The sequence below is a fragment of the Paraburkholderia bryophila genome, from assembly GCF_013409255.1.
In the GTDB taxonomy this organism is placed as follows: domain Bacteria; phylum Pseudomonadota; class Gammaproteobacteria; order Burkholderiales; family Burkholderiaceae; genus Paraburkholderia.
In genome coordinates this window covers 2,354,222-2,411,121 of record NZ_JACCAS010000002.1, presented here as the reverse complement: position 1 = coordinate 2,411,121, position 56,900 = coordinate 2,354,222, and the positions used below count along the sequence as shown (strand labels likewise).

General features: G+C 60.6%; 54 protein-coding genes (2 of these 54 running past the window's edge). 24 read left to right on the top strand and 30 right to left on the bottom strand.

The window, feature by feature from the left end:
* Nucleotides 1-152 carry the beginning of a winged helix-turn-helix transcriptional regulator gene (locus tag GGD40_RS31750; RefSeq protein ID WP_179746297.1) on the bottom strand. Its footprint begins 271 nt before the window's first position, so 152 of the gene's 423 nt are visible here — the first part of the coding sequence; the start codon lies at nt 150-152; the stop codon falls past the left edge of the window.
* Nucleotides 153-412: 260 nt separating this feature from the next.
* On the opposite strand from GGD40_RS31750, the gene GGD40_RS31745 reads away from it, so the two are divergent.
* On the top strand, nt 413-1,036 hold the full coding sequence (locus tag GGD40_RS31745; protein WP_179746296.1) for an NAD(P)-dependent oxidoreductase: 624 nt from the start codon (nt 413-415) through the stop codon (nt 1,034-1,036).
* Nucleotides 1,037-1,194: 158 nt separating this feature from the next.
* Here GGD40_RS31745 and GGD40_RS31740 read toward each other — a convergent pair whose 3' ends face one another.
* On the bottom strand, nt 1,195-1,521 hold the full coding sequence (locus GGD40_RS31740) for a nuclear transport factor 2 family protein (protein ID WP_179710258.1): 327 nt from the start codon (nt 1,519-1,521) through the stop codon (nt 1,195-1,197).
* Nucleotides 1,522-1,759: 238 nt separating this feature from the next.
* Between GGD40_RS31740 and GGD40_RS31735 the strand changes: the two genes are divergently transcribed.
* Together GGD40_RS31735 and GGD40_RS31730 are read left to right on the top strand one after the other, a co-directional pair.
* A complete protein-coding gene (locus tag GGD40_RS31735) occupies nt 1,760-2,647 on the top strand; it encodes an AraC family transcriptional regulator (RefSeq protein ID WP_179746295.1) in 888 nt (295 codons plus the stop codon).
* Nucleotides 2,648-2,885: 238 nt separating this feature from the next.
* Complete coding sequence (locus GGD40_RS31730) at nt 2,886-3,248, top strand: hypothetical protein (protein WP_179710262.1); 363 nt, start codon at nt 2,886-2,888, stop codon at nt 3,246-3,248.
* 121 nt (nt 3,249-3,369) lie between these two features.
* Here GGD40_RS31730 and GGD40_RS31725 read toward each other — a convergent pair whose 3' ends face one another.
* The 4 genes from GGD40_RS31725 to GGD40_RS31710 all read right to left on the bottom strand — a co-directional run bounded on the left by GGD40_RS31725 (nt 3,370) and on the right by GGD40_RS31710 (nt 6,909).
* Complete coding sequence (locus GGD40_RS31725; protein WP_179746294.1) at nt 3,370-4,140, bottom strand: hypothetical protein; 771 nt, start codon at nt 4,138-4,140, stop codon at nt 3,370-3,372.
* 418 nt (nt 4,141-4,558) lie between these two features.
* A complete protein-coding gene (locus GGD40_RS31720; RefSeq protein ID WP_179710266.1) occupies nt 4,559-4,768 on the bottom strand; it encodes a DUF1059 domain-containing protein in 210 nt (69 codons plus the stop codon).
* 215 nt (nt 4,769-4,983) lie between these two features.
* Nucleotides 4,984-5,835, bottom strand: coding sequence for an aldo/keto reductase (locus tag GGD40_RS31715; RefSeq protein WP_179746293.1), 852 nt, complete (start codon nt 5,833-5,835; stop codon nt 4,984-4,986).
* Nucleotides 5,836-5,919: 84 nt separating this feature from the next.
* Nucleotides 5,920-6,909 carry an aldo/keto reductase gene (locus GGD40_RS31710; protein ID WP_179710270.1) on the bottom strand — a complete coding sequence of 330 codons (990 nt, stop codon included), beginning with the start codon at nt 6,907-6,909 and terminating at the stop codon, nt 5,920-5,922.
* A gap of 166 nt (nt 6,910-7,075) precedes the next feature.
* Between GGD40_RS31710 and GGD40_RS31705 the strand changes: the two genes are divergently transcribed.
* A complete protein-coding gene (locus GGD40_RS31705) occupies nt 7,076-8,047 on the top strand; it encodes a LysR family transcriptional regulator (protein ID WP_179746292.1) in 972 nt (323 codons plus the stop codon).
* A gap of 119 nt (nt 8,048-8,166) precedes the next feature.
* Here GGD40_RS31705 and GGD40_RS31700 read toward each other — a convergent pair whose 3' ends face one another.
* On the bottom strand, nt 8,167-8,625 hold the full coding sequence (locus GGD40_RS31700) for a MarR family winged helix-turn-helix transcriptional regulator (RefSeq protein WP_179710274.1): 459 nt from the start codon (nt 8,623-8,625) through the stop codon (nt 8,167-8,169).
* A gap of 63 nt (nt 8,626-8,688) precedes the next feature.
* Here GGD40_RS31700 and GGD40_RS31695 point away from each other — a divergent pair, with 63 nt between their 5' ends.
* Nucleotides 8,689-8,982 carry a DUF1330 domain-containing protein gene (locus tag GGD40_RS31695; RefSeq protein WP_179710276.1) on the top strand — a complete coding sequence of 98 codons (294 nt, stop codon included), beginning with the start codon at nt 8,689-8,691 and terminating at the stop codon, nt 8,980-8,982.
* An 85-nt stretch (nt 8,983-9,067) separates the two neighbouring features.
* Here the strand turns inward: GGD40_RS31695 and GGD40_RS31690 are convergent, their stop codons facing one another.
* Nucleotides 9,068-9,787: a peroxiredoxin-like family protein gene (locus GGD40_RS31690; RefSeq protein WP_257030639.1), complete on the bottom strand. Its 720-nt coding sequence runs from the start codon at nt 9,785-9,787 to the stop codon at nt 9,068-9,070.
* Between GGD40_RS31690 and GGD40_RS31685 the strand changes: the two genes are divergently transcribed.
* A complete protein-coding gene (locus GGD40_RS31685; RefSeq protein ID WP_179746291.1) occupies nt 9,756-10,655 on the top strand; it encodes a LysR family transcriptional regulator in 900 nt (299 codons plus the stop codon). The two genes, GGD40_RS31690 and GGD40_RS31685, sit on opposite strands and share 32 nt — an antisense overlap.
* A gap of 40 nt (nt 10,656-10,695) precedes the next feature.
* On the opposite strand, the gene GGD40_RS31680 is transcribed toward GGD40_RS31685, so the two are convergent.
* A complete protein-coding gene (locus GGD40_RS31680; RefSeq protein WP_179746290.1) occupies nt 10,696-11,370 on the bottom strand; it encodes a peroxiredoxin-like family protein in 675 nt (224 codons plus the stop codon).
* 270 nt (nt 11,371-11,640) lie between these two features.
* On the opposite strand from GGD40_RS31680, the gene GGD40_RS31675 reads away from it, so the two are divergent.
* On the top strand, nt 11,641-12,414 hold the full coding sequence (locus GGD40_RS31675; RefSeq protein WP_179746289.1) for a YkgJ family cysteine cluster protein: 774 nt from the start codon (nt 11,641-11,643) through the stop codon (nt 12,412-12,414).
* Between the two features lie 22 nt (nt 12,415-12,436).
* On the opposite strand, the gene GGD40_RS31670 is transcribed toward GGD40_RS31675, so the two are convergent.
* The 5 genes from GGD40_RS31670 to GGD40_RS31650 form a co-directional block, all read right to left on the bottom strand.
* The gene (locus tag GGD40_RS31670) at nt 12,437-14,005 is read right to left on the bottom strand and encodes a class I SAM-dependent methyltransferase (RefSeq protein WP_179746288.1); all 1,569 of its coding nucleotides are present in this window, start codon (nt 14,003-14,005) and stop codon (nt 12,437-12,439) included.
* A 136-nt stretch (nt 14,006-14,141) separates the two neighbouring features.
* The gene (locus GGD40_RS31665) at nt 14,142-14,858 is read right to left on the bottom strand and encodes an O-methyltransferase (RefSeq protein ID WP_179746287.1); all 717 of its coding nucleotides are present in this window, start codon (nt 14,856-14,858) and stop codon (nt 14,142-14,144) included.
* Nucleotides 14,859-14,977: 119 nt separating this feature from the next.
* Nucleotides 14,978-16,516, bottom strand: a complete 1,539-nt coding sequence (locus tag GGD40_RS31660; RefSeq protein ID WP_179746286.1) for an FAD-dependent monooxygenase — start codon at nt 16,514-16,516, stop codon at nt 14,978-14,980.
* A 101-nt stretch (nt 16,517-16,617) separates the two neighbouring features.
* Nucleotides 16,618-17,550 carry a hypothetical protein gene (locus GGD40_RS31655; RefSeq protein ID WP_179746285.1) on the bottom strand — a complete coding sequence of 311 codons (933 nt, stop codon included), beginning with the start codon at nt 17,548-17,550 and terminating at the stop codon, nt 16,618-16,620.
* Nucleotides 17,551-17,735: 185 nt separating this feature from the next.
* Nucleotides 17,736-18,653, bottom strand: coding sequence for a LysR family transcriptional regulator (locus tag GGD40_RS31650; RefSeq protein ID WP_179746284.1), 918 nt, complete (start codon nt 18,651-18,653; stop codon nt 17,736-17,738).
* Nucleotides 18,654-18,789: 136 nt separating this feature from the next.
* Here GGD40_RS31650 and GGD40_RS31645 point away from each other — a divergent pair, with 136 nt between their 5' ends.
* Together GGD40_RS31645 and GGD40_RS31640 are read left to right on the top strand one after the other, a co-directional pair.
* Nucleotides 18,790-19,554, top strand: a complete 765-nt coding sequence (locus GGD40_RS31645) for an SDR family oxidoreductase (RefSeq protein ID WP_179746283.1) — start codon at nt 18,790-18,792, stop codon at nt 19,552-19,554.
* A 176-nt stretch (nt 19,555-19,730) separates the two neighbouring features.
* Nucleotides 19,731-21,548: a DUF4153 domain-containing protein gene (locus GGD40_RS31640; RefSeq protein WP_179746282.1), complete on the top strand. Its 1,818-nt coding sequence runs from the start codon at nt 19,731-19,733 to the stop codon at nt 21,546-21,548.
* Between the two features lie 66 nt (nt 21,549-21,614).
* Here the strand turns inward: GGD40_RS31640 and GGD40_RS31635 are convergent, their stop codons facing one another.
* Nucleotides 21,615-22,853, bottom strand: coding sequence for an ammonium transporter (locus GGD40_RS31635; RefSeq protein WP_218901368.1), 1,239 nt, complete (start codon nt 22,851-22,853; stop codon nt 21,615-21,617).
* Between the two features lie 369 nt (nt 22,854-23,222).
* Between GGD40_RS31635 and GGD40_RS31630 the strand changes: the two genes are divergently transcribed.
* From GGD40_RS31630 to GGD40_RS31620, 3 genes are all read left to right on the top strand, one after another.
* Nucleotides 23,223-23,795, top strand: a complete 573-nt coding sequence (locus GGD40_RS31630) for a cupin domain-containing protein (RefSeq protein WP_179746281.1) — start codon at nt 23,223-23,225, stop codon at nt 23,793-23,795.
* A 93-nt stretch (nt 23,796-23,888) separates the two neighbouring features.
* On the top strand, nt 23,889-24,530 hold the full coding sequence (locus tag GGD40_RS31625; protein ID WP_373565383.1) for a glutathione S-transferase family protein: 642 nt from the start codon (nt 23,889-23,891) through the stop codon (nt 24,528-24,530).
* Between the two features lie 319 nt (nt 24,531-24,849).
* Nucleotides 24,850-25,203, top strand: coding sequence for a BON domain-containing protein (locus GGD40_RS31620; RefSeq protein WP_179746280.1), 354 nt, complete (start codon nt 24,850-24,852; stop codon nt 25,201-25,203).
* 116 nt (nt 25,204-25,319) lie between these two features.
* Here GGD40_RS31620 and GGD40_RS31615 read toward each other — a convergent pair whose 3' ends face one another.
* Nucleotides 25,320-25,925, bottom strand: coding sequence for a TetR/AcrR family transcriptional regulator (locus tag GGD40_RS31615; protein WP_179746279.1), 606 nt, complete (start codon nt 25,923-25,925; stop codon nt 25,320-25,322).
* 131 nt (nt 25,926-26,056) lie between these two features.
* Between GGD40_RS31615 and GGD40_RS31610 the strand changes: the two genes are divergently transcribed.
* Complete coding sequence (locus tag GGD40_RS31610; protein ID WP_179746278.1) at nt 26,057-26,980, top strand: NAD-dependent epimerase/dehydratase family protein; 924 nt, start codon at nt 26,057-26,059, stop codon at nt 26,978-26,980.
* On the top strand, nt 26,977-27,327 hold the full coding sequence (locus GGD40_RS31605) for a DoxX family protein (RefSeq protein WP_257030638.1): 351 nt from the start codon (nt 26,977-26,979) through the stop codon (nt 27,325-27,327). Before GGD40_RS31610 ends, GGD40_RS31605 begins: the two co-directional genes overlap by 4 nt.
* Nucleotides 27,328-27,464: 137 nt before the next feature.
* Here the strand turns inward: GGD40_RS31605 and hpnH are convergent, their stop codons facing one another.
* Nucleotides 27,465-29,021 (bottom strand): adenosyl-hopene transferase HpnH, encoded by a 1,557-nt coding sequence (hpnH, locus tag GGD40_RS31600; protein ID WP_218901366.1) that lies wholly within the window; start codon nt 29,019-29,021, stop codon nt 27,465-27,467.
* Nucleotides 29,022-30,033: 1,012 nt separating this feature from the next.
* Between hpnH and valS the strand changes: the two genes are divergently transcribed.
* Nucleotides 30,034-32,613, top strand: coding sequence for a valine--tRNA ligase (valS, locus tag GGD40_RS31595; protein ID WP_179746277.1), 2,580 nt, complete (start codon nt 30,034-30,036; stop codon nt 32,611-32,613).
* A 139-nt stretch (nt 32,614-32,752) separates the two neighbouring features.
* Here the strand turns inward: valS and GGD40_RS31590 are convergent, their stop codons facing one another.
* Nucleotides 32,753-33,319, bottom strand: coding sequence for a CDP-alcohol phosphatidyltransferase family protein (locus GGD40_RS31590; protein ID WP_179747114.1), 567 nt, complete (start codon nt 33,317-33,319; stop codon nt 32,753-32,755).
* 218 nt (nt 33,320-33,537) lie between these two features.
* On the opposite strand from GGD40_RS31590, the gene GGD40_RS31585 reads away from it, so the two are divergent.
* Complete coding sequence (locus tag GGD40_RS31585) at nt 33,538-34,494, top strand: phosphotransferase family protein (protein WP_179746276.1); 957 nt, start codon at nt 33,538-33,540, stop codon at nt 34,492-34,494.
* Nucleotides 34,495-34,563: 69 nt separating this feature from the next.
* Here GGD40_RS31585 and GGD40_RS31580 read toward each other — a convergent pair whose 3' ends face one another.
* Together GGD40_RS31580 and GGD40_RS31575 are read right to left on the bottom strand one after the other, a co-directional pair.
* Nucleotides 34,564-35,325 (bottom strand): SDR family oxidoreductase, encoded by a 762-nt coding sequence (locus GGD40_RS31580; RefSeq protein WP_179746275.1) that lies wholly within the window; start codon nt 35,323-35,325, stop codon nt 34,564-34,566.
* A gap of 129 nt (nt 35,326-35,454) precedes the next feature.
* Nucleotides 35,455-36,300, bottom strand: a complete 846-nt coding sequence (locus GGD40_RS31575; protein ID WP_179746274.1) for a DMT family transporter — start codon at nt 36,298-36,300, stop codon at nt 35,455-35,457.
* A gap of 116 nt (nt 36,301-36,416) precedes the next feature.
* On the opposite strand from GGD40_RS31575, the gene gcvA reads away from it, so the two are divergent.
* Nucleotides 36,417-37,319, top strand: a complete 903-nt coding sequence (gene gcvA, locus GGD40_RS31570; RefSeq protein ID WP_179710304.1) for a transcriptional regulator GcvA — start codon at nt 36,417-36,419, stop codon at nt 37,317-37,319.
* 43 nt (nt 37,320-37,362) lie between these two features.
* Here gcvA and GGD40_RS31565 read toward each other — a convergent pair whose 3' ends face one another.
* From GGD40_RS31565 to GGD40_RS31560, 3 genes are read right to left on the bottom strand one after another with little or no spacing between them, the layout of a single operon-like run.
* Nucleotides 37,363-38,691, bottom strand: a complete 1,329-nt coding sequence (locus GGD40_RS31565; RefSeq protein WP_257030637.1) for an anaerobic sulfatase maturase — start codon at nt 38,689-38,691, stop codon at nt 37,363-37,365.
* Between the two features lie 8 nt (nt 38,692-38,699).
* A complete protein-coding gene (locus tag GGD40_RS36710; RefSeq protein ID WP_218901364.1) occupies nt 38,700-39,497 on the bottom strand; it encodes a hypothetical protein in 798 nt (265 codons plus the stop codon).
* The gene (locus GGD40_RS31560) at nt 39,479-41,116 is read right to left on the bottom strand and encodes an arylsulfatase (protein ID WP_218901362.1); all 1,638 of its coding nucleotides are present in this window, start codon (nt 41,114-41,116) and stop codon (nt 39,479-39,481) included. The genes GGD40_RS36710 and GGD40_RS31560 overlap by 19 nt, the downstream gene beginning before the upstream one ends.
* Nucleotides 41,117-41,410: 294 nt before the next feature.
* On the opposite strand from GGD40_RS31560, the gene GGD40_RS31555 reads away from it, so the two are divergent.
* The 5 genes from GGD40_RS31555 to GGD40_RS31535 all read left to right on the top strand — a co-directional run bounded on the left by GGD40_RS31555 (nt 41,411) and on the right by GGD40_RS31535 (nt 44,863).
* Complete coding sequence (locus GGD40_RS31555; RefSeq protein WP_179746273.1) at nt 41,411-42,283, top strand: PhzF family phenazine biosynthesis protein; 873 nt, start codon at nt 41,411-41,413, stop codon at nt 42,281-42,283.
* Nucleotides 42,284-42,350: 67 nt separating this feature from the next.
* Nucleotides 42,351-42,863 carry a GNAT family N-acetyltransferase gene (locus GGD40_RS31550; protein ID WP_179710318.1) on the top strand — a complete coding sequence of 171 codons (513 nt, stop codon included), beginning with the start codon at nt 42,351-42,353 and terminating at the stop codon, nt 42,861-42,863.
* A 57-nt stretch (nt 42,864-42,920) separates the two neighbouring features.
* Entirely contained in the window at nt 42,921-43,337 is a 417-nt protein-coding gene (locus tag GGD40_RS31545) for a RidA family protein (protein WP_179746272.1), read from the top strand.
* A gap of 118 nt (nt 43,338-43,455) precedes the next feature.
* The gene (locus GGD40_RS31540; protein WP_179746271.1) at nt 43,456-43,932 is read left to right on the top strand and encodes a VOC family protein; all 477 of its coding nucleotides are present in this window, start codon (nt 43,456-43,458) and stop codon (nt 43,930-43,932) included.
* Between the two features lie 205 nt (nt 43,933-44,137).
* Nucleotides 44,138-44,863 (top strand): DeoR/GlpR family DNA-binding transcription regulator, encoded by a 726-nt coding sequence (locus GGD40_RS31535; protein ID WP_035555470.1) that lies wholly within the window; start codon nt 44,138-44,140, stop codon nt 44,861-44,863.
* Nucleotides 44,864-44,922: 59 nt separating this feature from the next.
* Here the strand turns inward: GGD40_RS31535 and GGD40_RS31530 are convergent, their stop codons facing one another.
* From GGD40_RS31530 to deoC, 7 genes are all read right to left on the bottom strand, one after another.
* Nucleotides 44,923-45,981 (bottom strand): ABC transporter permease, encoded by a 1,059-nt coding sequence (locus tag GGD40_RS31530; protein ID WP_179746270.1) that lies wholly within the window; start codon nt 45,979-45,981, stop codon nt 44,923-44,925.
* A 31-nt stretch (nt 45,982-46,012) separates the two neighbouring features.
* A complete protein-coding gene (locus GGD40_RS31525) occupies nt 46,013-47,563 on the bottom strand; it encodes a sugar ABC transporter ATP-binding protein (RefSeq protein WP_179746269.1) in 1,551 nt (516 codons plus the stop codon).
* Between the two features lie 93 nt (nt 47,564-47,656).
* On the bottom strand, nt 47,657-48,661 hold the full coding sequence (locus GGD40_RS31520) for an autoinducer 2 ABC transporter substrate-binding protein (protein ID WP_035555464.1): 1,005 nt from the start codon (nt 48,659-48,661) through the stop codon (nt 47,657-47,659).
* A 108-nt stretch (nt 48,662-48,769) separates the two neighbouring features.
* On the bottom strand, nt 48,770-49,837 hold the full coding sequence (locus tag GGD40_RS31515; protein WP_179746268.1) for an ABC transporter permease: 1,068 nt from the start codon (nt 49,835-49,837) through the stop codon (nt 48,770-48,772).
* A gap of 64 nt (nt 49,838-49,901) precedes the next feature.
* Nucleotides 49,902-50,870, bottom strand: a complete 969-nt coding sequence (gene rbsK, locus GGD40_RS31510; RefSeq protein ID WP_179746267.1) for a ribokinase — start codon at nt 50,868-50,870, stop codon at nt 49,902-49,904.
* Between the two features lie 176 nt (nt 50,871-51,046).
* Complete coding sequence (locus GGD40_RS31505; protein ID WP_179746266.1) at nt 51,047-53,434, bottom strand: aldehyde dehydrogenase family protein; 2,388 nt, start codon at nt 53,432-53,434, stop codon at nt 51,047-51,049.
* A 16-nt stretch (nt 53,435-53,450) separates the two neighbouring features.
* A complete protein-coding gene (gene deoC / locus GGD40_RS31500) occupies nt 53,451-54,461 on the bottom strand; it encodes a deoxyribose-phosphate aldolase (protein WP_179746265.1) in 1,011 nt (336 codons plus the stop codon).
* A gap of 252 nt (nt 54,462-54,713) precedes the next feature.
* Here deoC and GGD40_RS31495 point away from each other — a divergent pair, with 252 nt between their 5' ends.
* Both GGD40_RS31495 and GGD40_RS31490 read left to right on the top strand, forming a co-directional pair.
* Nucleotides 54,714-56,333 carry a sugar ABC transporter ATP-binding protein gene (locus GGD40_RS31495; protein ID WP_179746264.1) on the top strand — a complete coding sequence of 540 codons (1,620 nt, stop codon included), beginning with the start codon at nt 54,714-54,716 and terminating at the stop codon, nt 56,331-56,333.
* On the top strand, nt 56,330-56,900 hold the 5' portion of the coding sequence (locus GGD40_RS31490) for an ABC transporter permease (protein ID WP_179710332.1). It continues 431 nt past the right edge of the window; only the first 571 of its 1,002 coding nucleotides appear in the window; it begins with the start codon at nt 56,330-56,332; its stop codon lies beyond the right edge, outside the window. Before GGD40_RS31495 ends, GGD40_RS31490 begins: the two co-directional genes overlap by 4 nt.

Here is a 56,900-nt window from a genome sequence, read left to right as displayed (position 1 = left end):
CGCGTCGCGAGGGTCATGATCATGAGGATGCTCCACTTGTCGCCGATGCAGTCGAGCACGTCGCGCACGGGGCAATGTACGGGCTCTACCGACTGTGCGTCGTCCGACTGATATCGGCTGAATCGCTCGATCGCGCTCAATGCGGTGCTCATGCGGGTTCCCCTCGTCTCTCCAGGTAACAAAAAACTGCCTCCTTGCGGCGCAGGAACAAGGTCTCTACATTAGACCTGCCCTCAAGCATAGTCCATATAGGACCCGGAGAAAACGCGTCGCCTTCGGAATAAATGCGTCGCGCTCGGCCCTCCCGAGTGGCGCAACCGGTACCCGATGTAAATCGCACCCGGGCAGAGAGTTGAATTGGCGCGGTCGATGTGAACCGCGGCGCCAACATTAAGAAAGATCGAGGTTAAACATGAAGGTTCTTGTTTTAGGTGCAACGGGCGGAACGGGACGGCTTATCGTCAGCGACACCGTGGCGAAAGGCCATTCCGTCGTGGCGCTGGTTCGCTCGACGGCAGGCGCCAATCTGCCGGGAGCCGAATTGATTGAGGGCGATCCCCGCAACGAGATCACCCTCGAGCGCGTCCTGGACGGCTGTGATGCAGTCGTCAGCGCGTTGGGGACCGGCATGGGCCTTCGCAAGGTCAGCCTGCTGACTGAAGCGACACGCGCGCTGGTTTCGGCGATGACGCGCAGCGGCGTGCGCCGCCTGGTCTGCGTCTCCGCTCTGGGGGTCGGGGACAGCCGCGGCCACGGCGGCTTCGTGTTCGACCGGCTCTTCCAGCCCTTGCTGCTCAGCCACGCTTACAAGGACAAGCACCGTCAGGAAGCGGCGATCCGCGCCAGCTCACTCGATTGGGTCATCGTCCGGCCCGGCATGCTCACCGACGACCCAGCTCATGGCAACGTCAGGGCAGTCGTCGACCTCGCAGGCATCAATGGCGGCAAGATAGCTCGCGCCGATGTCGCCCGGTTCGTTGTCGACCAACTGACGAGCGATACCTGGTTGAGGCGAGCACCGGTCATTTTGTGGTGAAGCCCTCGCGGGCCTCTTCGCACTCACGGCTTTGTATTGCCATCCGTACACCTGAATCGATGCGAGAGCGGGTCGATTCCGTGATGGTGGCGACTCACTCATGCCACTACTCGGTCTCCTGGTAAGTTTGTCACGGAGTGCGGTTGTGTTTGTGATCGTTATTCGAGATCTGCGTCGATGCGTTCTATAAGACCATCAGAGTTAGTCCTGATCTTCAGAGTCCCGATCTCGTGACCAAAGTCGCCTGTGAAATCGAGGCGAGCAACGGCAGTGAAGTCGTCCAGTTGCTCGAGCGACAGAAGCCTGCTGGCCGTTTTATAGCCAACGAAGAACTGCTCGAAGTAACGGCGAATACCTTCGGTGCCAAGAAAGCTGTCGCCAACTGAAACGTCGTCGATAACTGCATCGGACGTGAAGAGAGCCACCGCGCCCTCAACGTCGAAGGAATTGGCGGTCTGGATGAATGTCGATACGAGCTTCTCCACGGGTTACTCCTCAGATGTCGGCCACGCCCATTCCGCGCCTGGCGCATTCGATTGCGATGCTGGCCCCAAGCCACGACTGCTTCCGGTCACGATGACAATCTTCATGCTTTTTCTCCTGTGTGTCTGGCGAGAATGAAGATACGGCTATCGACCACCGCGCACTCACCCGATCCTCCTCGAAGCTTGCCTATTTCTGCTTTTGCATTGCACGCCCGGATGGCCTCTGTTAGCGTCGGCCATGGAACAGCAACTGCAAGAACTGAGAGCACTGGCCTCCCGGGCCGAAAACCGGCGTACGGAAACCGGTATCCCGCGTGTCGCCATGGTCCAGGGTGAAATCCCGGAACACCTGCTCGCCGCCGTCTACGATCCCATGATCAACCTGATCCTGACGGGATCCAAGACGATGACGGTCGGCGACCGGATCTTTCACTATGACCCGGCGACCTACTTCGTCATGTCCGTGGATCTTCCGGCCGTCGGGTCCGTGCATCCGGCCATGACAGGCGAACCGTATCTTGCGGTCAGCCTGACTCTCGACCCCGCGATCATCGCGACGCTTATCCGCGACGTGCCGGTGGCGGTCTGTAGCACGCTGTTCGGTTCAGGATTCTCGGTTGCGCCCGTCAATGGCGAACTGCTCGACGCCTGGATTCGGATGCTCCGGCTGATCGAGCGACCGGACGAGATCGCGGTGCTCGCTCCCGCTTATGAGCGGGAGATTTTGTTCCGCGTGCTTCAGGGGCCGCTCGGCGGGATGCTATGGGACATTGCATCGCCGGACACGGCGCTTTCGCGTATTGGTGTCGCAATCGACTGGATACGTCGAAACTTTACCGAGCAGATCAGGGTGGAGGCGCTGGCCGGGATGGCGGCGCTAAGCGTTTCGGCATTCCATCGCCATTTCAAGGCGGTGACGGCATTGAGCCCGTTGCAGTATCAGAAGCGTATCCGCTTGTTGCACGCGCGCTCGCAACTGATCTCCGGTCAGGGAAGCGCGACGTCGATCGCATTCAGCGTCGGCTACGAAAGCCCGAACCAGTTCAGCCGGGAATATGCTCGGCTTTTCGGGCTACCGCCCTCCAGAGATCTTGCGAGAGCCACGCAGGAACTCCGGCGCGCATAGCAACCGCGCCAAAAATACGCCTCGCGCGGTCTTGATGGAAAGTAAGAAATGAGGAATTCTCGCTAAAAGTCCCTCACGGATCGCCTCCTGCCCGTTAGCCGGTGCCGACAGCACCCATCGAGGTGCACACGTCGACATACTGAACTAGACTTAATCACCAGCCGATGAACCCGCGCAATTCTGTAGAAGCGTTTCCCGAATCCTTACGTGCTTAAAGCGAAAGAAGTTTGGAGGGCGCATGCGATTTTTTATTGGATTGTTGACCGTTTGCCTCATTCAGGTGAGTGCGTTGGCGGATGAGGGCGAAGCGTTGACGCACGAGCAGGCACTTTCGATGGTTCCCGGCTCGACCATGAGTCGGATCGGCCAAAATGGTGGTCTTCGTGAATGGACCAACGGCGCGGATGGGACCGCGACAGTTAGCCGGCTTCCAGGTCCTGGTTCGAAACAGGGCGTGCGGAAAGCGGCGGCGCGCTGGTCGGTTTCCGATGACGGGCGATATTGTCTGGACGAAGACTGGTCTACGGGACAGGGGGGCCCGTTGCACTGGTGCTCCCGCATTACGCGCGACGCGGACGGGAAGTTGCAGCTGCTGCATTGATCGTGGTGCGGGGTAAACTCTCGCACCTGGATGGCAACATCCATCGGCCACCTACCGCAGCCCAGTCACGGCCGTTCGGGGTAGCCTCAAAGTTCGCCAGCAATCACCTGACGGAAACGGGCTAGACCGGGCATATTGTTGCCTTTTTTGGACCTTGAGCGGGGACGTCAAGGGCACTCAATACTGCAAGAAGATTACGTTGGCGGTGTGTCGGCACATTTAATCGCCAGCGCAGTGCGCCATAAGTGAGTGTCAGTAAATAGCTCGCGGATGCAACTCCGAAGATCGAATTAAACACGACGGTCGCTGACAATCCACTTTCGCTCGGCTCACCGCGTCCTAGATAGGCGAACAGAGAGAAAGCCAATGCGGCGAACGCGCCGAACACAAAGGCCTGCTTCCATCGGCTTCTTCCCCAAAAACGAGGGAGTCGCGGTAGGTAGTCAATCTGACTGTCCGGCATGGCCCCCCCGAGGGAGCCGGCCGCGAACGTTACGAAAACACGCTTGTCGGCAGGATTGCGAAGACCATAGACGAGATGTTGGCCAGACAACGCTTCTGACGCAATGGCGAGGCGTATGCTATCGCCCTCCGCAAGCGGTAACTCTACTTTACTGTAGTAGGGGATGAGATTTTCTGGCGTATATAGGACGACGGAGACTCCATTCACCTGAAATCGAAACGACCGCATTGTTCCGTGGTTAGAACTAGTTCCGTTCCAATCGGTTGTCACCGTAAAATTTGCACGCTCTAACTCGGTTACTTCCCCTTCTAGCTGGACGATCTGCGCGCGCCGCAACCGATCCTTGACGTCGTCTGAGAGCGTCTCCTCAATATCGTTTGGCGCTCCGGTTGAGGAAGAAGGATTTCGTGTTTTGCCTCGGTGTGCCATTCGCGCAGGGGAAAAGTAGAATTGACGAAGAATGCCACGGGCTCAAGCTCTGACGCAATCGCGAACATCGTGGTCGGTTTCGCCCAATACTAAGGTTTTGAGGTCGCAGTTGGTTTTCGACGTCGCTTCACATGGTCCGACCAAAATTATGAGGGCGATTGCAGACTTAATCATTTCGGTAATAGTTGTTGTCGAAAATGTCAGCTTCGCTTTGACTGCATTTCTTCGGCCAGCCGTCTTTGATGTCCGATGCGTGTGCGAGTCGCAATCCCTGGCTCACGGAGTGAGCATGAGCGCGCGCAAAGATTACAAAGATGGCCGAGTCCTTCAGTACGACGGACGGCCTAGCTACTAGGGCTCAACCCCCTGTCTCAATCGTTCGACAATTCGTAGCCTCACTACGCAAACCGGCGAACGCTCAGAGTTCAGGCGCTGCGTCCCATTTAGGTCTCGTTTCTTCGCTCCACTTGCGCGGATCTTGTTTGTGCATCTCTTCCATTTTTTGGGCGACATCCGGATGCTTATCCATGACGTGTTTCGTCATGACACTCACCATTTCGTCCCATGAATCGGCCGATAATTTTTGCTCACATTTGCCGCCGAGCTCTTTGCATGTCATGGTTTTCATTTGGACTCTCCTTCTAGATTCCAACGATCGGACGGCGGCGAGACGACCGCAGGCAGGCTGTGCCAGATGTGTTTCTGGCGCTAGCGACATCGCCGGAGGTGACATTTAATCTCGCAGCAATTACTGAACCGGCGATCGTCGGAATCTAGCGTGAGCGAACTTTCGTGGTGGCATTGAACGTGCGCATCTCATCTTTGAGCCAGGTGGACTGCGTGTCAGAGGCCAAGTTTTCGTTCGCTCATCCATTTCACGATCGCCGGATCGCGATGGGAGAAGAAGCTGCTCTTGCCCGTTTCCAATGTGGTGAGGAACTGCATGTCTTCTTCGGATAGTTCGAAGTCGAAGACGGCGAGGTTTTCCAGCATCCGTTCTTTCCGGACGGACTTCGCGAGAGCGACGATGCCGCGTTGAACCAGCCATCGCAGGACGACTTGTCCAACAGTTTTGCCATAGCGCTGAGCGATCGCTACAAGGTGCTCGTTCTGGAACAGGTTGTTCCGGCCTTCGGCGAAGGGTGCCCAAGCCTGCGGCTGCACGTCGATCTCACGCATGAAGTCGACGCTCTCAGCCTGCTGGTGGAAAGGGTTGACTTCGATCTGGTTGACGACGGGTTTCACTTCGTTAAATGCCGTGATGTCCATCAGACGATCCGGCTGAAAATTGCTCAGTCCGATCGCACGCAGCTTACCGGCGCGATGCGCCGCCTCCATCGCTCGCCACGCGCCGTGAACGTCCGAGAACGGCTGATGAATCAGAAACAGGTCGAGATAATCCGTGTCGAGCCGCTTCAATGACCTGTCAATGGCAATGCTGGCGCGCTCATAGCTTGCGTCTTCAACCCATAGCTTGCTGGTGACGAAGAGCTGGTCGCGCGATACACCGCAACGTTTGAGCCCTCGCCCCACCGCCTCCTCGTTTTTGTAGGATGCAGCCGTATCGATCAGGCGATAGCCTGCCTGCACCGCGTCCACGACGCAGCGTTCGCATTCCGCCTCATCAGCGATCTGGAAGACGCCATAACCGAGAATGGGCATCTTCATTCCGTTGTTCAGTGTCACTTCTTGCATGGTCGATTCTTTAAATTGATAGTCGATGGTGGTCAGCGCAGTGCTCAGGATGCCGGGGATACTTCGTGAGAGGACATCATCGTGTCAGCGACCGACGCGAGCCTTCAGGGCAGCCGGGTAGCGGTCGCCGTGAATTTCGACAGCACTGAGTGCTTGTGCAATAAGCTGAAGGTCAGACGCGGACAGTTCCACCGCTGCGGACCCCAAGTTCTCGTCCAGTCTGTGCAATTTGGTCGTACCGGGGATCGGGACGATCCAGGGCTTCTGGGCGAGCAACCATGCCAGTGCGATCTGAGCCGACGTGGCGCCTTTGCCCCTGGCGATCTCTCCAAGTGCGTCGACCAGCGCCTGATTAGCTTCAAGTGCCTCCGGCGTGAAACGCGGAACGATGCTGCGGAAGTCATCCTTGCCGAACGTCGCGGTCCTGTCGATCGCGCCCGTCAGGAAGCCCTTGCCCAGCGGGCTAAACGGAACGAAGCCGATGCCAAGCTCCTCCAGCGTGGGCAGGATTTTTTCTTCGGGTTCGCGCCACCACATCGAGTATTCGCTTTGGAGAGCCGTCACGGGCTGCACGGCATGCGCACGCCTGATGGTCTGCTCGCCGGCCTCCGATAGGCCGAAGTACTTCACCTTGCCCTCGGCGATGAGTGCCTTGACCGTCCCGGCCACGTCCTCGATCGGCACGTCAGGGTCGACGCGGTGCTGATACAGCAAGTCGATGACGTCGGTCTTCAGGCGCTTGAGCATGCCGTCGACTGACCACCGGATATGGTCCGGGCGGCTGTTGAGGATTTGCTGCTTTCCGTCATCGCCGAAAGTGAAGCCGAACTTCGTCGCGATTACCACTTGATCACGGACGGGCCCTAATGCTTCGCCGACCACTTCCTCATTGAGATACGGTCCGTAAACCTCGGCGGTGTCAAAGAAGGTCACACCGCGGTCGAACGCGGCGCGAATCAACTCCACGGCTTTGATTCGATCGGTGGCCGGGCCGTAGCCGTGGCTCAGCCCCATGCAACCGAGGCCAATCGCCGACACTTCCAGTCCCGATTGGCCGAGTTGTCTCTTGTTCACGATGTGCTCCTTGCAGTAGACGGCGAGCGCAATGGCCCGATGCGTATTACTTTAGGCGTCCGGGTTTCAAGCGAATAGTCGATTCCACCTTGCTCCAGTATCAAGCCAGGATTGATACTGGCACTCTGTGCGCCCGCGCTGTTTGCGCTTGGCAGGAGGATTGGACATGCCCATTAACGACTTCAAGGCCATCGCGACGTTTGCCAAAGCAGTTGAACTCGGCAGCATCCGGCAGGCGGCGCTAGCGCAAGGCGTCACGCCCCAGGCGGCCAGTCAGACCATCGCGCAGTTGGAGCAACATCTCGGCGTCCGCCTTTTGCATCGGACAACGCGCAGCCTCGCCCTGACCGAAGAAGGGCAACGTTTTCTGGAGAATACACAGCCGGCTCTGGCGGCACTCGACAGGGCTCTTGCCCAGGCGCGAGAGTCCAAGGAAGAAGTCGCTGGGCCGCTGCGCATCGTGGGCCCGAAATCATCGTTCGCCGCGATCCTCATGCCCTTGCTCGACGAGTTCTGTCGTGAGTACCCGGGAATTCAGCCGGATGTCCAACTCGATGACGGTATTGGAAATTGGGTACTAGATCGTGTCGATGTTGGCTTCAGGATAGGGGCATCGGCAAGCGAGGGCGTGATCGGTCGACAGCTATTCCCCATCCAGATGATCGTCTGCGCGGCGCCCGAATACCTTGAAACGCACGGAACGCCGTTGACGCTAGATGAACTGACGACGCACCGCTGCAGCGTGTTTCGGCATCCGGTCACCGGTAAGGTAGCCCCTTGGTACTTGACCGTTGATGGCAAACTGGAACATCGACAGATGTCTCCCGCGTTTGCCACCAACGACACCGAGCTAGAAATGCGGGCCGTGCTCGCCGGAAGGGTTATTGGTCAGCTCGCCGGTTTCTCCGCTGCATCCCATATCAGGGCGGGACGACTTGTGCCAGTCCTGTTACAGCATATGAGCACACACATCGGTTTGCATCTTTACTATGGGAACAGGACGGCTCAGCCCAAGCGAGTGCGAGCATTTCTCGATCTCGCCTTCGCTCGCTTGTATGACTGCAACGAATATGTACTCGCAGACAAAGAGCTTGTCCGGTTTGCGCAGCGACCGAAGCGGTCCAGCCGCACCGAATGACATGCAGGGTCCTTCACTTCCAGCAAGCGTGCGACCGATGAACAACGCCCAGTGCTGGATCTTGCATTCGGCTCGAAGTGACAGGCACTGACCTCGAACTTCGTCCAACCAAGGTCATGTCATGCACACGAGGATTCCGCGGCCTTGGCTAGCTCAGCCATCGCCTGCCTTGCCGAACGAAGTTTTTCGTCGCCCATGCGACTGGCGAGTTCCGCCTTGGCCAACTTCCACACCGGGAACGCATCGGCCATGAGTCGACGCCCGGATGCCGTCAGCGCTAGGCGCTTTCCGGCACGGCCACGTCCGCCTGTCGCACGGACCAGATCTCGGCTTTCCAGATTCTGAACATTTCGGCTGAGGGTCGTTGGATCGACCCCGGCTTTATCCGCAAGGTCGACGAGCGTCGTGCCCTCGGCTGCGCCGATCCCAACCAGAAGGCTGAATTGCTCGGCCGTCAGCCCGAGCGGCTTGAGGCAGGCGTTGTAGTATCGCGTGAGTGCACGCGCCGTTACACGAGCCTGGAAGCCCGGACACTCCGCTTCGACGCCCATCAAAGACTCTGGATCTAAACCGTTCATATCGACCTCGTTGACAATCTCAGTTTCCTATAATAATGTATATGCATTATTAGTGGAGGCACAATGCCAGCATACGTACACGTCAATCTACGCGTCATCGACTCCGCCAGGCAGGCCGCGCTCGCTCCGCGCTTTCAGGCGGCGCTAGAAGAGGCAGGCGGGCGGATTCTACATTTCGGTCCTGTTGCGCAGATTCTGGAGGGGGACGAGGCGCCGTTGCCTATGGCTGGCGTGTTTGAGTTTCCGACTCTCGCCCAGGCGCAAGCCTTCTACCATTCCGAGCGGTATGCGCCGATCAAGGCCGAACGTCAGGAAGCTCAGCAAGCCCGAATGTTCGTCGTCGAAACACACTCGTGAGTGGCCGCTTTCGGAAAGCGTGATGGCGAGGAATCGGGCGCACCGCCCTGCAGAAGGCTCCGTTCGGGCCAGAAACGGACGTTTCCTATGAGCGAAGCACTGACAGTACGACCTCGGGTTCGCAGCGCCCCCGGTAGTCAATGTCGACGTGAGACAAAGCGATGCGTCCATCGCTAGCGATCACAAAGGTCGCCGGAACCGGCAATGCCCAGCTTTCGTCGCCGTTGATGTCCGGCAGCGCTTTGTCGACCGAACGTAATGCCTGGCGTAGTTCTTCCGGAAGCGAATAGACAAGACCGAACGACTGGGCGACGCCATTGCCGGCGTCGCTCAGCACCGCAAAGTCGAGCGCATTGCGCTCGGCGGTGGAGAGTGACCCATCCGGCAACTGGGGCGAAATGGCAATCAGGTTGGCGCCGAGTTGCAATATCTCCGGCAGCACCTGTTGGTACGCTCTAAGTTGAATGTTGCAGTAAGGACACCACCCACCACGATAGAAGACCAGAACGGCAGGGCCCTTCTGAAGAACTTCCGCCAGCGAAACCGCCCTCCCCGATGCGCTCGGCAGCTCAAAATCAGGTGCGCGCTGTCCTGCGGCGAGGACGCCGTCCATCTGGAAGCTCGCTCTCAGTTCCTCCACCTTGGCGTTGTAAAGCGCAATCCGTTCGGCCGGTGCCGTACGCTCGTAGTCGGCGCGAAAAGCCACTAGCTCCTGCTTGAGTTCCATCTTTGTTGCTCCTTGAATATCATTCATTCCCTGGAGGAATGACGAAATGGACAGATTGATTGCGATGGAGACCTTCATCGGCGTGATCGAGGCCGGGTCGTTTTCCGCTGCTGCGCGCCGCCTGAACGTGGGTCAGCCGGCGGTATCGAAGTCGATTGCGCAACTGGAGGAAAGGCTCGGGGTGCGCTTGCTGCTGCGCTCGACACGCGGCCTCACGCCCACGGATGCCGGCCAGAAGTTTTACGAGCGGGCAAAGCGCGTCATCGAGGAAGCTGACGAGGCCGAGCTCGCCGTGCGTATCTCGGGCGCAAGTCTGTCGGGAAGACTGCGAGTGTGCGCTCCGGTGACGTTTGCACGCTTGCGCATTGTTCCGTCGATGAAGGCGTTTCTGGCCGCACACCCGGGTCTGACACTCGAAGTCGTGCTCGACGACCGCCATATCGACCTGCTCGAAGAGGGTATCGATGTCGCGCTGCGTATGGGCGCACTCGGCGACTCGAGCATGACCGCGCGCAAGATCGGGCAGAGTCGGCGGATCGTCGTCGGAACGCCCGCTTACTTTGAATTGGCTGGGACGCCGAACGTCCCGGCCGACCTCATTACGCACGAGGCGATTATTTACGAGCAACGCGGCGGCGGCGCGACATGGTCGTTCAAACGGGGCAGTTCGGAGACGGCGGTGGCAGTATCCGGCCGGATGCGCGTCACTGCTGCCGAAGGCGTCCGTGCGGCCGTGCTCGCCGACATGGGCGTGGCGATTGCATCCGAATGGATGTTTGCGCCGGAGCTCGCGAGCGGTGCGGTCAAGGCGGTGGTAGCCGACTGGACCTTGCCGCCGGTCGATCTGTGGGCCGTCTTTCCGACCGGTCGTATGGCCAGTGCGAAGGCGCGCGCGTTCGTCACCTTCGTTGAGGCGACCCTGGGATTGGCGGCCCCGACCACCTAGTGCGGCCGCGCGGCCTGCCTGTGCAATCCGCTCCACTGTCTCAGGATGCATTCACGCGAGACCGGCCTAAAGCCGCCAGCATATCGGCGGGTTCTGGCCGACGCGTGTAGTCGGGATTCACTTCCGAATACAGGATCGTGCCGTCCTGGCCGACCACGTAGCGCGCGGGCATCGGTAGCGTCCAGCTCGGATCGCCGTTCACCGCCGGCAGGTCGTTCTTCAGCGCCTTGTATAACTCGACCAGATAATCAGGCAACGCGAAACGCAAGCCGAACGCGGCAGCGACGTCGTTGCGAGCGTCGCTCAGAATGGCAAAGCTGAGCTTGTTCTGACGGACCGACTTGCGGCTATTCACCGGCGTCTGCGGCGAGATCGCGACCAGGCTTGCGCCTGCCGCCTGAAATTCCGGCAACGCTTCCTCGAGCGCCTGCAATTCCATGTTGCAGTACGGGCACCAGACGCCGCGATAGAAGCTGATCACGACCGGGCCTTTCTCCAGCAGTTCGGTTGAGGAAACCAGCGTGCCGTCCGGATCGGTTAGCGTGAAAGCCGGTGCCTTGTCGCCGGCTCTCAATGCGCGTTCGGCCTGTCCTGATGCGATCAGTTCGGCCGTGGCGCGCTCCATCACCGGATGGATCTCGGGCGGAGCGAAATAAGGCGCCTTGCCCGCTTTGAAGTCTGCCTTGAAGGCGTCGAGTTTGTCTTGCAGTGACATGTTGACTGCTCCTTGCGTAAGCCATGTAGTTGAGTGCCGGGTGGCACGTCGCGGAAACCATGGTCAGGCAATCGCCTTCCACGCAGTAGTCCCCGCGGACACATAACAGCTATTCCCGCAGGGCATACGCACGTGAGGAACCGATCCCGCAGAATCCGGCCGGCGTTTGCAAAAAAATGACGAGCCGCCTGTCAGATCGGCCGCCGTTGCGCGACTAAATCCGACTGCTGGACAACCGGACCGCGTCGCGCGACGCAAGGGCAATCAGGTATGGATATCGATTTCGAGTGCACGATGTGCGGCAAATGCTGTCACGATCTACGTTTGCCGTTGACGGTCAAGGAAGCCTTCGCCTGGCTGGAGCGCGGCGACAACGTGCAGATTATGTGCGAGGCGTTGCCGTGGCTTGAGGAGCCGCCTGCGGACAATCTTCAGGCGGCGCACAAACGTCGTCGTTCGTTTGCCGCGATGAGCGGGTCACTGCCAACACGGGTCGTGGCCATTCTGGCGGCCACGCATGCGGGACCCTGCCCCAATCTCCAGCCCGATATGCGTTGCGGTATCTATGAACAAAGGCCGTTGGTGTGCCGCATCTACCCGGCGGAGATCAATCCCTTCATCGAACTGACGCCAACGCACAAAGCCTGTCCGCCCGAAGCGTGGACGCCTGGATTACCGCCGCTACTGCGCGCAGGCAAGCTGATCGACGCGGACACGTTCGCGTTGATCCAGCAGTCGCGCGAGTCCGATGAGAACGACCTCGCCATCAAGCAGCAGGTGTGTGCGTTGCTGGGTATTGATCAGGCTGCGGTGTCGAATGAAGGCTTTGTTGCGCATTCGCCCGATCCCATCGATCTGCTCGCGGCGTTGCTTCTGGCCAGTAACGAACGCACGGCGCTGACGCAGCCGCCGACGTGGCGTTTCGTGTCCAATCGTCAAACGACTGTCGACGCACTGGTGTCGGTGGGCGCGCTCGGTTCTCTCGTCGAGGCAAACAGTCCGGTGGGATTCGAATACCTCGGGTTTTCGGCGGCATCCGAGTAAAGGACTAGACCGCAATCTCATGTCAAGCGATACCCAGCGCCTGCAATATCGGTAGATGAACCTGAGCAAAGCGGTTCGCTTTCGCGATCATGTCGGCGCCAGATGGAACCGTGGCAGACTGCAGCGCCGCTGGTTCGCGCCCAGCCTGTGAATCCGCACGATCCGCACGCAGCACAGCCTCGGCGAATTCGGCCCATTGCTCCGGCTGCTGCAGGTGGTGCAATCTCGCCAATAAAAAGAGTTGGGCCACACGCGGCATAAAGATGCCCGATCCCGAAATCGGGCTCACCAGAAACTGAACGTCCTCACCATGGCGCGCCTGCTCGCAAATCGCCGCATTCAGCCTCGCCGACAACGGCCGCGCGGCACTGATACGCACGTCGTCCTGGACGTTCAGCAATGCGCCCATGCTGACCAGCAGCGTCACAGCCTTGACGAGCTGCGCAAATGTGACGCCCCGCGCGCGGACGCCGTGTTCGATCTCGGAGAGCGTCGTAGGGCGATGGCTGGACAGCGCGTCCAGAATAGGGCCGTATAAAGCTTCCGGCAGCGTCGTCTCACCGAGCGCGCCGCGCACCTTCAGCGCCACCGCATCTCTCGGCAGCGCCAGGATCACACGATGTGCGCGCAATGCCGCGTCACGCTCATCGTCAGAGAGCGTGCGTGGTTCCTTAACCCAGTAATCGCGCCGCAACGATCGGTTAACACAAAAGTCGCGAGTGGTTTCTCGCAAGCCCGTATCTGCAATAGTCGCTAACAGATCGCGTTGCACCGGCGTGAGATTGATCTCATCAATATGATCGCGATAGTCGGCTGATCCCGCGTAAGTCAAACCCGCCGCCTCTAGCGACGAGGCAACTTGCAGGAATGACATGGGGTGCCAGTCGCGAGCGAAATACTCATGCGCGAGATAATTTGGGTTCGCCTGGGACAACGCGTCGACGCGCTCGGCAAGCAGGGGGTTAACCAACGCGTAGCCCGGCTGCGTCGCAAATACAGCCCGCGCAAAATCGACGGCGGCGCTAATGCGTGCCGGCACAGGCGCTTCGGCGTCCGCGCGGTTGCCCGGTTCGGCTGCGGGATCGACCTGAAAATGCCGCTGCATCAATTCGCGCACGGGCACCATCGCAGTCCACCCTGGCTGGGTGTTGTAGCTCAAATACAGCACGCCACCGGCTTTGAGCTTGCGGCGGATGAACTCGACAATCAGCGCACGATTCTCTGCGGCAATCCAGCTCCAGATGCCGTGCATACCGATGAAATCGAAGTCCGGCAAATCGTCGCGCCGGCAGAACTCCGAAAAAGACTCGCCGAACAATTGCGCAGGCGATTCGGCACTGTCCACGAGTTGCCGTGCGAAGTTTGCGTGAGACGGATTGAAGTCGGTGCCATACCATCGCGTCGCCGACCCTGCCGCGTGAATATTCACACTCACACCGTGGCCAAAGCCCAGCTCGCAAGCGGTATGCACGCTCGGCAACGCAAGCCCTGCCTGGAGCAAAGGAAGTTTCAGGCGTAGTGGATTCAGCTCGTCGCAATAGCCGAAAGTGTAATTAATCGCATCGATGGAACTCGCTTCCCGCTCACTCACGTCTTGGTGCTCGTTCGTTGCACGGGTGCCGCTATCGGCCCCCGTAGATTGTCGAGCCGGCTGTCCGGCGATGCCCAACACAATACCGGCGAGCGGTCTGGAAAGCAAAATTTCCCGGGAGGGATTGAACCTCGAACTAGGCAGCAACGACTGTAAATTCAACCCCTGACTCAAAGCCCAGCGTCGTGGTCGAAAAGCGCGGGTTGCCTTCAAGGTACTGCTTGTAGTACCAGACGGCGTCCTCGGCGGTGTACATGTTGTCGGCAAGAACGATCGAGCCCGGACGTAGCAGACGCTCGATGTCCCGGAACAGATCCAGATACGCATCGGCCCATACGTCCATAAACACCATGTCGAATGTGCCGCCCAGTTCAGCAACGGTCTGGAACACGTCGCCGTCCCTCAGATCGACGTAAGCGTCCACACCCGCCGCGCTCACGTGGGCTCGAAGCTGTGCGCACTTTCCGGGGTCAAGCTCGGTCGCTACAACGATGCCGCTGCCTATCGTGCACAGAGCGTCGGCGAAATACAGCGTGGACACGCCGCAGGAACTGCCGAGCTCAAGAATCCGGGCCGGCCTGTGTGCCAGCACCATGTTGCGTAAAAACTCGCCCATTTCCGGCGTGACGGCTAACGACAGCGCAGTGCCTTGCGAGGATTCGAAATCTTCACTAGTCAGACCATGCGATTCGAGAAATCGGCCGCGCAGTCGAGGCGCAAGCATGTCGTATTCGTCAGCGAGTGTCGTGAACTCCTCGCTCGTGCCGTGGAACTGCGCCCGCGCGCGGGCCATGACTTCCGTCAGGCTCTGTTCGTGAAGTCGTTGCAGAAGTGCCGTGGTGGTCGAAGTCATAGGTTCTCCTTGGGCTCAACCTGGCGGATGAAGTATCCGGAACATGGGGAGACGTTTCAGGAGAACAAATATTTTGGCTGACTTCGAAAATCTTTTGTTTCAGCGGCGGCGCACGCCCCTCAGGCGGACTCACGGCTCGCTGGTTCGCCGAACCATCGCGACGCAGCCAGCGCGGCCTCGTCATGATCCGGAGACGCCTCACCAACCCAGGCGACGAATCCATCAGGACGCACGAGCACCGCGCTCAAGCCGAGCCGCTCCTTAACGTCACTGCCGACGTACGCGATCCGGTCGCTCCAGCGGTTCGCCAATGCCCGAAGCGAAGGACGCGAATCAAAGTCCAGCAACACGCCGCCTCCATTCAAGAGAAGCGGGCCGAGCTTCGTCCCGTCGATCAACTCGAAATCGGGCGCGCTGCGGCCCACGAGCGGATGACTACCGCCGAGGTCGTAGCGCAGCGCCGTGCCCCAAACGCGCTCGGCGAAGTAGGTGGCGCCATCGCGCGTGTCGATGAGATCGCGAATGATGGCTTCGAGCGCACGCGAACTGCGGCTCGGCCGCATGAGCGCAACCTGGGCGCGTGACCAGTCGAGAACCTGCACGCCCACCGGATGCCTTTCGTTCGTGTAGCTGTCGAGCAGACCCGCCGGCGCGTCGCCACGAAGCGTAGCGGCAAGCTTCCACGCAAGATTCATCGCATCGCCGAGACCGAGATTGAGGCCCTGGCCGCCTAACGGCGAATGGATATGCGCAGCGTCGCCCGCGAGCAGCACGCGCCCTTTGCGGTAAGTCGTCGCGTGATAAGCGCGGTCCGTCCAGGTCGTGGCGAGTTGAAGAGCCGTCACGGTGACATCCGTGTTAGAGACACTGCGCAACACCGCCTGCACATGCTCGAGCGTGATCAGTTCGGTTCGATGGAAAGCGCCGCCGTCGAAATCGACCATCGCGATGGTGCCGGGCTTCTGGTAGGTGTACATGCCGGTCGGCGTGTATTGACGCCCTGCCTTGAGCTGATCCGGATCGGCCATCTCGACCTGAACGGAATATCCCGTGAACTCGGGGTCGGTGCCGACGAATTCAAAGCCGCCCACCTTGCGCACCGTGCTGCGGCCGCCGTCACAACCCACGAGCCATCGTCCGCGAAAAACTTCATCGCCCGCGCGAACGGTTACGCTCTCTTCCGACTGGTCGAAGCCGTCGACGCCGAGGCCGCGTCTGGTTTCCGCTCCCAACGCAATCGCGCGAGCGGCCAACACGGATTCGAGGTACTCCATCTCGACCGCCGTGCTCGTGCCGGCTGGCGTCGGCAGACGATACTGCCATGTCGACGTGTCGATGTTGTCGTGAAAGAACTGAATGCCGGCGAAATGGCCGCCCGGTCGGCGCGCCTGTTGCATCCAATGCGCGGCATTCGGCGCGCTGTTGCCCGAGCTATCTTTCGCGCGTTGCGGCGCTTCGATCTCGCTCAATAAGCCGCGACGATAGAAAGCTTCGAGCGTGGGCGCAGACAGACCGCGCAATCCGAACGGCAACCGCTTCAACGGAGAGCTGGGGTTGTCGGCTTGCTCCAGCACTAACACCGAGAGACCCGCAAGGCGCAACTCACAGGCAAGAAAACAGCCGACGGGGCCGGCTCCAGCAATCACGACATCATGCATCAACGTTAAAACTCCTCAAGCGCTCTGGCCGCCACCGTGACCATCGCATCGTCATGACAAAACTGCCCGGCGATGTGCCGGGCAGTTTTGACGGATTCAACCTAGATTTCAGCGTAATCGATACCCGTCAGCGGCCCCAGATGAGCCACTGTGGTGAAGTGCGACTCATGCTTCGTATCGATGTCCAACTCGCGCACGTTGCCGCCCAGATCGGTCACGAATGCGCGCCGCCCCTGTGGGTCCAGCGACACACCAATGCCTTCTTTCAATTCACGGGCCAGTACTTCGCGATCGACCAATCCCGTAGCCGTGATTCTGGCGCGATTGAGTGTATTGCCATCATGCGCATCGTCGCCACGGTCGGTCCAGTACAGCACGCCGTCGTGGTGATCGAGATCGAGGTCGATCGGCTCGGGTAGATCGGCCAACAGACATTCCACATCCGGACGCTGGTCGGGTCGCGCACCGGCAGGCAGCTCGATGCCCGCTCGGAAGATGCGGCCCTCGCCGGCATCCGGCGGTCCTTTCTGCGTCCAATAGACATGCCCATTGGCCTTATCCAGGACGATGCCGACACAATGGCGGGTCGCGTCGGCCGTGTCGTCGGGGAAATTCCCCGTGCGAACGAGTTCCGTCACCTCAGTACCATCCAACCGCGCGCGCATCACGCGCATGCCTTCGCGATCGCACCAGTACAGGTGGCCACTTTCCTTGTCGAGCACGAGTTCTTTCGGTGTGCCGGCCTGACCGGACGGCACCAGCACGCGATGCTCGCTGCCGTCGAGATTCGCGCTTTCGATCGTGCCGTCGTTCGGGGGAACCGCGCCGGAAGCCGGGTCGCCATCGATCAGATGTATGCCGGTTCCCATATTGGTCCAATAGACCACCTGGTCTTCAGCATCGACCTTGATGCCGTCGGGTGTGCGCGTCAGATTCGCGAGAACGACTTCGTGCGAACCGTCGGGCGACAAAGCGATGATCGCAGGCGGACGTGCCTGCAGGACATACAGCGTACCGCCATTCTTCGTAGCCACAGTAAGTACCCTCCATCTGGTCACTGAAAACGTTGCCATCAAGTCGGAATCGATCCGTAAGGTCGCTGCTGCTGGATCGCTTGCGAAAGACTACCTTAGGTTGCCGGCTTCTGCGCTGAACGAAGGCTCAATTGGCGGGGACGTCATGTCGGCGGGTTCTAACTCACCCCTGCTGTGACACCCACTCAACCTCCATCATCCCGATCCCAGGGAGGCACTCCGCCAAACGCTTCAACCAGAAAATCGATCATGACGCGCACTCTCGCGCTCAAGTGCCGCCGACTCGGATACATAGCGAGTATGTCGATCTCGGGCAGACGATACTCAGGCAACACGTGAACGAGTTTGCCGGCACGCAGATCGTTGCCGATCAGGAACGTGGGTTGCCAGATCACGCCCTGCCCGGCGAGCGCAGCGGCGCGTGCCGTATCGCCGTTGTTGGTATGCATGTGACAGTCGACCTTCACCGCGTGAGTCTTGCCGTGACCGTCGATCAGTTGCCACTCGTCGCCGGTGGCCGCATAGGTGTAGCCGATGCAGCGATGCCCGATCAGATCCGCGGGCGAGGTCGGATAGCCGACGCGAGCCAGATAATCCGGCGACGCGCACAGAATGTTTTGCGACGTCGCCAGCTTGCGCGCAGCGTGGCTGGTCGAGCCGGCGCGTGAGATGCGAATGGCGAGATCGTAGCCTTCATCGACGATATCGACGACACGGTCGATCAGCCCCACGTCGAGTTCGATGCCAGGGTGTCGGCGCATGAACTCCGGCCAGAGCGGCGCGAGATACTGAATGCCAAAGCTCACCGGCGCATTGATGCGCAACCGTCCACGCGGTTCGACCGACGCGGACGATACCAGCCCCTCCGTGTCCGCGACATCGTCGAGAATGGACTTGCAGCGGGCGTAAAGCGTCTCGCCGCCATCGGTAAGAGAAAGCGTGCGTGACGTGCGATTCAGCAAGCGCGTGCCCAGGTGCGCTTCCAGTTCACTCACATAACGGGTGACGTTGGCGGGCGAGGTGCCGAGCGCGTCCGCTGCGCGCGCGAAACCACCGCGGCTCACCACCGTCACGAAGACTTCGAAAGCGCGCAGGCGGTCCATACCCTTCTCCTATCATTCACAAAAGCTGAACGATAGGACCATGTTTTAGGCCTTTCGACAATCAGGACTGAAGCCTATATTCCTTTCACGGTCAACGCACAAGGCACTGACCAACGAAAGACACCGGAGATTAAACATGCAACGCTTGACAGGAAAAGTCGCCATCGTCACGGGCGCCAGTGCGGGAATTGGCCGTGCTACGGCAAAGCTGTTCGCCAAGGAAGGCGCCAAGGTGGTCATCGCGGCGCGCCGTGCGACGGAACTTGAAGCGCTCGTCGCGGAGATCGTCAGCGAAGGCGGCGAAGCGGCGTATCTGGCCGGCGACGTGCAATCTGAGGACTTCGCAAAGGCACTGGTCGCGTTCACCGTGAGCCGTTTCGGCCATCTGGATATCGCCTACAACAACGCCGGTACGCTCGGCGAAATGGGGCCCACCACCGGTATTTCCGAAGCCGGCTGGAATGCCGCGCTGGCCACCAATCTGACCAGTGCCTTCCTGGGCGCGAAGCATCAGATTCCCGAAATGCTGAAGCAAGGCGGCGGCTCGATCATCTTCACGTCGACGTTCGTCGGTTACTCGTTTGCGTTTCCCGGCACCGCCGCCTACGCGGCGAGCAAAGCCGGATTGATCGGCTTGACCCAGGCGCTCGCCGCCGAGTACGGCGCGCAAGGTGTGCGCGTCAACGCGGTATTGCCGGGCGCCGTGGACACGGAGATGTATCGCGGCATGAACGATACCCACGAATCGCAAGCCTTCGTGACTGGACTGCATGCGCTCAAGCGGGTGGCGAAGCCGGAAGAACTGGCACGCTCGGTTCTTTATCTCGCGTCGGACGACTCGTCTTTCGTGACCGGTACGGCTTCACTCGTCGATGGCGGTGCATCGATTACCCGGACTTGAACCTGCTGGGCGTGATAAAGAGCAATTACTAGACCCAGGCCGGCATCAAGCCGGCTTCTCTTTACCTCCTCGATCAATGCCTATAATGACCTCGCACTCGAATAAGGCGTTCGCGCACAAGGTCATCAGACCGGCGCAACCGTAAAAGAAAACAGACTCGGGAATGAGGGGTAAAGATGCAAGATAACCAGCGGGGGACACTGCAAGCGGCTCCAGGTCGAGAGCTTTTCGTGCCGCGACTCCTTATCGGCATTTTCCAGGGATTAGTACTGTATCTGCTCATGAACGCTGCGCACAATCGCAGCGGCATCGCAACGATCCCGCTTCTGTTCTTCCCGCTGCTTCTCGTTACGCTCTTCACTCCGCCGGCGTTTATCCTCGGCCTGCAACAAATTCGGCGTGCTCGGCTCGTGTTGTGGCTCGCCGTGTTCGCCGCAGTTGTCGCGATCCTTGGCTATCACGACGCGTGGCGATCGGCAGGCGTCGAGCTGGTCGGCATGCAGCCGTACGGCCGCACCGGAGGCTCGCTGCCGTCAATGACAGTGACCTTCCATAGCGGCATGATTGTATTCATCGCTTATTGCCTCGTGCTCACCGGCGAGACCGCGAGGTCGTGGTTTGCTCCGTACGAGTCTTACTTCGAATTCAGCTGGAAACTCGGGCTTCAGGTTTGCCTGTCCGGATTGTTCGTCTGTGCGCTCTTTCTGGTGCTCTGGCTGGGCGCCGCGCTCTTCCTGTTGCTGAAGCTGCATTTTCTCGAGCGACTGCTGCGCGAATCGTGGTTCAACATTCCCGTCAGCGCGATGGCGTTCGCGTCGGCGCTGCACATTACCGATGTGCGGCCGGACATCATTCGCGGCTCGCGTACGCTTGTTCTGTCGCTGCTCTCGTGGCTGCTGCTGGTCCTTGTGGTCATCGTCGGCGGATTCCTCGCGTCCCTGCCGTTCACCGGGCTCGGATTGTTATGGGCCACGCGATCCGCCACCTGGATCCTGCTCGGCGTCGCGGCGTTGAAAATCGTCCTCGTCAACGTTGTTTTCAAGGGTGGCCCAGGGTCCAATCCCGCACCGCGCGTGCTGCGCGTCTGCATGAGAATCGCGTGTCTGATGCTTCCGGTGCTCGTGGTACTGGCAACTTACGCACTCGCGCTGCGTATCGACCAGTATGGACTCACGCCGCCGCGCATTCTGGCCTGTGCAGGAACGTTCGTGGCTTACTTCTACGCGATCGGCTATGCATGGGCGGCGTTTTCTCGCGACGACACGCTCGCCAGAATCGCGCCCGTGAATGTAATCACGGCGTGGATATCGGTCGCTGTTCTCATTGCTGTATTCACGCCGTTGGCGGACCCGGCACGTCTGTCAGTCGACAGCCAGATCGACCGTCTCCTCGCGAACAAGATCGCGGCCGAGAAATTCGATTACGACTTCTTGCGGTACCGATCGACGAGATACGGCGTGCAGGCGCTCGTGCGCCTGCAAGGGGAGACAAATACACCGAATGCCGCGACCATTCGTGAACTGAGCACGCAGGCCGCACGTCAGCCTGCTCGAAGCACGTTGGGCGTAGCCCAACCGGATGCCGCGACGCTCGCCCTTACCATCGTGTCACGTACGCCGGGGCAGTCGGTTCCCGCGTCATTTCTCTCGACGGACTGGGGGCGGGTCACGCGAAAGTGGATGCTCCCAACCTGCCTGAACTTTGGCGCGATAAAGTGTGACGCTTACCTCGTCGACCTGACCGGCGATCATAAAACCAATGTCGTGCTCTTCCAGAACGGCGGAAATATTGGATTCGTGTTCGACCAGGCCAGCGACGGAGGTTGGGCGTTGCTGGGCAAGTTCTCGATTGCTCCGGACTGCGCCGCGTTTCGCGATGCGTTGGCGAAGGGGACGTTTCAGCTCGTTGAACCGCGACTGCGAGACATTCAAGTCAACGGTCAACGCGTCGAAGTAGAGACGACGCCGACGCTTGGTGCAGCCTGCTCGAGATAGCAGGTCCTGGCGTACACAGGTTACCTCTCGAGCAAGCGGCAGTCGTCTCTCCGTTTCGGCGGAACGTCAGTCGAGATAGGCGGCTTCGCCGTGCAACTCGGTATCGAGTCCGCGCTCCTCGGCTGCGGCATGGACCTTGACCGGCGTCGCGCGATCGATCAACCACAGCATGGCCCAGGTAAACACGAACGCCCAGACACCGGATACGACTACCGCCACGCACTGTTTAAAGAAGAAATCGACGCCGCCGAGCAAGAGTCCGTCGGCACCGTTCGGATTCCACGCCTTCGATGCGAATACCCCGAGCATGATCGTGCCGATCAAGCCGCCGACGCCGTGCACGCCCCACACGTCGAGCGCGTCGTCGAGGCCGAGCCGGTTTTTCAGGGCGACGGCGTAATAGCAGACCAGTCCCGCGATAATCCCGATGATCGACGCTGTGCCGAGCGACACATAGCCGGCTGCGGGCGTGATCGTCGCAAGACCCGCCACCGAGCCGGTCAGCAAGCCGATGAACTTCGGTTGCCGGGCGTTCAGCCATTCGATCACCAACCAGGTGACGGCGGCAAACGACGCGGCGACGTCGGTATTAAGAAACGACGAGGCCGTAATGGCGTCGACGCGAAGTTCGGAGCCGGCGTTGAATCCGTACCAGCCGAACCACAGGAGGCCCGTGCCCAATGCAATGAGCGGTACGTTATGGGGTTTGTGCGTCATCACGTGGCGGCGGCCCACGTAGAGCACTGAAGCCAGCGCGGCGAAACCGGCGGTGTTGTGCACCACGATACCGCCCGCATAGTCGAGAACGCCCCACTTCGCGAACAGGCCATCCGGACTCCAGACCATGTGCACGAACGGAAAGTACACGAGCACGAGCCAGCCGGTGAGGAACAGGAAATAGGCCTTGAAAGTTACACGGTTGGTAAATGCGCCGGTGATCAGCGCGGGTGTGATGATGGCGAACATCATCTGATAGGCAACGTGAACCACGAGCGGAATACCGGCGTCGTTGCCCGTGTACATTGTCTGCAAGGTAATGCCGCGCAGGAAGGCGTAGTGAGTCGGGTCGCCGATGATGCCGTGCCAGCTCGGACCGAAACACATGGAGTAGCCGAACGCAAACCAGAGCACGGTAGTCCATGCGAGCGAGATGAAGCTCTGCATCATGATCGACAGCACGTTCTTGCGTTCAACCAGACCGCCGTAGAAGAACGCAAGCCCTGGCGTCATCAACATGACCAGGCTCGCGCAGAGCAACATGAATGCAGTATTGCCGACGTTGATCGGCATCGTTCCGGAAAGCACTGATCGTCTCCTTGATTGTCATTGCGATGGCGGACCGGACAATCGTGTTGGACCGTATCGTGGGTCGCCACTGCACTTTTCGCCGCGACGCTGATCGTTCGCCATCGGGTTCTAGCGGCTGCCGAAAAATATTCCCGCACGAGTCGAGGCGCAATACACGCGAGCGATATAGTGAGATTCGCGGGATCGTTATGGCGACCGCCAGGCAAGACGCCGAGCGATAAGCGGGCGGGTAAACGACGAGCCGGAGATTACTTCGGATAAAGCTTGTTGAAAGGCTCTATTTGAGGACTCGTAAGGCAAAAGAATGGATCGCGACGCTTGTCGTGTCTGTCGTGTCCGAACCTGATATCAATGACGGAGATGAAAATGGGAGAAGAGTCTGGGTGTCCGTTGACGCCACCGCTTGTCGTCAACGTCGCCGACGTTAAGGAAATCGAGCAAATGGAAGGCGATCACTGGGGAGGCGCATGGAAGCCCCTAACGCCGGCTCTCGACGCGAGCCCGGGGCGTCTCGGCGCCAACCTGTCACGCGTGCCACCGGGCAGGACGGCGTGCCCTTTTCACACGCATGCACGAGAGGACGAGGTGTTCTTCGTGCTGTCCGGTCGAGGCATCTTCCGCCACGGCGATACCGTGCAGGAAATCCGGACGGGCGACTGCATTTCTTGCCCGGCGGGCACCGGCGTCGCTCACCAATTGGCGAATCCATTCGACGAGGACCTTGTCTACTTCGCGGTCGGTTTGAATGATCCGCATGAGGTCTGCACCTATCCGGACAGCGGCAAGGTGATGATCCGCAGCCTGAAGACCGTCGGCCGATTGACGGAGGCGCCGTATATGGACGGAGAACCGGACAGGCCGAAAGTACTGGATCTGGCGCAATCGTTCGTTGCGGGGTGGGAAAGAGCGGAGGCGGAGAGGGTTAGTGGATATCTATAGAATCGCTGTCAGGCAATGTCGAACGCTCGTGGGACGATTGCGTGACAGCGAACTATCGTATCCTCGCGTTTCATTCGCGACGGGGGCAATCCTGTGCCGATAACCGAAGAAGTGAAACTATACGGAGCCGCGTGGAGTGTCTATACGCGGATTGCCCGGCTTGCACTGGAAGAGAAGCGAGTCAATTACGGCTTGATAGAGATAGATGTATTCGCCGAGACCGGTGTTCCGCAAGAGTATTTGAAGCGCCACCCGTTTGGCCGCATTCCAGCTTTCGAGCATGGCGATTTCCGTCTCTACGAGACGGCGGCGATTGTCCACTACGTCGACGAGGCTTTCCCCGGATGCGCGCTCCTACCGGCAGATCCGAAAGCCCGCGCGAGGGCAAACCAGATCGTTGGGATACTCGACGCCTATGCGTATCGAACGCTCGTTTGGGAAATATACGTCGAAAGCGTCGTTTCGATTCGTGAAGGCCGACTCGCGGATGAACAGAAGATCGCCGCGGCGCTGCCGCGTGCCGCCGTATGTTTGTCGGAATTGACCCGGCTGTCCGATGACAGTGAGTTCCTGATCGGCAATAGCGTAACCGTGGCCGACCTGTACGCCGCTCCAATCTTCGCCTGCTTCACCCAGGCGTTTGAAGCTGTTTCGTTAATGGAAGGATGCGAAAAACTGAACCGCTGGTGGCAACGATTCGCCATCCGCGACAGCATGTACCGAACACAGGCATGACCCGACAAGTGTGAAGCGGTCCAGATGCCGCAAAAAAACCCATTGCTATCGACCTCACGCCATGAGCGAAGAGCGCATGCCTTCAGCGCGGTTCTCAATCCGGCCGCGTGGCCGCTTAACATAGTGACCTAACCCGCTACGTACTCAAGGTGTTCTTTCATAAGCGACACGCCGGTTCGCCAGCGCACGGCTGGATGCGTGAACAGATGGTTTCTGCGTTGAGCGCATTACCGAACGCGGCAAGAACAAGCTGACCGAAAGGCAAAGAACGCCTACCTGATCGTGAGCGTCTTTCCAACGCGCCTATGCCCAGGTTGTGATGGATGCGGCTGATTCTTTAGACGAGAGAAATCGGTTCCGGCACGCCTTCTGGCACACCACAATTCAGACCGTGGGGAACGACAGCCGGGACACCGGACGGGCTGTTCATGCCAATCATTGCACTGTGTTCATAGGCAGTGTTCTGTCGAGAGCAGTTCGGCAAGCGCTGGCTCGGGCGCCCGGTTTCAATGTAGCGGGTGTGTTTGTCCGTGCTCGCGACGGCGCGGTCTTCCTGAGCGGGACGGTGCATAGCGCCGATCAGATCCGCCAGGCCGAGCAAATTGCGCGAACCGTCCCGGGCGTACTGGTCGTGTCGAACAAGCTGACCTTGTGGCACGGCGGGAACGGCTAAGCGCCCCCGTTGCGGTGCGCAGTCGTCGCGCGGCGGATGACGGTTGCAGTTCCTGCTTCCCACGCTACATGCTATTGCGCCGCCCATGCGGTGGCTCGACATCTATGCGGCGATCGTTAGCGAAGCGCAGCCGCCACCGCCTCGTCAATTTGCAGCGCAAAGCGCGCTTCAACATCGGGCACCGTGAAGCCAATCGACAGTTCCAGATACGCGTCACCTAGCACCAACTGAACGAATGTCGCTGCCCGCAATGCAGCAGTCGATTCATCAAATTGCTTTCGCAGAATTTTAGCGGCGAAGGCGCGCACGACCTTTGCACCGTTTTCGTAAAACACCTGACCGAGTTCCGGAAGACGCTCGGCCTCAGCAACGATGGCCCGGTAAAGCCGCAGGTAATCCGGCACGATAAGGCTTTGTGCCAACACCCATCCCAACTCGCGCAGCTCGACTTCGGGTGACTCGTCGGATCGCTCGCCCTGAGCGCTGACAAGCACGCCCCCCACCTGAGCGCACATCGAGCTCACCAGACCAACGAAGAGCGCCTCCTTCGACTTGAAGTGGCGGTAGACCGTCTGCTTGCCGACGCCAGCGGCCGCGGCGACATCGTCCATCGTTGCGAGGCCGAAACCCTGGCGTAAGAAAACGGTTTTCGCACCGTCGAGGATGGCGGACCGCTTACGGCGTTGCAGCGGGCTCAGGTCTGGGAGAGAGGACGTGTTCATCCCCCGATAAATAACAGATCGCCGGGCAGTTGACAAGACTGGCCAGTCTCGTTTAGATTTGCGGAAACGAGACTCATGAGTCTCGTTCTTATGACTTATCGACTTCGCAGACACTCATCGAGGAAAACGCTATGGAACTGTTCATGACAGGTGGCACGGGCTACATCGGGCAAGCGGTCGCGCGCAAGGCAATCGGCCTCGGCCATCAGGTGACGGCGCTGGTGCGTCAGGAGCGCTCGGCGGCCGCCAGCGCGCTGGCACGTCTCGGCGTGAAACTGCATGGTGGCGACTTGCGTGAGCCACAGTCTTTCGCGGCGGTTGCCGGTGCCGCTGATGGCGTGGTGCACGCCGCCTCGACCAACGACGCCTCGGCCGCTACTGCCGACAAGGCCGCCGTTGAGGCGATGCTGTCGCATTTGCGTCCGGGCGCGGCGTTTGTCTATACGTCGGGCACGTGGGTCTACGGCAATACGGAAGGCGAATGCGCGACTGAAGCAACGGCGCTGAACCCGACACCGCTAGTTGCCTGGCGGCCGGCCGTGGAGCAACACGTGCTGGCGCTCGCAGCACGCCGCTCGATTGCCGCGGTGGTTCTCAGGCCGGCGATGGTGCACGGCTACGGTGGTGGTGTCTTCGGCATGCTTGCCGGTATGGCCCGTCAGGCCGGCAGTGTGAGAGTCGTCGGCGATGGTCGCAACCACTGGCCTGCCGTGCACGTCGACGATCTCGCCACGGCCTATCTGAGCGCGGTGGAACGGGCGGCAAGCGGAGACGCTCGAGTCACGGGACAGATCTTCAACGTAGTTTCGGAAGATGCCGTTGCCGTCGCCGAAATGGGCGAAGCGATTCGGGTCTCAGTCGGTGCCGATCGCGTCGAATTCTGGCCGCTCGACGATGCTCGCCAATCCTTTGGGCCATTTGCCGACGCACTGGCGCTCGACCAGACGGTAAGCGGCCAGCAAGCTCGGCGAGTTCTTTCCTGGGAACCTGTCGGCCCTGGCCTGATTGCGGACCTCTCGGTACAGACGCACTTTCAGCAAGGCAACGGAGCATGACGATGGCATTAAACACTGCATCTTTCGGCTCGATTCTCGCGACGATCCTAGCGGTTCTGTTCGCGGTGGCTGGGGTGGTCAATCTCGCGGGACGCGGCGCGGTGAAGCGCGATTTCGCACGCTGGGGTTACCCGGCATGGTTTCATTTGCTCTGTGGCACTCTCGAACTGTTGAGTGCGGCGCTTCTCGCTGGACAACAAACCCGAGTCTTAGGCCTGGCGTTGGCCGGCGCGATCATGGTCGGCGCGCTTTTCACGTTGGTGCGAAATCGGGAACCGTTCCGGCATCTCGCCCCGGCGCTGCTCTTCTCGGCGCTCGTGGTGGTGACTGTGGCGGTCCGTGGTTGAAGCTCGGTTCCCACTACGCGAGTGAACCCGGGGCGCTAAGCCTGGAATCCACATTGCCCACCCGCCTTCGACAGGATTGGGGCTCGCAAGACGCCAGCCGGGCATTCGTTTGAATTCCGGCTGGCCGTCCGTACCGATTAGTCGCCCAGATATTCCGGCTCGATCTGGATGTTCTTCTCCCCGGCAGCTTTCTTCTCCCAGTATCGCTTGACCCAATTCTCGAAGGTCTTGCCGGCGGCCGTGTCCTTGCCCGTGAACGTAATGGAGCCGATTTGCGCGTACGGGATGGTTTCCTTGGTCTGCTTGCCGGTCGGAATGATCCGCACGAAGCAGTCCTTGAAGGCCGCGCCGTACTGGCGGTCGTACAGATAGCCCGCGACAGCCGAGCCGTCCTTGCGGGTGATCGTGACGTCGCCACGGTAGTCGAAGGCCTTTTCCATCGCCTCGCGCACTTCCGCTTCGGTCGTCAGTTCAGGCGTCCAGCCTTCGAGTTTCTCGTGTGCCGTGCCGGGGGCGTTCTCCATCTCATCCGGAGCGATTGCCTTGACCGGTTGCGCGACGGCCTGGACTTCTTCACTCTTCGCGGCGTCGGCGCGCTGCGCCTTCGGGATGAACGTAATCGGCATTTCGTGCGTGGTTTTCTTCCAGCCGGCGAGAATCTCGGTCGCCTCGCGATCTTCATAGCGATCGAACAGCATGGCCTTGACCGTCTGGAACATGCCCTTGAACGAACCGAACGTGTAGTTCACGCCGCTCGCCTCGTAACCCGAATGCACCATGCAGTTCGCGCATTTAGGATTGCCGCTTTCGGTGCCGTATTCGGACCACTTCACGCTTTCCATCAGTTCGTCGAAGGTGTCGGCGTAGCCGTCCTGAAGCAGGTAACACGGCTTTTGCCAACCGAAGATGCTGTACGTCGGCATGCCCCACGGCGTGCAGGTCAGCTCCTTCTTGCCCATCAGGAATTCCATGAACATCGGCGACGCGTTGAAGCGCCAGCTTTTCTTCCGGTTCGACAGGATCGAGCGGAACAGCTTTTTCGAACGTGCGCGGCCGAGGAAGTGCTTCTGGTCCGGTGCCTTGTCGTACGTGTAGCCGGGCGACACCATCATGCTTTCGACGCCCGCTTCCATCATTTCGTCGAAGTGCAGGCGCACGCTGTTCGGATCGGCGCCGTCGAACAGGGTGGTATTAGTCGTGACGCGGAAACCCGCCGCCACGGCCGCACGCACGCCTTCCATCGCGATGTCATAGCCGCCTTCGCGGCACACGGCAAAATCGTGATGCTCGCGCTGGCCGTCGACGTGAACCGAGAACGACAGGTACTTGCTCGGCTTGAACAGGTGCAGGTTCTTCGCGAGCAGCAGCGCGTTCGTACACATATAGACGTACTTCTTACGCGCGACGAGGCCGGCGACGATCTCGGGCATCTGCGGATGCAAAAGCGGTTCGCCGCCCGGAATGGCGACCATCGGCGTGCCGCATTCCTCGACTGCCTTGAAGCATTGCTCCGGCGTAAGCTCCGACTTCAGGACGTGCGCCGGATATTGAATCTTCCCGCATCCCGCACACGCGAGATTGCAGCGCATCAGCGGCTCGAGCATGAGGACGAGCGGATAGCGCCGACGCCGCATCAGCTTCTGTTTCAGGACGTAGGTAGCGACCGTCCAGGCCTGCGAAATTGGGACTGCCATGTTGCAAATACTCCTCGGTAACCGGTGACTCGACGGGCAACGCGCAACGGTGGTCAGTCTAATGCCGGGGGCCCGATTGGGGGTGCGATCATGGGCCAAAGACTCTTCCGTCGCGTCAATTGTCGACTTTGGGCGCAATGATCGCACAATCTGGGCAGGGAGGTCGGCCATCGCATATTGGATCGCTCTGCATCGCCTGCCTGGCCGCGACACTCGCGGGCAAGGGCCGAGGCTATAAATGGCCGTTTCAGACGGTCAAGACCACCCCTTGTGGGCCGCATGCGGTCTGTCGTCGGACTCCGGGGGCGGCCAGAAGGCGACGTTCGACTCTTTCGACAAAAATATGAATACAAGAAACGAAAAGGAAACTGATGCTCAATATTTGTTTACCAAAAGCCTACTCAGGATCACTTTTTTCGCTGCATTAATTTGTCCGCGTCCATTTGCGCGCTGTGAATATTTTTGAATCGTCGCCAATCGACAGGATCCGTTCGGGAATCGCAAGTCCCGCAAGGCCCTCCGATACGCAGCGGTGTTGCTGGAATTCCAGGAATCGGTTATAAAAATATCTCCGGGCCACAAGCTGGAACAGTCGTTTTCTCCCATCTACCTTAGGAGGATGCTATGTCACCGTTAAACGTAACGATGCTCTGACCGCCGCAACGGCGTCCCTGTCTACCAATCGTTCCCGCCTCAAGCGCATGTGTCATTGCGCACAGCTTTATCCGACCGCCTCCGCACTATCATCAGGTCTGTTCGTCGCCGGTCTTCGTTGCTGGCTCTTCCCTCCGTCGCCCGATATGGCCGCCGCTCGCGTCATTGCACGCCGTTTCCGTTAGCCAGTTCAAATCCTGCTGACGACGGATGTGACCGCGTGCGATCCGCTCCACGTTCCTGAATATCGTTCGCCCCGTTTGCCCTTTTGACCTGCACTGCACTCGCTCGCGTTGAGGGTTGCCATGTCATTGCGCAAACGTGGACGCGTCGTTTCCCCTATCTGTTCGGACGCACCATGAAGAGCCAACCATTTTCTCCAGAATCGCCGCGGCCACCAACCCACCGTATTCCCGACAAGCCGAAACTCGAAGGGCTCGAAACGCGGTGGACCCTGCAGTGGGAAAGCCAACGCACGTACGCGTTCGATCGCCATGCCGAACGTGACGCCGTTTTTTCGATCGACACGCCGCCCCCCACTGTTTCAGGTTCGCTGCATGTCGGCCACGTGTTCAGCTATACGCATACCGACATCATCGCGCGCTTCCAGCGCATGAGGGGCAAGACGGTTTTTTATCCGATGGGTTGGGACGATAACGGCCTGCCGACGGAACGGCGTGTGGAGAACTACTACGGCGTGGTTTGTGATCCAGAAGCTGCTTACGATCAGGACTATCGCGCGTCTCATGTCGCGCCGTCCGAGCGATCATCGTTTGCCCGGATTAGCCGGCGCAACTTCCTTGAACTATGTCATCAGTTGACGAAGATCGATGAGATTGCGTTCCGCGATCTGTTCATTCGCCTCGGCATTTCAGTTGACTGGAGCCTCGCCTATGCGACGATCGACGAACGTGCGCAGCGCACCAGTCAGCGTGCGTTGCTGCGGAATCTGCAACGCGGCGAACTCTATAGCCAGCAGGCTCCGTGTCTTTGGGACGTGACATTTCAGACGGCCATTGCACAAGCCGAACTCGAAGATCGCGATATCGCGAGCGCCTATCATGATCTTCGTTTTGTCGACGCCGACGGCAGCGGCGTGATGGTGTCGACCACCCGGCCGGAATTGCTACCGTCTTGCGTCGCGCTGGTTGCGCATCCCGACGACGAGCGTTTTCGTCCATTGATCGGCGGGCGGGTCCGCTGTCCGTTATTCGGCATGGACGTGCCCGTGATGACGCATCCACTCGCCGACCCGGCCAAAGGAACGGGGCTCGCGATGATCTGCACGTTTGGCGATCTCACGGACGTGATCTGGTGGCGGGAACTGAATCTGCCGACTCGCGCCGTTATCGGCAAGGAGGGTCGCATGGAGCGCGGCGCGCCGGACTGGATTGAATGGCCGGAGGGTCGCTCGTCGTACCTGCAAATCGCAGGCTGTACCGTCGAGGAAGCACGTCGCCGGATCGTCGGGATGCTGGCAGCAAGCGGCGACCTGATCGGTTTGCCACGTCCGCTTACGCACGCCGTCAAGTTCTTCGAGAAGGGTGACCGTCCGCTTGAGATTATCGCGACGCGCCAATGGTATCTGCGCAACGGCGGCCGTGACCCGGCGCTACGCGATGAACTGCTGAGGTCAGGTGAAGCGCTTCGCTGGTATCCCGGTTTCATGGGGAGCCGCTACGCGAACTGGGTCGGCGGTCTGAACGGAGACTGGCTCATCAGCCGTCAACGGGTTTTCGGCGTGCCGATTCCCTTGTGGTATCCGCTCGATTCGCAAGGTCAGCCTGACTTTGGCGCACCAATCCGCCCGGACGAGTCGACGCTGCCGATCGACCCGCAGTCACACGTTCCACCGGGATTCGCTGAACATCAGCGGGGGCAACCCGGCGGATTCATCGGCGAAACCGACATCATGGACACGTGGGCGACAAGCTCGCTGACACCCCAGATCGCAGCGCGCTGGGAAGAGACGGACGACTGCTTCGAGCATGTGTTTCCTATGGATCTTCGCCCGCAGGGGCACGACATCATCCGGACCTGGCTGTTCTCGACTGTCGTCAGGTCGCATCTGGAAACGAAGCAGTTGCCGTGGAAAAGCGCGATGCTGTCCGGTTGGATCCTGGATCCTGACCGGAAGAAAATGGCGAAGTCGAAGGGAAACGTGGTGACGCCAACCGCGCTGCTCGACGCACACGGATCCGACGGCGTTCGCTACTGGGCGGCATTGGGACGTCCGGGCATGGACGCTGTCTTCGACGAAACGCAGATGAAGAACGGCCGGCGGCTGGCGTTGAAGCTGTTGAATGTGTCGAAGTTCGCGCTAGGCTTTGCGCGTGCTCCCGACGGCATTCTCACCGAGTCGTTAGACCGCGCCATGATTGGGCGTCTCGCGAAGATCGTCGAACTCGCTACCACGGCGCTTGCCTCGCTCGACTACAGCAAGGCAATCGAGCAAACGGAAGCCTTTTTCTGGTGGTATTGCGACGACTATGTGGAACTGGTGAAGAGCCGGGCACATGGCACAGGAAGCGGTGCGGCGTCCGCTCATCGGGCGCTCGCGGAATCCCTTTCGGTCCTCCAGAGGCTGTTCGCGCCGTTTCTACCGTTTGCTGCGGAGGAATGCTGGTCATGGTGGAACGGACTGTCTATTCATCGCGCTCCGTGGCCGGACGTCCGCTCGATCGAAGCGCTTGCCGGACCGGAGGAGACCATTGCGACGGTCGACGTTGTCTCCGATGTTTTGCGGGAGATTCGCCGCGTCAAATCGGAATCGAAGCTGTCGATGAAAGCGGGTATCGCCCGCTTAATCGTCAGCGATTCCGCGCAGCGGTTAGCGCTTTTACAATCCGTCCAGCACGACTTGTGTAGTGCCGGGCAGGTTGATCAGATCGAAATGACTGCGTCGGAGTCCTTTCAGGTCAGCGTAACCCTTGCTTAGAAAATGCACTCGGTGCCTCGCGCGGCGCTCGATGTGTAAAACGCAGGATTGAACCTCGCCGCTTATCGCTATTGCCCGTTGTCCGGGCCACCACCGGTCGGCAAAAAAAATGGCACCTTCACCCGTCAACAGGGCGCAATCAAGATTTCGGCACCCGGATACGACTGATCATCGACGAACCCGAAAGACCGAACAGCAGCGTCAACGGATGGAGCGTGCCGCCTCGCAACTGAACTTCGCCAAACCACATGTTCGAGCCGATCGCATTGAACCAAGCAGCAATCACCAACATCAGCACGAGAACAATCGACGTGGCGATAGGCGTTCCCTCGAAGTAGGATACTTTGCCGGTTTCGAGCGATAGCTCTTCCGCCGTCACGTTATAACGGGCCAGTCTCGACACGCCGCAGGCCACGAAATAGACGAGCAGGTATCGGTCGTACAGCCCTCTCATGCCGCCCCCATAACCGATGATGGCGGGCGCTACGCCGAACGAGATCACATCGGCAAGCGAGTCCAGCTCCCGTCCCAACGCCGACGACTTCTGTCGCCAGCGGGCGATTCTTCCGTCAAGAATATCGAAAACCAACGCGGCGAAAATCAGAGCCGCTGCGTAATACACGTGCAGAACGTCAGCGGTTACGATGTACGAAATGATCGAGAAAAGGGCACTCGTACCGCGGTCTCCGCAACCGAACTGGAACAGTCATGCTCACCTGCCGCCCCCACTTAACCTCACCAACAACCCCACAAACACAGCCGGAATATTTCGACGGGTTACGCCCCATGACAGCACCAACGGCACCCGCCCACCCACCTTACCTCTCCCGTTACGCCCGAAACATTCCCCAATAATCAGTCAATTGTCGCGCCCCGCCCTCGCCTGCTGTAATACGCCCCTACCAAGGCACACCGGGCGGCAAGATGGACGATCAGCCGGGCAACGACGATGCAGCGATCGCCCAATGCGTAGCAGACGTACACGGTGAACGGCCGCTGCGACTCGAGCGCCAGGCGTTCGCCCATAGCGGCAACGCGGTGTACCGCGCTCATATGCCCGGCGGTCGTTCACTGGCGGTGCGCGTCAGCCCCAAAGCGCAAACGTTTTTGCACACCGGTGCGAATCTCGCCACACTGCATGGCCTCGGCCTGCCGGTGCAGACCGTGCTCTCGCAAGGCACCACGCCCGCCGGTGGCGATTTCGTCGTGCTCGACTGGCTGCCCGGCCGCGATCTCTTCTACGTCTTCGACTCGCTCGATGCCAGGCAAACCGAACGGATTGCCGAAGCCGTGATCGAAATCCAGTGCCGGGTGGCGCAACAACTGCCGGCCACCGCGCAGGGCAGTTTCGGCTGGACCGCAATCGGCGCTCGTGCGCCCCGTGCCCGCTGGACGGAAATCTTCGACGAGCCTACGCCGATTGCATCTCACGTCGCGACACTCGCGCGCGCGGATGCCACGCCGCTCGATCGCTTCCGAGCGCGACTCGGCCTTGTGCGCGCCTCGCTCGAAGACTACTTCGACACACTGCGCCCGGTCTGCTTTCTCCACGACCTGACCATCAAGAACGTCCTGGTGGACGACAACGAACTGAGCGGACTGATCGACTTCGACTCAGTGTGCTACGGCGATCCGCTGCTCGTGCTGGGCACGACGCTCGCGCACATCGACACGCTGGTCGGGGAACGTGGCCGCCGCTACGCCGAAGCGCTGCTGCGCTGTTGGGCGCCGCAAGGCGAGCGCAGGCGCGCGACGGGCTTCTACGCGTCGCTGTGGGTTATCGGCTTTCTAGCCGCCGCGATCGAACAGGGCAACGCCGCGAGCGTGCATTTTCTCACGCCGGTTGTCGATCAACTGCTAAGGGTGGCGGAACGCGCGTGAGCACCCAAGCTCAGATGCCTGACACCGTGCGTCAATGGAAGCTCCCCACGTCGCACGTTGTCGTTGACTTCACTTGCCACCGGTGACATCGAGGAACGTGCCGGTGATAAACGAAGCCTCGGTGCTCGCCAGCCACAGAATCGCCTGCGCAACCTCTTCGGGTTGACCGCCACGTCCCATGGGGATCGAGTCTTTGACGCGATCCACCCGGCCCGGCTCTCCGCCGCTCGCATGCATCTCGGTGTAAATGTGTCCAGGGCGAATACAGTTGACGCGTATTCCATCCCGCGCGACTTCTTTGGCGAAGCCGATCGTGAATGTCTCAAGCGCGCCTTTCGACGCAGCATAGTCGACATACTCGTTTGGACTACCGAGCCGGGCCGATGCCGACGAGACGTTGATCACGACACCGCCTCGACCATGGTGACGACGCGACATCCGCTTCACCGCCTGCTGTGCACAGAGCATCGGGCCGATCGAATTGACCGCGAATATACGCTGCATTCGCGCGAATTCGAGATCCTCCAGCCGCGACTGCTGCGCAATGACCGCGGCGTTATTCACCAACACATCGATCCGGCCGAACTTCCGGTCGATCGCGGCGAATAGCTGAGCGACCTGCTCCGGATCCGCGCTGTCCGCGCGCATGGCTAAAGCGCGCCGCCCGGCGGCTTCCACATCGGCTGCCACAGCAAGGGCGGCCGATTCGTTGGAAACGAAGCTTATCGCCACATCGTAGCCCCGCGCGGCAGCAAGCCGCGCAGTCGCCGCGCCTACGCCACGAGCGCCACCGGTTATCAGAATCAACGGAGCCTGCGGAACAGCATTCATTTAGCGAACCTCCACGTGACGATGAAATAGCGATTCAGGCTGAGACTGAGCGAATGCCGGCGGCTCAATCGGCCCAGGCGTTGTTATCAAGCACCGCGCCGGCGAACACTTCTGGCGCTTCAGGCGTTGTCAGAGTCCCAGACACACCGCCCCGGCCGCGACAACCACACACGCGAGCCAGCGCTTTGCGCTGACCGTCTCCCGCAAAAACAGTCGACCGATCAGCACCGCGAAGACCACGCTGGTTTCGCGCAATGCCGATACCGCGCCCATCGCACCCGACTGCAGCGCCCAGATCACGATGCCGTACGCCGCGATCGACACGACGCCACCCACCAGCGACGAGCTCGCCACCCAAGGCTCCGCCCTCAGCGGCGCCCACAACGCCGCGCGCCCACGCATCGCGACGAACAGCAGCGGCATCAGCCAATAGAACAGAAACATCCACGCGGTGTAGGCGAGTGCCTGGCCGTCGGACAGGCGCACGCCAATACCGTCGATCACGGTATAGACAGCAATGGTCGCGCCGGTCGTCAATGCGGCCAGCACACCAGCGCGCGAAACGCGACTCCCGTCCAGCGCAATCGCGACGATGCCGCCCGATATCATCACAATCCCCAGCACACGCAAGGGGCCGATCGCTTCATGCGCGAACAGCGCCGCGCCGAGCGTGACGAGCAGCGGCGACGAACCGCGCGCAATCGGATAGGCCAGCGCGAGATCGTTGCTGCGATACGAGCGCACGAGGGTGACGTTGTAAAAGGTATGCACGAGGCCCGATGCGACGATGTATGGCCACGCCGCGCTGGCCGGCCGCGGCGTGACGAACACCACCGCGAGCGTGGCGACCGTCGCGATCGCGATACTCATCCACGTCATGGAAAGGAAGCGGTCGCGATTGCCGTGCAGCATCGCGTTCCAGCTCGCGTGGAGCACGGCGGCAAAGAGGACGAAGCCGCCGGTATAACTCAGCATGCGGAATTCGGGCCACAAAAGAAGGGATCAATTCAATGGAGTAAATAGAATATCTATCTTGTGACCCGCGAACAACTCAGATAAATTTTCAATTCGCGTTAGATAAACTACTCCGAATGAAACGGCTATTGCCTCCGCTCAATGCACTGCGCGCTTTCGAAGCCGCGGGCCGGCTCGGCAGCTTCAAGGACGCCGCTGCCGAATTGCACGTCACGCACGGCGCGGTCAGCCAGCAGGTGCGCCTGCTCGAGGAATGGCTTGGCGCATTGCTGTTTGAACGGCACAACCGGCGCGTGGCGCTGACACCGGCGGCCAGAGCCTACCTGGCGGAAATCGGTCCGCTGTTCGAGCACATCTCGCAAGCCACCGCGAAATACGGTCTGCCTCAACCGGTTTCGCGGACCCTCTCCGTGAACGCGCCCGCCACCTTCACGTTGCGGTGGCTGGTGCCGCGACTGGCCACATTCCGCGCCGCGCATCCCGGTGTGGACGTCAACGTAGAAACGTCGAACGAACCGGTGGAAAGTCTGCCGGGGAGTTATGAGGTCATCATCCGGGGTGGTCCGGATACTTTCTACGGCTATTCGATGCGGCCATTCCTGGCCGAAGAGCGGATCCCGGTCTGCAGTCCGGCGTTGTTGCAGCGACTGCCGCTGCCAACACCCGAAGACATCCGGCAGCACACGTTGCTGCATACGTCGAGTCTGCCGCGGCTTTGGCCGGACTGGCTGGCGAGGGCAGAGATTGCCGCACTCACCCCGGCTGCGGCGCTGACCTTCGACCACTTCTATCTGACGTTGCAAGCCGCCGTCGACGGAATCGGTATCGCGATGGGACCGACCGCGCTGATCGCCGACGATCTCGCGGCCGGCCGGCTTGTCACACCGTTCGCCGGTCCTCGACTCGCGTCGCGGAGCTATTGCACGTACGTGCCGGATGAGAAGTCGGCCGATGAACTGGTCGCGCTGTTTCGCGCATGGCTCGAATGCGAGGGTGAGCGTGCGGACTTGCGAGAATAGGCCGAGGGATTCGCGGGTTTAATGGGCCGTCCAGATAGCCACGCTAAGCGCGGGAGGTGTTCCCCACAACGGAATCGCCAACCACCATCAGCGTCGCCTTCACGATGTCACTGGCAGGCCGATCGCTGCGAATCAGGTCCGCCAGCACGCGCAGATAAGGCGCGACGTGCGAGAAAAAACGGTAATACCCTGCGCAGAGAAAATTCAGTCCCGCTTCGCCGTCGCGCGTCACGGCAAAACGATGCTTCGGGCAGCCGCCCCAGCAGCCGCGCAACATGCTGCATTGTCGGCATTGCTGCGGCAACGTCGTGAGTTTGTCTTCGCCGAATTGGGTTTGCTGCGGTGAATCCAGCATGCTGGACAGCGACGCCTCGGAGAGATTGCCCAGGCGATATTCCGGATAAACGAAATGATCGCAGGCATAGACGTCGCCATTGTGTTCGACCACGACCGCGTTGCCGCAGGTCGGCTGATGGTGGCACGCGGCGCCGGGTTCGCCCATGTAATTGGCCAGCGCCCATTCGAAGTTCATCACATAGCATTGGCCGACGTCGCGACGCACCCATACGTCGAAAATCGCATTCAGAAAGTTGCCGTAGTCCTCAGGCAAGACGGACCAGTCTGTGAGGCGCTCAGCCGTGTCCGGTCGCGCCTTCAGCAACACCTTCCCGCCGGGACCCTGCAGCGTGAGTCCAATCGCTTCGCTGGCCGGATCCGCGCGCCGTTCGACCACCGGAATGAACTGCACATATTCCACGCCCAGCGAGCGCAGGAATTCGTAGACCCGTAGCGGCTCTCGCGAACTGCGTCGATTGACGCAGGCCAGCACGTTGAAACGAGCGCCATGTTTCCTGAGCCGTTCCAGCGCACTCACCACCAGCGCGTGACTCGGCTTGCCGCCCTTCGTGATCCGGTACTCGTCGTGAATGTCCGCGGGACCGTCGATCGATAGTCCGATCAGAAAGTCCTCATCGGCGAAGAACTGGCACCACGTATCGTCCAGCAGCAGTCCGTTGGTCTGGAAACTATTGGTGATGGTGCGGCCGGCGCCAAAGTGCTTTTGCAGCGCTATGGCGCGTTTGTAGAAGTCGATCCCGAGCAAGGTGGGCTCGCCGCCTTGCCACGTGAACGCTACCTCATGGCCGGGCGGCTGCGACGCGATGTAGTTGCGCACGTAGTCGCTGAGCACGTCGTCACTCATGCGACGCTTGCGCTCGCTCGGATAAAGCGCCTCTTTCTCGAGGTAGAAGCAGTACTCGCAATCGAGATTGCAATCGGAGCCGCTTGGCTTCGACATGGCGTGAAAGCTCTGCTTCGCGGCGTCGGAAAAGGCGGACGATGCGTGTGTGTCTGCTGCGTGCGAGTCGATCATGGCGGGTTCTATTCGCGCGACAGGGCTGCTTCGGCCGCCTTGCGCTCGACTTCCTTCTGCATCGAAGCCGACGCCGCGTCGTGCGGCTTGAGATCGATCGTGACGGTGTCGATCTTGCCGGTAAAGGTAAATGGCACGTCGTAGCTGAGATTCACCGGCGTGCCCGTGTCTTCGCCGATATCGAGTGTCTCTACGCTCATGGTGAAGCGCACCGCCACGGTGTGTTCGATACGTCCTTGCGCGACCTGTTTGCCATCCACCGTCAAGGTTCCCAAGCCGCCTTTACCAATCCCGCCGCCGTCATAGTTGAAATCGAAGACGATCGTATGCGACCCCGGCGTCAGCGCCTCAGCGCCCTCGATGTTGTAATGCGCCGCGTTGGCAAAGTTGTAGTGGAAGACCGGTTTGCCTTCGTCGAGGTACAGCGCCCAGCCGTCGAACAGGCCGCCGAGCGTCACGATCATGCCTTGCGCGCCCTCCTTCGGAATCTCCACTTTGGCGGTGATGCTCCACGAACGGTTCTTCATGTCCGGCGCAACCCCTTCGGGAATGCGTTTGGTGCCCGCATAGTAGGTGTAGGACGTGCGGCCCGCCGTCAGACTCGGACGGTTCGACGGATTGAGGCGCATCACGCGGTCGTTATCGAGCGGCAGCACGTTGTATTTGCGCGCTTCGCTGTAGAAGAGCTTCTGCATCTGCTTCAGTTTCGCGGGATCGCTCGCCGCGAGATCGTGCGCTTCGCTGAAGTCCTTGTCGACGTCGTACAGCTCCCATTTATAACCGTCGATCACGTCGACATTCGGCACCTCGGTCGCCCACGGCGGCGCGATCGGCGTGGTCGCCGCGATCCAGCCGTCGTGATAGATCGCGCGATTGCCGAACAGCTCGAAATACTGCGTGCGACGTGTTGAAGGCGCGTTCGGCTGATCGAACGTATGGCCATGCTGACGCCTTCGATCGGCCGTTGTTTGACACCATTGACTTCGACCGGCTGCGGCACGTGAGAAACATCCAGCACGGTGGGCAGAATATCGATCACGTGATGCCACTGCGAGCGAATCTGCCCATCTTCCTTGATATGCGCCGGCCACGAAATAACCATGCCGTTACGCGTCCCGCCGAAGTGACTCGCAATCTGCTTGGTCCATTGGAACGGCGTGTCGAGCGCGTGCGCCCAGCCAACCGGGAAATGGTTATAGGTTTTCCAGGTGCCGAGATCGTCGATCTTCGGCAGCATTTGCGCGGTGGTCGGCACGACACCGTTCATCGCGCCTTCGAGGTTGGTCGAACCACCCACGCCGCCTTCCCCACTCGCCCCGTTGTCGCCCACGATGTAGATCACCAGCGTATTGTCCGACAGCCCCATGTCGTCGATCGCCTTGATCACGCGGCCCACGTTGTAGTCCGTCTGTTCCAGATAGCCCGCATAGATTTCCATCATGCGGGAATAGAGCTTCCGGTCGTCCGCGGACAGACTGTCCCATGCTGGAATGCCGGGCGAACGCTTCGTCAGATCGGTATCTTGCGGCACGATACCGAGTTGCTTCTGACGTGCGAGCGTCTGCTCACGTAACACGTCCCATCCCTGATCGAATTTGCCACGGTACATGTCCACCCACTCCTTGCGCGGATGATGCGGCGCGTGCGTGGCGCCCGGCGCGTAGTAGATGAAGAACGGTTTGTCCGGCGCCATCGAATGCTGGGTCTGGACGTACTTGATAGCCTGATCGGCGAGGTCGTAGTCGAGGTTGTAGTCGGGTTTGCCGACATACGGTTCAATCGGTGTGGTGTTGTCGAAGAGGAGCGGGCGCCACTGGTTCATGTCGCCGCCAATGAAGCCGTAGAACTTCTCGAAGCCGAGGCCCGTCGGCCAACGGTCGAAGGGCCCCGCCTGGCTCGTTTCCCAATCGGGCACGTTGTGATCCTTGCCGAACCAGGCCGTATTCCAGCCGTTCTGCCGGAGGATTTCGCCGATCCCTGCCGTATCGCGGCCTACCAGCGAGTCGTAGCCCGGGTAGCCCGTCGCCATTTCCATGATCTGGCCGGTGTGGACCGAATGATGGTTGCGACCGGATAGCAGCGCAGCGCGTGTCGGCGAACACATGGCCGTGGTGTGGAATTCGTTGTAGCGCAAACCATGCTGCGCGAGCTGTTCGAGCGTGGGCGTATCGACTGGGCCGCCGAACGTGCTGGCCGCGCCGAAGCCTACGTCGTCGAGCAGGACCAGCAGGATATTCGGGGCACCGGCCGGCGCGGTGGTCTGGCGCGGAAAGTCGACCTTGGAGTCTTTGGCGCGCAGTTCGATTTTGCCCTTGAAGGGCTGAGCCGGCGGTGGCAGGACGTTTTGTGCCTGGATGACCGATGCACCACCCGCCAGGCTGGTCGTGACAAAAGTGCGGACCGCTATACTCAAAACCATCTTCATGGTTCCCTCTCGAGTTGCATGTCTCAACTGGCGGCTCAAGCCTGCAAGCCGACTTCGCTACTGTTGTGCCGACGTCATTAATACATGTTCTGTGTCGATCTGTCTCACAGGCCGGGAAAAATAATCGGCTTGACAGTCGTCCATTTATAGAATTCAACATTACGGAATGTCAGCAAACGCAGTTGCCCGCGATCAGTACTCGCGCGACTGCGTCAGAACGTCGACAATCTGAGCCTTCCCCAAACCCCGGCGCCGGTTCTCTTGGCCGCCGCGCTTGCATTTCCTGGAGAACTTATGCGAATTGACGTGCACTTCGTCAACTCCTTGACCGATAACGAAGCAGGCGGCAACCCTGCCGGCGTGGTGACCGAAGGCGATGCGCTGAATGACACTCAGAAGCTTGAGGTGGCACGGCAGGTCGGATTGTCCGAAACCGCTTTCGTCTCGAGGTCGGAGATAGCCACAATCAAGCTGGAGTTCTTCACGCCGACACGCCAGATTGCGCATTGCGGACACGCAACCATTGCTACGTTCTCTCTCCTCCGCCAACTTGGAAAGGTGGCTGATGGATGGCTAACGAAAGAGACCGTCGATGGTTGCCGCAGCGTTCTGGTTGAAGGCGGCGAGGTACTTATGGAGCAGCGCTCGCCTACGTATAGCGAAATCGATGGAAAATCCGCTCTCGTCACGAGAATCGCGCAGTCGATAGGAACGCTGCCGGCGGATTTCCATGTCATGCCCACCGTGGTCAGCACCGGCAACCGGTTCCTCATCATCGCATTGCCCGACGAACGCTGTGTCGCCGAAGCACGCCCGGATTTTCCGGCCATCAAGGCAATCAGCGATGAACTCGACCTGATCGGTTATTACCTTTACTGCACCTCGACAAAAGTCGCGGGACGTCACGCGGGAACACGCATGTTTGCCCCAAGATTCGGCATTAACGAAGAGTCGGCGACCGGCACGGCCGCAGGACCGTTAGCGTGTTTTCTGCACGACCGGATGGGAATCGAAGATCGGCACATAACCATAGAACAGGGACGATTGATGCAACCCGCGTCGCCGAGCGTCATCAACGTGAACCTTGAAATTTCCGACTGCGGAATTTCGCGGTTGATGGCGGGAGGTAAGGCGGTGGTGCCGAGTTCCAAGCACGTGGAAATTTGACCAGCCGTCAGATTTCCGCACGCGCCAATTCCGCGCGGCCCGGCCAACTCCCCCGAAAAGAACAAAGATGATAGCGACGCATTCAATAAGAGCGGCCGAGCCGGCCGACGCAGCACGTATCGCGGTACTTGGCGCGCAGGTGTGGGTGCATACCTACGCAGCGGGTGGCGTGTCCGAAATCATCGCGCGCTATGTCCTGACGACATTCACGCCAGAGAAAGTTCTCGCGCTAATGAACGACCCACAAGTCGTTCTGTTAATCGCCGAGGCAGAAGGCAATCTCGCCGGCTATATCGTCATGCGCTTAGGTTCTCCCCATGCCGATGTTTCCACCGAGATCGAAACGCTCTACATCCAGGACTCTTTCGCGGGCTGTGGTATCGGGTCCGCATTGCTGGCTCAAGCCAGAGGCATTGCCATGGAGAGAACCGGCAATCGAGCCATCTGGCTGATGGTCAACTCACACAATGAGAAGGCCATTTCTTTTTACCATTCCCGCGGGATGCTGCAGCACGGCGTAACGTACTTTGAGCTTGGCGGCGTCAAACACGAGAACAAAGTGATGGTCGCCCGAGACTAACGAACCGAAATTCGAAACACTGCAAGTCACCGCCTCAACCCGGCAACGGAAAACCCCATGACAGACCGCGAATTGATCATCCCTCCGACGATGCAACTCATTGTCGAGCGTGCAGGCTATGTCCCCGCCGTGAAAGTCGGCGCCACCGTTTTCTGCGCCGGCCAGGTCGGTCGCACGGCGGATCTCGACGTCATTGCCGATCCCGAGGCGCAATTCATGGCCTGCTGGGAGAACCTGCGCGTAGTACTGCAAGCGGCCGGTTGTACGTTCGAGGACGTTGTCGACATGACGACGTACCACGTGCAAATGAGCACGCATATGCCTGTATTCCGCGAGGTCAAGAATCGCGTGTTCCCACGAGGCACCTACGCATGGACCGCCATCGGCGTATCGGAACTCGCCGGTGCGGGCTTGCTGGTCGAGATAAAGTGCGTCGCGATCAAGCGGGACCCGGCGGGACTCGGCTTTCCGTAAATCAGGAACTCGACAACCGGGATCGTGTCAGCAAGAGTGCCAACTGTCTCGACAATGTGGACTCTTGGCGCTTGCTTCGAAACCAGTCGATAGTGCGAGTTTCTACAAGGAGAGTGCAATGGCCGAGCTAGTAACATGCTTGTGGTTCGATCAAGGCAGAGCACGTGAGGCCGCGGAGTTTTACGCCGCGACCTTCCCCGATAGTCATGTCGATGCAGGCCATCCCTCCCCGATACCGGGAGTGGGCCAAGGCCCGGATCTGACGGTCGAGTTCACCGTGCTCGGGCGGCGCTTCGTGGGGCTGAACGGCGGCCCCAACTACAAGCCGAACGAGGCGATCAGTTTCATGGTTGAGACCGATACCCAGGAAGAAACCGACCGCTATTGGAACGCCATTGTCGGCAATGGCGGAGCGGAAGCGCCTTGCGGATGGTGCAAAGACCGCTGGGGCTTTTCGTGGCAGATCACGCCCAGGCGCTTGCTCGAACTCGTCACCGGGTCCGATCGCGAAGCCGGAAAGCGTGCGATGGAATCCATGATGACCATGAAAAAAATCGACATCGCCGCAATAGAACGCGCAGCCGCAGCAAAATAAGCGTCACGTCGTTTTACCGAACCGTCATCGTCAATCGGCCCATTCCGGCCGTTTGGCGTTGAAGGTTTATTCATTCAGAATCGCCCTGCATTTAACAGTCGGGAATCCGATAATCGCCCTCGCCGCGACCCACACACCTTGTTATAATTCTCCCATCAAACCGTACAAAACATAACGACCTCCCACATCGCGCGACAGGACCTCCATGCTGAAACCCGATCGCCTCCGCGCCCTCGCCGAAGCGCTGGCCAAGCAGAACGTCATGCGCTTGCGCGACGCCGCAAGCCTGCTGAACGTCTCGGAGATGACTGTCCGCCGCGACATCGCCGGCAGTCCCGAACGATTCACCTATCTCGGCGGTTACATCGTCAGCGCGACGGATGTGCCGAATAACGCCGGCTATTCGCTCGAAGAAGAGAAAGATCATTTCGCGCAGGCCAAAGCGGAAGCGTCTGCCGTGGCGGCAGGTCTGATTGGCGATAACGAAACGTTGTTTATCGATTGCGGTACAACGCTCACCACCTTGGCCCGGCTGATTCCCATTGAACGCCACGTGACCGTGGTGTGTTATTCGCTGAACGTCGCGGAGATTTTGCGGCGCAAACCGAATGTGCGAATGATCCTGCTAGGCGGCGTCTACATTCCCTCTTCGGATTCATTCGCAGGCGAAGAAAGTCTGGAAATGCTGCGCCGCATGGGCATCAACAAGGCGTTTATTTCGGCGGGCGGCGTAGACACCGCGCGCGGCGTCACCTGCTGGAATTTCCATGAAGTCGCGCTCAAACAGGCCGCGATGGCGAGCGCCGTGGAGCGTCATCTGGTGGTGGACAAGAGCAAGTTCGGCGTCGTCAAGGCCGTGCGTTTCTCGCAGGTCGACGACTTCGATTCGATCATCACCGAAGCCGGTCAAACGCCGCGCAAGCGTAAATAAACCGGCTTGCCGCACAGCGCAACGCGTCGCGCGGCAAGCCGCGCTCAACACCGCCACATTCAATTCTTCCGCTGAAACGCGAACAGCGTGCCGGCAATCAGAATGAACGCGCCGATAATCACCTTCTGCCAGGTACTCGGCACGCCCACCAGAATCAGCACGTTGTTGATCAACGTCACGAGCACCACGCCGAGCAGCGTGCCCGCCACCGTCCCCGTGCCGCCGGTAATGCGCGCGCCGCCCAGAATCACCGCGGCAATCACATCGAGTTCCGAGCCCACCAGATCGAACGGATTCGCGAGCCGGTTGTTCGATACGTGCAGAATGCCCGCAATGCCGGCCAGCAAGCCGGTATAGCCGAACACGAACAGATGGATCGCGCGCAGGTTGTAGCCGAGCCGCTCGGCAATCGCCAGGCTGCCGCCCATCGCGTAAACGCCGCGTCCCATCATCGTCCGGTTCAGCAGCCACCACGTCACGAGTGCGGCCGCCACCAGCGCCACGACTGACACGGGCAACACGGCGCGCAAACCATCCGCCGTTTGGAAAGACACCAGCGGAATGCGGCCGAAGCGATCCATGCTGTGCGGAATGTTCATGAAGAACGACGTGCCGATGAACGTCAGCAACAGCCCGCGATACAGGTACTGCGTGCCGATCGTGACGATCAGCGAAGGCGCTTTCAACCGATGCACCAGCAAGCCGTTGATCACGCCCAGCATGACACCGCCAATCGCGCCGGTCATCAGGATCAGCGCAAACGGCGCGTCGGGCCACCACGCGAACACCGCTTTCGTGATGCCGTACATGGTCAGTGCGGCGATGGCGGTGAACGACACGTCGATCCCGCCGGACGCGAGCACGACCAGCGTGCCCAGCGCAAACAGCGATGTCGTGGTAGCCGAATGCAGCAGATCGAACAGCGTGGCCAGTTGAAAGAAGCGCGGATTGATCGCGCCGACGATCACGCACGTCACCACGATCAGCCCGACGGTGAACCACTCGGGATTACGCGCGAGTTTGGCTCGCAAGCTCGGCGGCTTGACCTCCGGTGCGACTTCGACGACGGTCGGTGTGGTCATGGTCTGGTTCATGCGCGAATGGATGCGCGAGTTCATGAGTAGGACGTCCTTTCTGCAGCTTGTGTGCTTATGCCGCTTCCGACAGCAGCGCGTGGTACAGGTCGGCTTCGCTCAACGTATCGGCCTGATATTCGTTCGCCACGCGGCCCTTCTTCATCATCAGGATGCGGTCGCAGTTCTGCAGCAGTTCGGGCAAGTCGTCGCTGATCAGAATAATGCCGATCCCGCGTTGCGACAAACGCTGCATGATGCGATAGATGATGTCTTTCGACCCGACGTCGACACCGACCGTCGGCCCATGCAGGATCAGCACGCGTGGATCGATGGCGAGCCAGCGGCCGATCAGCACCCGCTGCTGGTTGCCGCCCGACAGCGACTGCACGGGTTTGTCGACACCGGGTGTCGATATCTGCAAATCCTTCACCGTCTGTTCCGCGAGCGCCATCGCGCGTGCTCGGTCGATCTGACCAAAGCGGTCGCGCAAGCTGGAGATCATTGCGGTGATCACGTTGTCGCGGATCGGCTTGTCGAGAAATAGCCCTTCATTCAGGCGGTCTTCCGGCACATAGCCGATGCGATGATCTTTCGCGTCCGACGGCGTGCGCAACGTGATGTTCTTACCGTCGAGCACCACCTGCCCCGTTTGCGCCGGCGCCACGCCCGCGAGTGCGCGCGCGAGTTCATTGCGCCCGGAGTCGAGCAGACCGGTCACGCCGAGAATTTCACCGGCATGCAGCGCGAACGAGACATCGTTGAACTGGCCGCTACGCGTAAGACCACGTACCTCCAGCACAACGTCCTGCCCTACCGCACCCTCGCGATAACGCTCGGTGGATAAATGGCGGCCCGTCATCAGTTCGCTGATCTGCGCCTTGGTGAATTGCGCGATCGGCCCTTGCGCCATGGTTTGCCCGTCGCGCAGCACGATCACTTCACCGCCGATCGCATAGCACTCGTCGAGCTTGTGACTCACGAACAGCACCGTCACGTCCTGTGCGCGCAGATTGGCGAGCACCGCGATCAGGTTGTCGACTTCCTTTTGCGTCAGCGACGTAGTCGGCTCGTCCATGATGACGAACTTCGCCTCGCTGGCAATTGCGCGAGCGATCGCCACGAGTTGCCGCGTGGCAAGCGGCAGTTGTTCGATGAGCGTCGCCTGGAACCCGGCGTCGCCAGGCAGGCCGACCGATTCGAGCGCACGCGCTGCCGTGCGCGCGAGCGCGCGGCGGTCGAACGTGCGAGCGAGCTTGCCTGCGTGCCCGGCCAGTTCGGCGGTCAGCGCGACGTTTTCCGCCACGCTCATATTGGGCAGTAGCGAGAGATCCTGATAGACGGTTTCGATACCGGCCGCGAGCGATTCGAGCGCCGAGAGCCGCGCATGACGCACGCCCTCGATCACGAGTTCGCCTTCGTCAGGCGGCTGCGCGCCGGAGATGATCTTGATGAGCGTGCTCTTGCCGCAGCCGTTTTCACCAAGCAGGTGATAGATCTGGCCACGCTCGAACGACAGGCTCACACCGCGCAAAGCATGCACGCCGGTAAAACGCTTGTGTACGCCGACCACTTGCAGAAACGGCTGCGTTGCGTCGGAACTAGCTGAAGATACGTCTTGATTCATGGTGCGATTCATCGTGACGTGAAACTGTGGCGGCGTCCCCGCAAGAAGTCCTTTGGGGACGCCGTGACCGACAAAGCAAACTACGCAACGCGATCAGAACGGATACTGCTTGTAGTTCGACTTGTCGACGTTCACCCAGCCTTGGCCGCGCACGATAATGCCCTTACCCGGCCCTTTCGCGACGGTCACCTTCGTGTAGCCCGGAATACCGAGGTCGGCGCCGTTCTCGACCGTCTTGCCGTCGATCAGCATCTGCGCGATCTTGTTCATTGCAATGCCCGCCAGTTTCGGGTCCCAGAACGCAATGCCGTTGATCGCACCGCTTTCGAGGAACTTGCCCGCTTCCGTCGGCAGGCCCGTGCCGTACACGCAGATCTTGCCCTGCATGCCGGCTTCCTCAACCGCGCGGCCAATGCCGATCACGTCGAGCGACGACGAACCCTGGAAGCCCTTCAGATCCGGATGCTTGCGCAGCACTTCTTTCGCGACTTCATAGGCGCGCTCGCCGTCGTTATTGGTTTCGAGCTTCGGCTCGACCAGATCCATCTTCGGATACTTGGCCTTCGCGTTGCCGATCCCGCCGTCGGCCCACTGCACCTGCGAACGGCTGCCGAGCGAGCCGACCAGCACGGCCCACTTGCCGTCGTCGTGCATGCATGAAGCGAGCCGTTCGTTCAGGCCTGCGCCATACGCGGTGTTGTCGAACGCTTCGATGTCGACCATCGTGTTCTTTTCGTTGTCGGCCTCATGCGTCACCACCTTGATGCCGCGATCCATCGCTTTCTTCAGCGCCGGTTCGAGCGTGGGTGGATCGTAGGGCACCACGGCGATGGCCGTGACCTTCTTCGCGATCAGGTCTTCGATGATCTTGAGTTGCTGTGCCGCATCCGCGCGTCCCGGACCGGTCTGATACGCGGTCACGCCCGGATTGTCTTTAGCGAATTGCTTGACGCCGTCGTCCATCCGGTTGAACCAGTTGATCCCGGTCACCTTCACGACGGTAACGATCGTCTCATTGGTCGCCGCATGCGCCGCCGCGATCACGCCTACCGCAAGCGCGCCGGCTGTCAACGCGGCGCTCAGTCGAGTCAGTTTCATGCCAAGTCTCCTTTATTCGTTCGATGTCGCCCACTTAATCATGACGGACAGCCAGGGCTCGTTGTCCGCTGTGTACTGAAACTCTGATCGAGCGCGCGTCGGCGCTCGCTAACGTTTCTGCGCGGCGCCGGCGCCTGGGCTCGGGCCTGAACCCGTTGCGCCCGTCCCGCTGCCGCCGAATCCGAAAATCGTCCGCACCCGCTCGCCACCCGCAAACGCGAGCGACAGCAACAACAGAAAGCCCCACGCGCAATCGCCGAAGAACTGCGATACGCCCATGAGATTGAACAGGCTCGACAGAAACTGCAGCACGGTCGCGGCAAAAAAAACGCAGATGATGCGGCCATGACCGCCGGCGGGATTCACGCCGCCCATCACCGCGATCAGAATCGCGATCAGCAGATAGGAATTGCCGTAGTCCCATTTCGCGCTGGACGTGTGCGCCGCGCTGATCAGTCCGGCCAGCGACGCGAGCACGCCGCACATGGCATACGTGGTGATCAGCATCCGCGCGCGCGGAATGCCGGCGTAGAACGCGGCTTTGGGATTGGTGCCCATCAGATAGAGACGCAAGCCAAATGGACTGCGTTTGAGCAACCAGCCGAGCACGATCACCGCGGCGACGAAGATGCAGAACGCGATGGGCACCTGAAATACCGTGCCGTTGCCGATATTCGACAGGGGGTCCACATAGTCCACATGCACCGAGGCGCCATTGCTGAGCACCACCGCGAAACCCGTGAACAGCAGTTGCGTGCCGAGCGTACAGAGAATCGGCGTGAGCCTGAGCCGCGCGATCACCACGCCGTTCAGCAATCCGCCGAGCAATCCCATCACCACGACGATCACACAGAACAGCGACGTGTAGAGCGCGGGCGAATCGTCGCCATTAACAAAATGCGGCACGATCAGCGCCGCGACCATACCGGACAGGTTCGCCAGACCGACGCCGGACAGATCGATACCGCCGTTGCCCGACACCATCGAGAGCATGATGCCGAGCGCGAGCAGGCCGAGTTCGGGGAGTTGCCCGCCCATCGACTGCAGATTGTCGATATCGACGAACTGGCCATGCGAGAGCCACGTCGCGACCAGCACGACGAGCACGTTGACGATCAGCAGGAAATTCAGTTGCCGATCGCCGAACAGTTTTCCTGCGGTGAACGAGGACTTCATGATGACAACACTCTCCTCATGCTTCATGAACTTCACGCGCTGGCCGAAGTTCACAACGGGCCGGTCAGGATGCCTGCGATGCGCTGGCCGACTGGTTCAATACGCGATTCACTTCATCCAGCGTCGGCATGGAAGGCGCCGTGCCCGGACGCGTGACGGAAATGCCGGCCAACGCGCAACCAAAACGCAGTGCCGCGATCGGATCGTCGCCACGCGCGAGCGCTGCGGCAAAGCCACCGGTGAAGCCGTCGCCGGCGCCCGCCGTTTCCACCACGCGGCCACAGTGATAAGCCGGCACGAGCACGGATTGAGTCGCCGAATGCAGCAGCGCGCCGGCCTCGCCGAGCGTCACGATCACCGTGCCGACGCCTTTGGCAAGCAGTACGTCGGCGGCACGGCGAGCGTCGTCGGCGTTCGCGATCGGCACGCCGGTTAGCGCAGTGGCTTCGGTTTCGTTCGGGGTGATGTAGTCGCACAACGGAAAGATGTCGTCATCGAGGGGCAGCGCGGGCGCGGGGTTGAACACGGTAATGACGCCATGGCGCCGCGCCACTTCGAGTCCGCGACGTGCGGCCGGCAGCGGCTGCTCCAGTTGCGTGACGAAGACACGCGCACCGGCAATGTCGGCTTCAATCGCGTCGACGTCGGCCGCATTCATCGTGCCGGCCGCACCGGACGCGACGATGATCGCGTTCATGCCGCTCGTGTCGTCGACGAAGATATGTGCCGCACCGGTCGACACGCCGTCGATCACCGATGCACGCGCCGTGATGCCCTCCCTGACCCACGTCGCACGGGCGATTTCACCGAACGCGTCGTTGCCGAGCCGCGTGCAGAACACCACGTCGGCGCCGGCGCGCGCGGCGGCCACTGCCTGATTCGAGCCCTTGCCGCCCGGCCCCATCGCGAACGCGGAGCCGGCGATCGTCTCGCCGATCAACGGCATACGCTCGGCGCGAAACGTCAGGTCGGTGACGTAGATGCCCAGAATCACGACGCGGCCGCGTCGTTCGATCGAGTTGTTGTGGCTCATACGCGCTCCCCTTGCATGGCTCGGCTCGGGGACACGAAGGCGGATACCTGACGTGCGCACGGCACGTCGGCATCGAGTAGCAGTTCCAGATTCTTCAGCACGTTGTCTCCTCCATTTTCTGGTTGGCGTGCAGGTCGTTCAGACGCTTGACGGACGCTATTTAACGAGGCTGTCCGTCAATCGCCATAAGGTATCCAGATGTTCTTCACCTGCACGGCCTGACGCAGAACCGGTCGGCCTTCGCTCGAACGGTCGTACCAGTCGAACTGCCGGCCATGATCGACGAAGGTCCGTTTCAGATTGCCGACCGATTCACGCTCGACCAGCGTGGAGTCCTCCGCGCTGCCGAAACACCAGACCGCGTCGATGTCGTCATGGCGGGCAAGAGCCGGCAACAGCGCGGCGCGTTCACCCGTCACGATGTTCAGCACACCACCGGGGATGTCCGACGTCTCGGCCACCTGATAGAAGTCGGTCACCGTCAGCGGGCAGGCTACGCTCGGCAACACCACCACGCGATTGCCCATTGCCAGCGCGGGCGCCATCAGAGAAACGAAGCCGAGCAACGGCGCTTCGTCCGGACACGCAATGCCGATCACGCCGAGCGGTTCATGCATTGCCAGTGCGACACCGCGCAACGGCGGCGTGTGCACGGCACCGTCGAACTTGTCGGCCCACGCTGCGTAAGTGAAGAGGCGCGTGACCGACGCGTCGACTTCGGCACGCGCCGCGTTTTCCGTCGCGCCATTGCGCACCATGAGCTGCCGCACAAACTCGTCCGCGCGAACCGCGAGGTTCTCCGCCAGATAGAACAACACCTGAGCGCGGTTATGCGCGCTTGCCTGCGACCACTTCTGCGCGGCTCGCGCTGCTTCGACCGCGTTGCGAATGTCTTTGCGATTGCCCTCGCCCACTTCGCCGACAGCCGTTCCGTCCGGTGCATGGACCGGCAGCGAATATCCGCTGTCCGGACGCACCTGCTTGCCGCCGATAAAGAGCTTCGCGGTACGGTCGATCAGCGCGACATTCGAGGTCGGCTCGAAGCGGCCTGCACCGGCCTTGCGAACAAGCGGTTGACGCTTGGCAAGGTTGAGCCAGTCACGCAGTTTCAGATATTCGTAGATGCCCTCACGGCCGCCTTCACGTCCGTAACCCGACTCGCGATAACCGCCGAAACCGACCGCCGCGTCGAACAGGTTCGTCGCGTTGATCCACACCACCCCGCAAGCAAGGCGCGGCGCGATATCGAGCGCACGTCCGATCGTTTCGCTCCACACGCTCGCGGCCAATCCGTAGCGTGAGTTGTTGGCGAGTGCCACGGCTTCGTCGGGCGTGCGAAAGCTCATAGTCACCAGCACCGGCCCGAAGATCTCTTCCTGCGCGAGCGTCGAAGCCGGCGCAACACCCGTGACCAGCGTCGGCGGATAGAAGCAGCCGTTTGCAGGCATCGTCGTATCGGCCGCTTGCCAGATCGCACAGCCTTCGCGCCGCCCGGCTTCCACCAGCGACTGAATCCGTTCGAGTTGCACCGGATCGACGATCGCGCCGATATCGATGCTCTTGTCCAGCGACGTGCCGACGCGCAAGGTCTCCATGCGCCGCTTCAGCTTCGCGATGAAGCGCGCTTCGATCCCTTCCTGCACGAGCAGCCGCGAGCCCGCGCAACACACCTGGCCCTGGTTGAACCAGATCGCGTCGACGACACCTTCCACCGCGCCGTCCAGATCCGCATCGTCGAATACGATGAAGGGCGACTTGCCGCCCAATTCCAGCGTCAGCGATTTGCCCGTGCCCGCGGTGGCCGCACGGATCAGGCGACCCACTTCCGTCGACCCGGTGAACGCGATCTTGTCGACTTGCGGATGCTCGACCAGCGCCGCGCCGGTGCTGCCGTCGCCGGTGACGACGTTCAGCACGCCCGCCGGCAAGCCGGCCTGATGCGCGAGTTCGGCAAACAGCAACGCTGTTAGCGGGGTGTATTCAGCGGGCTTCAACACCACGCAGTTGCCCGTTGCAATCGCCGGCGCGATCTTCCATGCGAGCATCAACAATGGAAAATTCCACGGCACGATCTGACCGACCACGCCCAGCGGCGCATAGTCGGCGAACTCGCTGTCCTGCAGTTGCGCCCAACCCGCGTGATGCAGGAAGTGCCGCGCGACCAGCGGCACATCGATATCGCGCGTTTCGCGGATCGGCTTGCCGTTGTCGAGCGCTTCGAGCACGGCGAACAGGCGGCTATGACGTTGCACCATGCGCGACAGCGCATACAGATGCCGTGCGCGCCCCGCGCCGCCCAATGCGAGCCAGCCCGGCTGCGCGGCGCGCGCGGCGGCGACGGCCGCGTCGATGTCGGCGGCGTCTCCTTGAGCGACTTCGGCGAGCATTTCGCCGCTAGCGGGCGCGTGCGAAACGAAACGTTCACCGGCTGCGGGCGCATGCCATGCGCCGTTGATGAAGTGCCCGAAGCCTGCCTCATGGCGCGCGAGCCAGGCGCGCGCGGCTTGATCGTCCTCGGGTGCGGGACCGTACTCCATCGATGAAAAATACTCGGCTACGCTCATGGGATCGGTCTTCTGTTCAGGCTACGGGGTGACGGTTGAAAGCGGAATAACGGCCGCTCACGTGATGTTCGAGTTGGCGTTCGATATCGGCGAGCAAACTCGATGCGCCGATACGGAACAGCTCCGGCTCGAGCCAGGCGCGGCCCAGCTCTTCCTTCATCAGGATCTGATACGACAGCACGGTCTTCGCGTTCGACACACCGCCCGCCGGCTTGAAGCCGATCGGCACGCCGGTGCGCTCCTGGTATTCGCGGATCATCCGCACCATGACGAGCGACACGTCGAGCGTCGCGTTGACACCTTCTTTACCCGTGGACGTCTTGATGAAATCGGCGCCGGCCATCATGCAGACCATCGACGCGCGCGCCACGTTGGAGAGCGTTTTAATGTCGCCGGTCGCGAGGATCGTCTTCAGATGCGCGGGACCGCAAGCGGCGCGGAAGTCGCGCACTTCGTCGTACAGCGCCTGCCAGTTGCCGGTGAGCACGTATTCGCGCGTTACCACGATGTCGATTTCCATCGAGCCGTCCGCGACCGACGCCTCGATCTCCTTCAGCTTCAGCGGATGAGGAATCAGGCCCGCCGGAAAACCGGTCGACACTGCCGCGACCGGAATGCCGCTGCCTTGCAACGCGTCCACGGCGGCCGCCACGAAGCGGTGATACACGCAGACCGCGCCGGTCGTGATGCCCTGCGGCGCGATACCGAGCGCTTCCAGAAGATCGGCGCGCACCGGCTGACGCGCTTTCGCACAGAGACGCCGCACGCGGCCCTCGGTGTCGTCGCCATTGAGCGTGGTCAGGTCGATGCAGGTCACGGCCTTTAACAACCACGCCGCCTGCGCGTCTTTCTTGACCGTGCGGCGCGTGGCCAGCGTCGCCGTGCGCCGCTCGACCGCGGACTGATTGACGCGCAAGCCGTCCAGCCACGACGCGTCGAACGGCGTGCCGGGATTGCGCACGGGATGAACGAGCGGCCCGCCGCGCAGCGCGACGACCGATGAAGACAACGAAGGAGCTTCAGGCATAAGACATCCGGAAATTTGGCGCAGCGCACAACGGCCGCTGACAATTTGTTCGCACTTATGCTACAACGATTGATAGAATCATAACAAGCATTACGAGCAAATCTTCACATGAGCGGGTCAGAAGGCCCGTTTTCCTGCGACGAATGTTATTGGCGCACCAAAATCATGGTGCGAGCATCACAACTCGGAGTTTTCCGAGCGCACGACACAAAGAAAAGAAAATCGTCGACATTGACGAAGGAGACATGCCAGATGAGTGAACCGGTAGCGGTCGCGGCCGCGTCATCGCCTCAGGTTCCATTGATCCGTGTAGCGGGCGTCACCAAACGATTTGGCGGCGTGCAGGCGCTGCGCGGCGTCAACCTTGATGTGTTGCCCGGCGAGGTCCATGCGTTGCTCGGCGAGAACGGCGCGGGCAAATCCACGCTGATCAAGATCCTCAGCGGCGTGCACGCTTATGACGAAGGCGTCATCGAAATCGATGGGCAGAAGGTGGCGTTCGACTCGCCGGCGCGATCGCGCGAGGCGGGGGTGGCCGTGGTCTATCAGGACCTGAGTCTGGTCGAGTCGTTATCGGTTGGCGCCAATCTGATGCTGGGGCGCGAGCCTCGCACGCGGCTCGGCTTTGTGAAGAACCGCCAGTTGATGGCCGAGGTCGGCGAATTTCTCCGCTCGCATGGCATTCCGCTCGATCCGAAGACACCGGTCGGCGCATTGCCGTTCGCGTACCGGCAAATGACCGAAATCTGCAAGGCGTTGATGGGTCGCGTGCGGGTGCTGATTCTCGATGAGCCCACGTCGGCGCTCACCGGTGGCGAAGAACAGATTCTGTTCGACGCGATTCGCGCGGTGACGGATCGTGGCGTGGGCGTGATCTATGTGACGCATCGGTTGAATGAGGTGTTCCGGATTTCGCAGCGCGTCACCGTCTTTCGCGACGGTGCGAATGCCGGCATGTTCTCGACCGCGCAGACCGATATGAAGCAACTGGTCGCGGCGATTGTCGGTCCGAAGCATGCTGCGTTGCAGGCAAAGGCGGCGGTTGCTGGTGATGAAGTTTCTATTGCTACATCTGCTACGGCGTCTACCGCTCCGCCCCCCGCAGTGCTCAAGCTCTCCAATGTGAGCAACGACCGGCTCCGCCATGTCGACCTCGTCGTTGAACGCGGCGAGATTCATGGGCTCGCGGGATTGATCGGTAGTGGACGTACCGAGATTCTGCAAACCATCTTTGGACTGAGAAGCGTGGAGACCGGGACGGTCGAAATCGACGGTGTTGCACGTTCCCGCGTCTCACCCGCCGACGCGATCCAGCTCGGCGTGGCGCTAGTGCCGGAAGACCGACATCTCGAAGGACTCGTGCTGGAGCATTCGATCGAACGCAACCTGACCTTGCCGCGACTGCCGCAGTTTTCCCGCTGGGGATGGTTGCGCAGTCAAGCAGCCGAGCAGCAGGCGAAACGCTCGATGAAAGAACTCGCCGTTAAAGCGCCGGGCTCGTCGACGCCGGTCAAGTTTCTGTCCGGAGGCAATCAGCAGAAAGTGGTCTTCGCCAAGTGGAATCATCCGCGCCCGAAGTTGCTGCTGCTCGACGAACCGACTGTCGGCGTCGACGTCGGCGCGCGCGAGGAAATCTACGGCGTGGTCCACGACGCCGCGCAGGCCGGCACCGGCGTGCTCATCGTGTCGTCCGATCTCGACGAGTTATTGCGCCTGTGCGACCGGATTTCGATCGTCGCGGACGGCCGCATCGTCAAGACCCTTGCGCGCGCCGAACTCGCCAACGCCGAAGCGTTGCATCACCTGATTCAACTTTCCCGTTCTTCTTTCGAGTCCCACGCAGGGACTTCCGCCGGAGCGCACGCAACATGAATGAATCTGTCTCGCCGCTGACGGCCGAACGGCAGGCCTCTCTGCCGCAGAAAAGCCGCGCACGGCGCATCGCGCAACTTCTCTTGCAAGGCGACCGTCCCTACGCGCTGTATGGCGCGTTCGCGATCCTGCTGGTCGTCTTCAGTTTCGCGTCGCCGTGGTTTCTCTCCATCGACAACTTCCTCAATATCGGCCGGCAAACTGCGCTCGTGTCGATCATTGCGATCGGCATGACCTTCGTGATCATTGCGCGGCAGATCGATTTGTCGGTGGGCTCCACGCTCGCGTTGTCGGGCATGTCGGCGGCGCTGGCCATGGCGTATGTGGGCGACAACTGGATCATCGGCGCGATCGCGGGCATCGGCACCGGTGCAATAGTCGGCGCACTCAACGGCGTGTTGACCACGCGGCTAAACATCCCCTCGTTTCTGGTCACGCTCGGCACCTTGAGCGCCGCACGCGGTCTCGCACTGATGGTGACGACGACCCATCCGGTGATCATCAGCAACGACTCGTTCATTGCGATCTTCGGCGAAGGCGATATTTTCGGCGTACCGGTGCCGATCA

Coding starts and splice junctions, on each gene's coding strand:
- GGD40_RS31745 (WP_179746296.1), top strand. CDS start 413: ATGAAGGTTCTTGTTTTAGGTGCAACGGGCGGAACGGGACGGCTTATC.
- GGD40_RS31735 (WP_179746295.1), top strand. CDS start 1,760: ATGGAACAGCAACTGCAAGAACTGAGAGCACTGGCCTCCCGGGCCGAA.
- GGD40_RS31730 (WP_179710262.1), top strand. CDS start 2,886: ATGCGATTTTTTATTGGATTGTTGACCGTTTGCCTCATTCAGGTGAGT.
- GGD40_RS31725 (WP_179746294.1), bottom strand. CDS start 4,140: ATGGCACACCGAGGCAAAACACGAAATCCTTCTTCCTCAACCGGAGCG.
- GGD40_RS31720 (WP_179710266.1), bottom strand. CDS start 4,768: ATGAAAACCATGACATGCAAAGAGCTCGGCGGCAAATGTGAGCAAAAA.
- GGD40_RS31715 (WP_179746293.1), bottom strand. CDS start 5,835: ATGCAAGAAGTGACACTGAACAACGGAATGAAGATGCCCATTCTCGGT.
- GGD40_RS31705 (WP_179746292.1), top strand. CDS start 7,076: ATGCCCATTAACGACTTCAAGGCCATCGCGACGTTTGCCAAAGCAGTT.
- GGD40_RS31700 (WP_179710274.1), bottom strand. CDS start 8,625: ATGAACGGTTTAGATCCAGAGTCTTTGATGGGCGTCGAAGCGGAGTGT.
- GGD40_RS31695 (WP_179710276.1), top strand. CDS start 8,689: ATGCCAGCATACGTACACGTCAATCTACGCGTCATCGACTCCGCCAGG.
- GGD40_RS31685 (WP_179746291.1), top strand. CDS start 9,756: ATGGACAGATTGATTGCGATGGAGACCTTCATCGGCGTGATCGAGGCC.
- GGD40_RS31690 (WP_257030639.1), bottom strand. CDS start 9,787: ATGAAGGTCTCCATCGCAATCAATCTGTCCATTTCGTCATTCCTCCAG.
- GGD40_RS31680 (WP_179746290.1), bottom strand. CDS start 11,370: ATGTCACTGCAAGACAAACTCGACGCCTTCAAGGCAGACTTCAAAGCG.
- GGD40_RS31675 (WP_179746289.1), top strand. CDS start 11,641: ATGGATATCGATTTCGAGTGCACGATGTGCGGCAAATGCTGTCACGAT.
- GGD40_RS31665 (WP_179746287.1), bottom strand. CDS start 14,858: ATGACTTCGACCACCACGGCACTTCTGCAACGACTTCACGAACAGAGC.
- GGD40_RS31660 (WP_179746286.1), bottom strand. CDS start 16,516: ATGCATGATGTCGTGATTGCTGGAGCCGGCCCCGTCGGCTGTTTTCTT.
- GGD40_RS31650 (WP_179746284.1), bottom strand. CDS start 18,653: ATGGACCGCCTGCGCGCTTTCGAAGTCTTCGTGACGGTGGTGAGCCGC.
- GGD40_RS31645 (WP_179746283.1), top strand. CDS start 18,790: ATGCAACGCTTGACAGGAAAAGTCGCCATCGTCACGGGCGCCAGTGCG.
- GGD40_RS31640 (WP_179746282.1), top strand. CDS start 19,731: ATGCAAGATAACCAGCGGGGGACACTGCAAGCGGCTCCAGGTCGAGAG.
- GGD40_RS31630 (WP_179746281.1), top strand. CDS start 23,223: ATGGGAGAAGAGTCTGGGTGTCCGTTGACGCCACCGCTTGTCGTCAAC.
- GGD40_RS31620 (WP_179746280.1), top strand. CDS start 24,850: ATGGATGCGGCTGATTCTTTAGACGAGAGAAATCGGTTCCGGCACGCC.
- GGD40_RS31615 (WP_179746279.1), bottom strand. CDS start 25,925: ATGAACACGTCCTCTCTCCCAGACCTGAGCCCGCTGCAACGCCGTAAG.
- GGD40_RS31610 (WP_179746278.1), top strand. CDS start 26,057: ATGGAACTGTTCATGACAGGTGGCACGGGCTACATCGGGCAAGCGGTC.
- GGD40_RS31605 (WP_257030638.1), top strand. CDS start 26,977: ATGACGATGGCATTAAACACTGCATCTTTCGGCTCGATTCTCGCGACG.
- hpnH (WP_218901366.1), bottom strand. CDS start 29,021: ATGGCAGTCCCAATTTCGCAGGCCTGGACGGTCGCTACCTACGTCCTG.
- valS (WP_179746277.1), top strand. CDS start 30,034: ATGAAGAGCCAACCATTTTCTCCAGAATCGCCGCGGCCACCAACCCAC.
- GGD40_RS31585 (WP_179746276.1), top strand. CDS start 33,538: ATGGACGATCAGCCGGGCAACGACGATGCAGCGATCGCCCAATGCGTA.
- GGD40_RS31580 (WP_179746275.1), bottom strand. CDS start 35,325: ATGAATGCTGTTCCGCAGGCTCCGTTGATTCTGATAACCGGTGGCGCT.
- GGD40_RS31575 (WP_179746274.1), bottom strand. CDS start 36,300: ATGCTGAGTTATACCGGCGGCTTCGTCCTCTTTGCCGCCGTGCTCCAC.
- gcvA (WP_179710304.1), top strand. CDS start 36,417: ATGAAACGGCTATTGCCTCCGCTCAATGCACTGCGCGCTTTCGAAGCC.
- GGD40_RS31565 (WP_257030637.1), bottom strand. CDS start 38,691: ATGATCGACTCGCACGCAGCAGACACACACGCATCGTCCGCCTTTTCC.
- GGD40_RS31560 (WP_218901362.1), bottom strand. CDS start 41,116: ATGAAGATGGTTTTGAGTATAGCGGTCCGCACTTTTGTCACGACCAGC.
- GGD40_RS31555 (WP_179746273.1), top strand. CDS start 41,411: ATGCGAATTGACGTGCACTTCGTCAACTCCTTGACCGATAACGAAGCA.
- GGD40_RS31550 (WP_179710318.1), top strand. CDS start 42,351: ATGATAGCGACGCATTCAATAAGAGCGGCCGAGCCGGCCGACGCAGCA.
- GGD40_RS31545 (WP_179746272.1), top strand. CDS start 42,921: ATGACAGACCGCGAATTGATCATCCCTCCGACGATGCAACTCATTGTC.
- GGD40_RS31540 (WP_179746271.1), top strand. CDS start 43,456: ATGGCCGAGCTAGTAACATGCTTGTGGTTCGATCAAGGCAGAGCACGT.
- GGD40_RS31535 (WP_035555470.1), top strand. CDS start 44,138: ATGCTGAAACCCGATCGCCTCCGCGCCCTCGCCGAAGCGCTGGCCAAG.
- GGD40_RS31530 (WP_179746270.1), bottom strand. CDS start 45,981: ATGAACTCGCGCATCCATTCGCGCATGAACCAGACCATGACCACACCG.
- GGD40_RS31525 (WP_179746269.1), bottom strand. CDS start 47,563: ATGAATCAAGACGTATCTTCAGCTAGTTCCGACGCAACGCAGCCGTTT.
- GGD40_RS31520 (WP_035555464.1), bottom strand. CDS start 48,661: ATGAAACTGACTCGACTGAGCGCCGCGTTGACAGCCGGCGCGCTTGCG.
- GGD40_RS31515 (WP_179746268.1), bottom strand. CDS start 49,837: ATGAAGTCCTCGTTCACCGCAGGAAAACTGTTCGGCGATCGGCAACTG.
- rbsK (WP_179746267.1), bottom strand. CDS start 50,870: ATGAGCCACAACAACTCGATCGAACGACGCGGCCGCGTCGTGATTCTG.
- GGD40_RS31505 (WP_179746266.1), bottom strand. CDS start 53,434: ATGAGCGTAGCCGAGTATTTTTCATCGATGGAGTACGGTCCCGCACCC.
- deoC (WP_179746265.1), bottom strand. CDS start 54,461: ATGCCTGAAGCTCCTTCGTTGTCTTCATCGGTCGTCGCGCTGCGCGGC.
- GGD40_RS31495 (WP_179746264.1), top strand. CDS start 54,714: ATGAGTGAACCGGTAGCGGTCGCGGCCGCGTCATCGCCTCAGGTTCCA.